Genomic DNA, 46,237 nt, shown 5'->3' on the forward strand with positions numbered 1-46,237 from the left:
AGGACTCTGCTTTACTCTCTGAAAATTAGACTAAAAAACTCCGAACTGGGGTTTATCTAACAAAACTCCTAAGGGCTCAGGATTATATTTGCTCGATTTGACATGTACATTTTCAATTACTGTTAACGCATTTTCTAATTCAGCTATCGTCATGATATTGCTTAATTTTATTTGTTGCATCACTTTATTTACTAGATTAATGTCGTCTTTTAAATGTCCAAAAAGTCTATTAGCCTTCAATTTTTCCTTTATGTTTTGCCATTGTTGTAAAATTTCATCAATTTTTGTTTGCATGATTACTCAATTATCATTGATCATAATATAGATTATATGATATAAAAATTAACAATTTATTATTTAGAGAATAAGTCCGTGTTTTTTAAAGGTAAGATACAAGATGAATCAAGAGAGGTTTGCTTTTATATGCCAATAGTTGAGCAAATTCGTGATTATGAAAATGCTCGAACGTGGAGTCTGGCGCTACAAAAAAATGTTGCACGTAAATTTTACTGCTCGATTGAGTTATTGCAGCAGTTAGAATCTTCAAGATTAGGAGCAAATAAAGTTTTATCTTGCTATAAAATTTCTCTAACAAGTTCTGAACATAGTCAGTTGAAAGCAGACGATAGGAATTTTGGTTTATTTACTGGTTTTTTATCATTTGCACCTGAAAGCATTAAAAGCCTTATTGTGTTGAATGCAGATAATCCCATTGAATATATGAATCCCTTATATCTAGTTTCTATTTATGAGAAATGCCAAGAAATAACACCTCTTATTCCATGATCTTGTACTTGAGCAGCGACTTGTCCTATATAAACCAGAGTGAATGTTAATGCCTTATTTGGCAGTAATGCATCCACCCCAGCATCGATTAACAAATCATTGCGAGCAATAGGACTGCCGTCTACCGTAAAGGGAATACTTGAATCAAATGCTAGAGTTGCCAACGGATTAATATTACGAGCAGCATGGCGCCATCCTAAAAGTCCGCGTCCTTTTATGATAAAATTACTTTCTTGTTTAAAGACATTAAAAACCCGTGCGCCTAATGTGGAATAGAACATATTCTGATGATTATTATTCCCATGCAGCGCAGCAATACCACCTTTTTCATATAGAGTGCCAGAAGATACATTAATGATGCTAGCACGCCCAAAAGGCTCGAATAACCCCAAACCATAACCAGCTTCTAGAAAACCTTGTGCAGTATCTGCGCGATAATCTGATTTTAATAGTTCAGATAATCCAGGAAAGATCACTGCACGGCGTGCATCGATATCATGCCAACTGTACGCCCCACCCGCACGAAGGGTTATATGCTTTATTCGTTAATCTGCATACAAACCTATATGGTAATTATCCGAATTAGTTTGTGAAAGACGCGCATCCAGATTAGTTTGTAATGCACTATAACCTGCTAATAAACCAATGCGAGATACTTCGTTATTGATATCTGCACCAATAAAACCTCCACCGTCATTGGTTGTTATGCTAGCGACATTGTAATTTCCATTGCGATGTCCCCAAGAGCCAACTCCTTGAGCCCAAAAATTCAATGCTGAATGCATAGGCTTTTTGATTAAAGTGAATGGAGTCATCCGATTCAGCATCGTATCTTCTACATATCGACTGGCTTCCACTAAGCTGCCTAAAGTTGCTGCATATACTTCACCTGAAAGACTATTAAATGCTTTGCGCGCTGTTTGGACAGAAGGTAAACTGAGGATTGTGTTAAATAGAAGATTGCCAGAGCCTAAACTTTCAAGAGCATTGGCAACCGCTTGTTCATTAGGTGTTTGTGCTACATCAGGAAATGTAGTTTTGTTTTGTGAGATATCCAAATAGACATTGTTGGCATCATAAAGCAGGCCAAGGGTAAGAAAGGGAAGATTGGGTGTTACTCCACTGTATGTCCCAGCTACCCCACCTAAGGCATTTAACAATGTATAATGGCCCAGAGAATAAACCCCATTTTCTGCAATAACATTTACGGCGCCGCCATTTAATGTCGCGGTGCCAGAAATTTTAATCAGAGATGATCGTCCCAGAGAATTAATTTGTGCTTCATAACTAGAGCCTGAATTTTGGATGTAGTTTCCTGCAACATTCAGTGTGCAATTTCACCGGGGCCGCCTGGGGCGATGGTACCAGAAACGGTGGTATTACCTACGGTTCCAGTTCCTTCCAAACGCCCAGCTCCACTTTTAACAAAAAGATTCGAGCCTAAGATAGTACCTGCATAATCCGTATCTGTTGTTTGATTAACTGTTAGGGTAGCTGTACCTGCATCGATTGAACCACCACTACCGACTAAAGACGACATGATTAAATCAAAGTTATTTAAATCTAATGTACCTGCATTGATAGTGTAGTTTGTATTGTTCACTAGAGCACCGGCCACTCCTGCTTGTAAGGTACCATCATTGACTGTAGTTCCACCATTGTAATTATTCGCAGCATCATTAAGGACTAAAGTCCCCAATCCGGTTTTATTGAGTGTTCCAAGGCCACTGATAATGCCATTTTGAGTAAGTACTGTCCCAGAATCCGTTAAAAAAGTACCTCCTGCAGCACCCAATGTGGTGGTGCGATCCATTGTAAAAGGTGCTGTTGACTCCAAAATACCACCTTCAAAATCCAAACTGTTCGGAGCAGCACCAAGATTGTTATTGGCAGATACAGAGAGTACTCCTGCAGTTAAAATTGTTGTTCCAATATAAGTATTCGTTCCACTAAGGACCAAGATACCAGTTCCTGTTTTATTGATTCCATTATTACCCGTAAGTGAATTGGTGATTGTTGTAGTAAAGTTCGCACTGGGACCAACGCTTATTATTGAAGGATCACCTCCATTATCAAGCTGTAATACATTGCCTGTTAATAGATATCCATCAACAAGAAATTGCATTCCTAAAGCGCTTGTTTGTCCAAAACTGTTATCAATCGTCACTGCACCTGGCGTACCTCCAAAGATGGCGAAGCCGGGTTGAGGAGTCATTGCAGCCGTTATCGACGCACTGGCATCTGTCCATACTGGTGATGTAGTAGACCAGAGGCCATCTCCACCACCCATTTGAGCTGGTGTTGCCGTGCCGTCAGCATTCCACATGTTAAGTGTTATGATCGTAGCATTAAAAAAAGTGGTTTTATTACCATTCGTGAGTTTATTTCTATTATAAAGTGGGAAGACCATGTTTGTAGACCCAATGCAAGCCACTGATGTGCTTAGTTGGGTACACAAAGCCCAGGTATTCTGTACTCCACTTATAAGGGTGCTAAATAATCTAATGTGTAGAATATACCGTTTTATGGTTGTATTTGAATTAAAAATGGCAACGAGAGCTGATTTTATTTTATGGTCCTTCATTTTTATAGCACTTTTCCTTTATTTAATCATTATCAATATTAATTCGTTTATTAGGTTAACGTAAATTATTATAAAGTCCTTTACCTTAATTGTTTGTTTAAGTAGACCTATTTAGCATATTGAATAGAAATTAATTGCCTATCATCAGTGAACATAAGCTAAAGTATGTGGAAAAGCATTGTTGTTTGTATGAGCAGGTAACTTGATTTTTCGATTTTGGGCTAAGCGAAATATAACTGCATTGCCACAGAGTTTTTTTAAACTATATATTAATTTTTTAGTTTGGTTAGGAAACACGCCAGTCAAAACAAAATCCAAACTCATCAAGACTGTTTCAAATTCTTTGATATCAAATAACTCATTATGGAAGCAAGCCAATATTCTCTCCAAGGCTTCTTTTTGTGCGTTTTTGGATTTTTTGAACATAGAAACTTTAGAGAGTTTATTGATTTGCAAAGTAATGTCTAATTTTAGTTTTAGTAAGGAGTGAGGTAAGGATAATGCCAGTTCATTTCGTATTTGTTCTAACTTCTTAACTCGTTGCTCTTGCAAAATCTGCCCTGACTCTAACCATGAAGAATCATTTACTTCTCCTTCATTTGCACCTAAAAACCGCATCATTCCCAAGATGCTTTCATGCATGGGAATAGAGTTTTGCGAACGAAATGATTTTTGTAAGTGATAATGGTTAAATGATAAAGGTTGTATTTTTGCGGCAAACGTAGGGATATCAACAACATAATCCTTAAATAGAGCATTTGAAATTTGAATTGGGCCGGTTGTACACACGATGATTGATTTGATGTATAAATTCAATTCCTTGTTCATCAGATAATGCAAAAAGAATTCATTATCTTGTCGTAATGTTTCTTTAATTTCAGTATATTCTTTGCTAAAAAATAAACGCTTAACCAAAGTACATTGTTTTTTTAAATCCTCTCTTAATCGTTGAATGATATCAGCATGAGTTTCTTCTGTGTTTTTGCGACTAAATTCGAGAAATTTACTTTTATCTGACATGATTTCTCTAACGTATTTACGTAAAGCTCGTGATGTAATGCTGGGTTTATGGATGTCTTTTGATTTCGAAATATAAAAGGTTTCAGAGCGATTTCGCATTAGCTTAAGTAGGTTTCTGTTAAAAAAATTATCTTGAAGTTTTTTTTCTGTTTTTTGTACAAAGTCGGTGTCGTACTTGGTTAAACGATTTAAAAGTCCTTGCTGTACTCGCTCTATCATATCTTTAGCTGCTTCATGATCCACTATGGCAACAAAATCATTATTTGATAAGATAAATTCTTTTTTTCCTAATTTTAAACTACCTATATTAAGCAATAATGGGGATTCCACTTCAATGGTTTCAGGAAGTGCAGAAGTAGTTATTGGAAAATCAAAATCAGCATAAGTACCGTTTTTATATACAGGATAAAGCCACCGTAAAATGTCACTGGCAACTGCTAAATTTCCACCTTCTTTTAAATGGCGAATTTCATCTTTATAGAATTCATATAATTGGCATTGTTTGGTTGAAAGCAATTGGGGAGTAAATAAATCAGCATCAAGCGGGATAATATTATTTTCAGCACAAAATATATTTAACTCATCAACTGCTTTTACAGCCAATAATGATGAATCATAAATCAAGTGAATTATATCATCGGGATTTTGTTCGCGCATTTTAATAAGACGAATTTGGTTTTCCAGATTCAGGAATAAATTGGGGTTGTTGCTGAGCCAAATTTTCGTATGCCGATGTGGGTTGTAATTATATTTTGGCGCAGAAGAATTTCCTGTTGTGTTTGAGGCATATCGTTTTTGATTCTTATATACTGCATTATTTTTATTGTTCATTTTTTTTCTTTTAGTTGGTTTATTTTTGTAAATGTATTAATTAATGAATTTACGAAAATAATTTGATCTTATAGATATAATTTAGACTCAAATGACAACTTTGCAAGTTCATTGTTTATAATTGATTCAGTTGACGAATAAAAACGACTATTTATAGGTGCATGGATTGCTGAATTTACTGCAATATGTTATAAGTATTGCGCTTTTAAAAACACACACGTTCCGGCACATACGATAGGGTCCCTTGTGGGTTTCGTATGGGGAGCGTGGAGGCGTAACCCTGGAGAATATATAATGAAAAATGTAAGTATGCGTGAATTACTCGAAGCGGGTGCTCATTTTGGTCACAGAACTCGTTTCTGGAATCCTGAAATGGGAGAATATATTTTTGGCTCTCGTAATAAAATCCATATCATCAATCTTGAAAAGACAATGGTGATGCTAAGTGATGCACTTAATTATGTTGGTCGATTAGCATCAAACAAAGCGAAAATTCTTTTTGTTGGTACAAAAAGAGCGGCTCAAGAAAGTATTCGTGAGCAGGCTAAACGTTGCGGAATGCCTTATGTTGATCACCGTTGGTTAGGTGGTATGTTAACCAACTACAAAACTGTTCGTCAGTCCATTTTCAGATTAAAAGAACTGAAAGAAATGAAAGAAAAAGGTCTGTTTAACGACATGATTAAGAAAGAAGCCTTAATGCTGACTCGTGAGCTTGAAAAATTAGAGCGCGGCTTGGGTGGTATTGAGCACATGGGCGGTTTGCCTGATGCATTGTTTGTTGTTGATGTTGGCTTTGAACATATTGCTGTTGAAGAAGCACGTCGCTTGAAGATCCCTGTTATTGGTGTTGTTGATACTAATAACAGTCCTAGAAACATTGATTACGTTATTCCTGGCAACGATGACTCAATGCGAGCAGTTGATATTTATGTTCGTTGCGTTGCTGATGCAATTTTAAATGCAAAACACAGTAACACGGTAGGTATGGGCTCTGTTGATGCTGAGTTTATAGAAGTTACTGATAAAGAAAGCGATGCTGAAAAAGCTGGTGAATAATTAACTGATGAATTTGGGGGCATGGGTTGAATGACCTGATTTTGCCCCCTTTTTTCTATGTGGAGAAATTTAAAGATGTCAATTAGTGCAAAATTAGTTATGGAGTTACGTGAGCGCACTGGTGCTGGTATGATGGAATGCAAGAAATTCTTGATTGCTACCAGTGGCGATATTGAAGCAGCAATTATTGAAATGCGTAAAGCAGGTCAAGCAAAAGCAGATAAAAAAGCAGATCGTGTTGCTGCTGAAGGTGTGGTTATTATTGCTCGCTCTACTGATGGGCGTAGTGCTGTGATGATCGAAATCAACAGTGAAACAGACTTTGTTGCTCGTGATGAAAACTTTACTAACTTTGCTAGTAGCGTTACTGAAGCAGCACTTAACAGTTCAGTCACTACTGTTGAGGCATTGTCTGCATTACCATTAGCTTCTGGAAATACTGTAGAACAAGCAAGACAAGAATTAGTTGCTAAAATTGGCGAGAACATCAAGATTCGTCGTATTGAACGCATGAATAGTGATGGCATAATTGGCCATTACATGCATGGCTCACGCATTGGTGTCATGGTTGCATTGAAAAATGGTGATGAAGCTTTAGCTAAAGACATTGCAATGCATATCGCAGCAAGTAAGCCAATTGTTGTTAGCCGTGACCAAGTTTCTGCTGAAGTTATTGAAAACGAACGTGAAATCTTCACAGCTCAAGCAAAAGAAAGCGGTAAGCCACAAGAAATTATCGACAAAATGATTGATGGTCGTATCAATAAATTTATCGATGAAGTGAGCTTATTAGGCCAACCATATGTTAAGAACCCTGATATGAAAGTAGGTCAGCTTTTAAAAGAGAAAAATGCCGAAGTTATTGCATTTATTCGTTATGAAGTTGGTGAAGGTATTGAGAAAAAAGAAGATAACTTCGTTGAAGAAGTGATGTCTCAGGTTCGTTCATGATGAATGATAAACACCCAAAATTAAAATATAAACGTATTTTACTTAAGTTTAGTGGCGAAGCCCTTATGGGAAAATCTCAGTTTGGAATTGATCCTGCTGTACTAGATACGCTCGCTAAGGACATCGCTGAGCTTATTCAGATGGATGTCGAAGTAGGTCTTGTATTGGGTGGTGGCAATTTGTTCCGCGGTAAGGCACTTTTTCAAGCTGGAGTAGGGCGAGTAACTGGTGACCATATGGGGATGCTGGCTACCGTAATGAATGCTTTAGCAATGAGAGATGCCTTGGAGCGCATTGATTTACCGGCGCGGATTATGTCAGCTATTCCTATGTTAGGAGTAGTTGACTCATACCACAGACGCAAAGCGATTACTCATTTGCGTACTGGTCATGTAGTCATTTTTGCTGCTGGAACTGGTAATCCATTCTTTACTACAGATACAGCGGCATGCCTACGGGCAATTGAAATAGGTGCTGATGTTGTTTTAAAAGCAACTAAAGTTGATGGCGTCTATTCAGATGATCCTATGAAAAATCCAGATGCCAAGCGTTATGATTATTTAACCTATAAAGAAGTCTTAACTCAAGGTTTGGAAGTTATGGACTCTACTGCGATTTGCTTATGTCAGGATCAAAACATGCCTTTGCAAGTATTTGATATGGCTGCACCAAATGCGCTAAGACGTATTGTTACTGGCGAACGTGTGGGAACTATAGTCGGAGCTAATAATGATTAATGAAATTAAGCAAGACTCTGAAAAACGTATGAGAAAAGCCATTGATGTTTTACATCATGATATGACGAAGATCCGCACCGGAAGAGCGAACATTGGCTTATTAGATCACGTACAAGTTGATTATTACGGTACTTTAACACCTTTAAATCAGGTAGCGAGCATTGCTGCAAGTGATTCCCGTACCTTGTTAGTAACACCGTGGGAAAAAAATATGGTTGCTGCTGTAGAAAAGGCAATCTTAACTTCTGATTTAGGTTTAAATCCTGCAACTACTGGCAATGCAGTGCGCGTTCCTATGCCTCCGTTAACTGAAGAGCGACGAAAAGAATTAATCAAGGTGGTTCGTAGTGAAGGTGAGCAAGGGAAGGTTGCAATCCGCAATATACGACGTGACGCTAATAATCAATTAAAAGATTTGGTGAAAGATAAATCTATATCTGAAGATGATGAGCGCCGTGCTGTGGAAGCAATTCAAAAATTAACTGATAAATACATTCAAGAAGTGGATGTTTTGTTAATTGAGAAAGAGAAAGATTTAATGGAAATTTAAAATTAGGCAGGGCTTTAAATAGCTCGTCAGAAAGCTTTCACGGGTATGTAAATATCCTCTTTATAAAAGTTTGTTACATAATTTATATTCCCGTGACCTTGAAGTCGTACAAATAATTTGTCTAAGGTAAGGACCCAGCACAGTAATTTTCTTCACATCGATTAATTACTAAGGAAATTCAATAATCTCCTACATGCCCCCAGGATTCCACCCAGACTATTCGTTTTATTTCGCCAGTATGTTCTATTTTGTTAAAAAATAATTCTTTGCTTTGATTCTGAGCGGCAATAATGACCATATTCGCGGTTTTTTTGATGGGAATAACTAAAGTCTGTTTAAAGTATTTTTTAATTAATTGATAAATTGCCCATTGTTCTTTATAGTTTGCTAGGTTAAAAGCAGCGAAACCTTCAGGTGCTAATATTTTTTGACAAGAACTAAAGAATAATTCATTGTTGCACTCTGGGGGAAAATAATTGGCGTTGTATAAATCAACCATCACATGGGAAAATGTTTCCTGATAATTTTGCACATAATCCATTGCATCTTCATGTTTAATGGTAACATTATGTAAACGCTCTATGTAAAAAAAACGTTTAGCAATGTCAATCACTTCTTCACTTTTATCGATTGCAATAAGTGGAGGAGCTGTTTTTTTATTTGCAAGCATCAAAGGTATTCCCGCCCCACCTAAACCAAGTAGACAGGCGCGATCTGGATAATGACGTACCATCAGTGTCAATACTGGAAGATAACGTAATACAGGCTTTTGTGGCATCAATCGGTTGATCACTGTTTGTAACGCAGGTGAACCTAAAGTAAGCCAACGATAAAATAGGTTTTGGTATACTTTATAACCCGAAGGTGATTCATAAATGCAGGTGCCTAATTTGGTTTTCCACATAATTATTATGTCACCTCTGACTGAAAGGGATAAATGGAGCCAATGTTCAAAATTTGGGTGAGCTCATCTAATGCGTGCATGCTTTCGTTAATTAATTGTGGATCCGTTAAATCAATAGCTGTTAATTCGCTACGATAATATTTTTCTACCCATTGCTCCAAAGTATCTAATAAATAGTCATTGACTAAAATCCCTTGATGCATTGAGTCTAGCTCTTGAGTATTTAAAGGAACTCGTAATCTTAAACATGCTGGTCCGCCACCATTACGCATGCTTTGTCGTAAATCTATAAAGTGCACTGCATTAATCGGGTTTGTGGTTTCAGCAATTAATGAGTCGATGTATGTTTTGACACGTAAATTATGTTCGCATTCACCTGGAGCAACTAGAATCATTTGCTGTTGATGTGGCAAGGTCAAGATTTGCGAATTAAATAAATAAGACTCAACTGCATCAGTCAGGTTTAGCTGATGCTGTGAAATTTCAATAATATTTATAGAAAATGCCGCTTTATTGCGTAATTCTTGTAGCACTTTTTTTTGATTAAGAAAGGCTTGTTCATGCACTAAAAATAGAGATTCGTTGGCTACAGAAATTACATCGTTATGAAACACACCTTGATCAATTGCTTGTGGATTTTGCTGTGCTAAAATGACTTGTTGTGCTGACAATTGATGATTTCTTACGATGATTTCGGAAGCTTCCCGGGTTTGTCGAGCAGGATATTTTACTGGTGCAACCCCATTTTTAGCAAAGGCTTTTTTACCATACACGAAGAGATGAATACCTGGTTGTGCATGATTTTGGCAAATACGACTGTGATTTGCTGCGCCTTCATCACTGGTTATGGTAGAGCGAGGTAGTATCTCATGATGAATAAAATAATCAGGATTAGCAAACAGGAGCTGCAACAATTTGGAGGAAAAATCAGCTTCTTGATGACGATGTAAGTTATTGATTAAATTGGCGGTAGTAAAGTGAGTCTTTCCATCACCCGCATCAAGACTTGGTGTTACCGTTGCAGCATTTGCAGTCCACATGCTCGAAGCTGAGTAGCAGGCGCCAAGTAATTCAGGAGCAGTTTTATAAGCGTTTTGCAATTGATCAGTGATACTTCCACGAAAACCTAATTGATGCAGCAACTTTAAGTTAGGGCGTTGATGCGGAGGTAAAACACCTTGCTTAAAGCCTAATTGATGCAGAAAACGCATCTTTTTTAATCCTTGTTTGGCTGCTGCTAATGGGTTGGAACGTGTTAATGCATTAGAGGTTGAGGCGATATTTCCAGCAGCAAGCCCTGCATAGTTATGTGTTGGTCCTACCAATCCATCCAAATTTAATTCATAAACAGTATTCATTGTTTATTCTCTTCAATACCGGGTAGCAAATGCTTAGGCATGGTTAAGGTGGCTTGCTCCATACTGGCAACTGGATAAGCACAGTAGTCTGCGGCAAAAAAAGCACTTGGTCGGTGGTTTCCACTAAGGCCCACACCACCAAATGGAAGGTTGCTGGCCGCGCCCGTTGTTGGGCGATTCCAATTAATGAGACCTGCACGAATTTCTTGATAAAATTGTTGATAATGTTCTTTTTTATCACTAAATAAACTAGCCGATAAGCCATAACGAGTTTGATTTGCTAATTTAATTGCTTGATTAAAAGATGAGTAACGATAAATCTGTACCAACGGTGCAAAAATTTCCTCATCCGCTGGTTGGGTTACCTTACTCATATCAATGATACCAGGAGAAAGCAATCCCGTGTTCTCAGTAAGAAGGGTCATGGACAATAAGGATTCACCACCAGCTTCTAGTAATTTTTTTTGACTATGTAAGTGCCTCAATGCTTGTGTATGGCTGATTACTGGCCCCATAAATGGTTCTGGTATTTGATCATAAGGACCTACTTTAAGTTGTTTGCTAGTATCAATGAAACGTTTTAGAAAATCATCCCCAAGAGCTGTATCGGGGATAATCACTCGTCGTGCACAAGTACAACGTTGCCCAGAAGTAATGAAGGTTGAGAGTAGAGTCTGATAAACTGCAGCGTCAAGATTATGGAGTTCATTATCAATCACTAGAGGATTATTTCCCCCCATTTCTAACGCCAGAATTACTTCAGGACGGTCGCTAAACTGTTGGTGAATACTTAGGCCGGTGGGATAGCTGCCGGTAAAATAGACACCTTGAATGTTTTGGGCTAATAAAGCTTTTCCACAGTGGGCATCACCTTGCAGACAATTAATCACACCTGCGGGTAGGCCAGCATTGTGCCAACATTGTATCATTAACTCGGCTACAGCAGGGGCATATTCACTAGGTTTATAAAGAATAGTATTTCCAGCTAATAAAGCAGGAACTATATGACCATTACTTAGATGTGCCGGAAAATTAAAAGCCCCCAAAACTACTACAACACCTTGAGGCTTAAACCGCAAGCAACCATTAGCTTCTGTTGTTTTGGAACCAGTGCGCTCCTGGTATGCTTGAATTGATAACTTAATTTTGCCAATTACGGAATTGACTTCAGTTTCTGCTTCCCATAAAGGTTTGCCAGTTTCTTGTGAAATAAGTTGTATTAGTTGAGAGCGGTTTTTTTCTATTTCTTTAGCAAATTGTTCAGTGTATTGGGCGCGTTGCTCGAACATTAAGGTAGACCAGGAAGGCAGAGCTTCACGAGCTGCTTGAGCTGCAGTAGTAATTTCTTGAGTTGAAGCTGATGTACCTTGCCAGAATAAACTGCCATAACTGGGATTAATAGATTCTAATCGTGAACCGGAGCTTTTAATCCATTGTCCATTAATGTATTGACCTTTGCCGTGCATCATAATTAAGTGTTCCTAGACTGATTGAGTGATTTCCAAGGGAGCTAGACGTAAGGTATCGCCACAGTCGACACTAAGCACTTGTGCCGTTTTTTTGCTAATAATGCAGGTATTTCTTTCGGTATTTACTAAAGCAGTATCAATCGTAGCACGAAAATTCAATTGTGCATTGGATAAAAGATATTTAGCACTACTGACTTCGTCACTTAAACTTGAAATTATTACTAACTTACTGAGTTCAACAGTTTTAATTTTCTCCACGGGTGTTTCTAAGGTTGGTCCACCGTCAAAAATATCAATGTATTGATGATAGCGAAAGCCTTCACGTAATAAAGTATTGTACGCGGGGATAGTTAATGGATGCGGTTGGCCGATAACTGCTTGTGCTTCGGGGGAAAGCAGTTTGACATAGATTGGATTGCGAGGCATTAAATCGGCAATAAATTGCTTGTTTGTTGCCAGGGTTAATTGATCTGCTTTGGCAAAAGTCATTTTGAAAAAATGACTACCGATGTTATTCCAAAAAGGGGAGTTACCATTTTTATCAGAAACTCCGCGCATATCTGCGATAATGATAGGAGCAAAGCGTTGTGGATGCTGTGCCATAAAGAGAAAACGTCCCTTAGACAGCAAGATTCCATTATTATTTCTGCGATGTGCGGGATTTAAAAAAAGCGTACATAATTCACTATGGCCTTGCTTATCATTCACTAAGCTTAATACTTCATATTCATTTCGTATTTTTAAAGTACGCGACACTCGTGTACGTCGAGTCAATTTATAAGAGTAAAAAGGCGTTGCAAATCCAATACGTGACTCAATTCCAGAAATGCCTATAATCTCTTTGGTACATTGATTTTCCAAAACGAAAAAATAATACTCTGAATCAGGTTCATTAATGTCTTTGTGGTAAGAAGCAGTAGACCACTTGATTCGTTTTTCCAGTAGTTTCTTATCTTTAGGCAGCGTTGTCATTCCAATGCCACTTAGCTTGGCAAGATGATGAATGGCATCCAAGTCAGAATCAAGAGCTCTGCGAAATAGCATCATGTTTTAAATCCTCTAAGCCACCTTGTGCCAAATCAAGCATGATTAAAGCACTTAACGCAGCGCGTTCTGACAAACTATCTAATAAAATATATTCTTCGGGACTATGGATATTGCCACCTCTTACTCCCAACGTATCTAAAACAGGTAAACCATGCTGTGCGAGATTATTGCCATCACAACAGCCTCCACTGTCTTGCCAATCGATGGATAAACCAAGCTCTTTGCCTAGACTTTGGATACGTTTGAATAGATGCTTAGTACCGAGGCATACTTTTTTTACAGGCCTGCCAAAGGCTCCTTGTATTGTTAAAGTATAGTCTTGTTGTTTGAATTTATGGAGGATTTTCGCAAATTCTTGGTTTACCCACTGTTGATCTTCAGGCTGGCTAAAGCGAACATCTAATTTGGCAACTGCTTTATCAGGCACCATGTTTAAGACTTCTCCACCAGCAATTTTACCTACATTAATGGTCACCCCTTCACGTTGGTCATTGAGCTGATGTACTGCAGTAATAATTTCCGCAAGATAACAAATCGCATTTCTGCCCTTTGCAAAAGCACGACCAACATGGGCTGCCTTACCGGTGGCAATTAAAGTAAATTTGCCACTACCCCGACGATTTTTAGCTAAGGTTCCTGTGGGTGTCATTGCAGGCTCATAAACCAGAGCTGCTTGATAATTTGCGGCTATTTCATCAAAAATGACACTGGATGCTGGAGAACCGATTTCCTCATCTGCATTAATTAAAACATCCCAACCTAGTTGTTTGGCATGCTCATTTTGTTCCAATGCAGTTAAAGCATGCAACATGACAATTAATCCCCCTTTCATATCGGCAACCCCAGGGCCATTGATCTGATTGTCATTAATATAAGTGAGTTTTTGGAAGGGGCTGTGCTGTGGATAGACAGTGTCCATATGCCCGCTAAGTAGTATTCGGCGTTTTAAATGTGGGCGTTTTTGGATAAATAATGCATCACCACATTGTTGCATGACAGTATCACTAGACATGTTAATGATTGATAAAGGAGGTGATTTTTTAAGATGAATTTCATCCGCAATAGGTTTATAGGCGGTATGCAAAACTTGAAGTATTTGAGTAAGGCCTGAAATATTACTTGTGCCGGAATTGATTTCACAAAATTGGTATAGTTGTTCAATCATTAGTTTTTGCTTGGAGCATATGACATCAACTAGTTTTTGATATGATTTAATCATGATATTCGCTCTAAAACCGATGTTGAAACAATAGCTTAAAACGAAAGAATTGGTCAATAAGATTCCGTGTATTGGGTTTATAGTAATAAAAATCTTATAATCAGGATTTGTTGGATCTATAAAATCTTCGGCCCAGAAAAATAGAGTGCCATTCTTATCGATACAGTCAAAAGGATTAAGGGACAGCTAGTCTTTTAATTACAATTGTAGAGCATAGGAAAAATAATTGCTTTTTAACCTAAGGGGTCTATTTTGGCAATAGGACTTTTTATTTCGCTCTCCACTTTGCTTGCCGGTTGAAAGAAACGATTTTTATCCACTTTTGTTATTGCCTCACGTTGTTCAGAAGTAAGCTTGTTAAAGTCTTCCTCATTTGTAATAAGTTGAGGTAGGCGATCTTTCAGTGCTGTGCATATTACGATAACCTGTTCAACATTAAGATAAGCAGTTGCATCCTGAAATTCAAAAGAGTTTCTAATCATTTGAAGTAATCGGTCTTTGCACATATCAAATAGTACAGCACGCTGCTCGATATCAAGATTTTCAAGTGCCCATTTGAATTGTAGAGGAGTTTTAATTAGTGATGGTAAATGGTCTTTTAGTACTTCAAATAGTATCGCTCGTTGTTGCTCATTACATTTTTTAAGTAGAGATTTAAATTTATTCGCATGTGTAATAATTGACGGCAGACGATCTTTTAATTCATTACATACTATTGTGAATTGCTCAATGTTAAGTTGGCAAAGAACTTCCTCAACATCATCTATATTGTTAATGAGTGTGGAAAAATACCTTTTTAGTTCATTCCATATCATTGCAAATTTTTTGCTGTCAAAGAGGCAAAATTCTTTAATATCATGAGCACTTATAATGATGTCCTGTAAAATATTGTTGCATATCCATTTGAATTGTTCTTCATTCAAATATCGAATCACAGTACTCAAAGCAAAAGAGTTGTGAATAAAGTTAAATGACTGGTCTTTGAGGATATCGAAAAAGATAGTGCGTTGCTCAGTATCCAGGAGTTGAAATACAGTGCTAAAGTCATCAACCTCTCTAATAAATTCTGATGAGTGGTTTTTGAATGCTTCGAGTAAGATAGTGCGTTGCTCAGTACTCAGGAGTTGAAATACACTATTAAAGTCACTAGCATTTTTAATAAATTCTGGTAGGTGGTTTTTGAGTGCTTCGAATAGGATAGCACGTCGCTCAGTATTCAGGAGTTGAAATACAGTGCTAAAGTCACTAACATTTTTAATAAATTCTCGTGAATGGTTTTTGAGTGCTTCCAATAGGATAGTGGGATGTTCAACGTCTAGGAGTTGAAATGCGGTGCTAAAGTCACTAGCATTTTTAATACATTTGGGCAGTTGATCTTTCAAGCTTTTTAAAATAGCAAGACGATGGTCTTTTTCCAAAGGTAGGAGCAATTGAGCGACATTATTAAATCTTGATAGAATAGATTTTTGCAATTCCGGAGCGCTGATAGTTATAATGGCTCCCAGTATTTCTGGTTTGGTGTCTACAGCAAACCAGATAAATTCTTCAAGATTGATAAATTGTGCGGCTATTTGTTGTCCTAGTTTTTCGAGGGCGCCGAGATTCTTTATTTCCTCAGCACTTAAATTAGTTAAGTCTGCCAAATCTTGTCGGGATGTGATAGAAAAAGGGATGTCCAGCCAAGTAAGTAAGTCTTTAGTTAGGCCTACCATATCATGCCCTGAATAATTGCCTTGTTTAATACTCTGGATTAAGTCCTCTTTTGCTTGTTCATAAGTTGTTTTGGCTGTGTGCAAGAGATTCTCATGAGTACTCCCACTCACTATGATTTGACTTAAAGATACTTCATTGTTTTCTATTGCTTTGAGGAGTAAAGTACGGCGAGTAGCAATACAGGTAGCAAGAGTTTCTGTGGCATTTTTGTTTGCTTCTTTATTAAAAGCAAAGTCAAGCAAAGTATCAATTTCTTTTTTTACTTCTGCTGGAATTTTTTTGCTGAGCTCTTCATCAAGTGTGTGATAATAATCCCGAAAACTTAAAATTGCAGGATATACACCACTGCCCGCATTATCTTCCCTACCTAATCCACTAACGCTATTCATGTAAAGTGCTTTGCACAATAACGTTAGATGACCCAATAAATGATTTTGATCCTTTACATAAGACTGATAACGCTGATAGGCTTCATATAACGCACGGCTTCTATTCGAGTGATCAATCAAGCGATGCATCTCTTCTTCATTGATAGTGGCCATATTCTCAGAATGATCTTTATAATTATAATAAGGATTGTAGCGAGTCTCTTTTTTTTCCTCCTCTAACAAGGTTGGTAATAATTGTACTGGAATTAAATAAAATCCTTTTTGGCCAAGAATGTGAGTTTTAAGAAGAAGTTGCAAATCGAGGTCTATATTTACTTGATTTTTGTAAGCATCATCTTCATAGGCGCCTAAATGTGGCCATTGCTCACTCAATGATACGGTGTTCACTGTGGACATTAATACATTGATTGCACCAACAGGCGATTTTTTTCGCGTGTTTTCATTTAGTTGTTGTGCTGTAAAAATTGCAGCATCAAGCAAGAGATGAGTCACTTCATTTTCTGGAATCGAAGAGTAACTTACAAATGTCCCGTTAATCCGTTCCCAGTGCTGCTTTAAATATTTCTCCAGCTTATTTGCTAAATCATCCGCGTTTCCTTGAGCAAGTTTTTTTAATTCATTTAATGTCTTAGTCGCATAAGCGAGAAAGACACGTTCTCGCAGCGTCCCCTCCACATTCACATAACTATCAAGTAATTTTGTGGTACGATTGATTAATTCTTCTTGGAAAAACAAAGGAGTATGTGGTTTCATTTGAGCTCTTTTGTACTAAATTATAGTGAGTAAGATGTTTTTATTATAGCCAATTGTATTAATAAAATACAAACCATGGGTTTTAATTGAAGAAAATACCCAGAACAGTTACGATATTGATTTTAGGTAAAGATAGTGAATATTAGCTCTTGTTTTAAATCATGTCACCCAGATTGGAAGGAATTGGTTGTCCAATCTTTGGCGACTATGGATAAGGATTATTTACAGCAATTAGAAGGTGACCCGCATTGGCTTCCAGGTTGTGAGCGCTTGTTTGCCGCCTTTAGTCTACCTCTTGAAAAAACACATTATATTTTATTAGGGGAGTCGCCTTATCCGCGCGCAGCTTCAGCCAATGGTTATGCTTTTTGGGATAATGCGGTAGATAATTTATGGAGTCCCAAAGGATTAAGCACTACGGTTAATAGGGCGACTTCATTACGAAACTGGATCAAGATGATGTTAGTTGCTCGTGGTGATTTGGATGCTAAAGATACCTCTCAAGAACGTATTGCTCAGTTGCATAAAGAGGGTTTAGTACAGACCGCTAAGCAGTTATTTCAAGGTATGATGGCTAAAGGGATATTATTATTGAATGCATCCTTGGTTTTTAGTGAAGGTAAGGTACTTTATCACGCGAAGCATTGGAAGCCATTTATGCAAAGTTTATTGCTGCAATTATCAGTGGTTAAACCAACCATAAAATTAATCTTATTAGGAAAAGTTGCGGAAATGATACCTCAAGATCGATTGACAGTAGCTCTGGTTGCTCAGCATCCATATAATATAAGTTTTATCAATAATCAAAAAGTAATCGATTTTTTTAAGCCTCTGGATTTATTGTCATTATGAATAAAAGATCAACAGTCAACGCGGAAGAAGTAAATAAATTTGCCCAACATGCAAAGCATTGGTGGGACACAGAGGGGCCTCTTAAAACTTTGCATGACATTAATGCTACCCGTTTAGCGTTTATTGCTCAGCAGATAAACTTAAACAATTTGCATATTTTAGATGTTGGTTGTGGCGGTGGCATTTTATGTGAAGCAATGGCGAAGGCCGGAGCAAAGGTTACAGGGCTTGATGTGGAGCAAGAAGCAATCTTGGCTGCCCAAGAACACGCGCAAACGAATAGCCTTACTATTGAATATGTATGTACACCAATTGAAACTTTTAAAAGTGAGCAGTATGATGTGATTACATGTATGGAAATGTTAGAGCATGTTGAGCATCCAGAAATGGTTTTGGAGCATTGTAAGCGTTTGCTGAAGCCTAAAGGCATTTTGTTTTTATCTACAATTAGCAGAACCTTGAAAGCATACGCAGGGGCTATTGTTGTCGCAGAGTATGTATTAAATTTACTACCCAGGCAGACGCATGATTATAAAAAATTTATTAAACCCAGCGAGTTAATGCGGATAGTGCGTAGTTATGGATTTCACTTGGTGGATATGCAGGGAATTAATTATAACCCTATTTTAAGGACTTCTTCATTGTGCTCTGATGTGCAAATTAATTATTTGATGGCATTGCGCAAATAGAATTTTCCCGCGAGAGACTTTTTGCTTTCTTTCACGGGAAATGAATCATTACCTACTTCGCAGAGGCCATTTCTTTCTTCTTGTTATAGCGTTCTTGGTAACGTTGAAATGCATATTTGGCTTGTTCAGCTGTAACTACATCCACTTCATTACCATAAATATCAACTCGTGCCGTATTTTCTTTTTGACAACTTAAATAAGCAGGAGATGCACTATAATAGCTTAATGCTTCTCTGAGTGATTTTTTGCTAAACGGGGGAGAATCAAGACGCTCATAAAAATCGATAATGTCGTCAAAGATGCCAATCTTTAACGGCTTAATTTGATTTCCCTTTTTAAAAAAAGCAGAAGGGAAATGTTCAATCAACCAATCTATAATGTGGAGCTTATCTTTTTTTACAGTATTTGTTTGTTGCTTGTCCATCATGTTTTGCTCTAAAGCGTAATCATTAGGCGAATAAGCTATCATATATTAAGACATAATCAAGCATTTAAATGAAACAATAATGATAAATTATGTATTATTTTCATCCGAAATAGAATAAATTGCTCATGATCCTATAAGAAATATCTCAAATTTCATGGTGAAAATGGCTGTTTTTGATGCTTTAATTTCTTAATAAGAAAGCTAACATCTTGTTTTATATATTTTTTTATCAAAATTTATTATTTTGTAAAAATAATAAATAATATTTTTTAATGATTTTTGCTCTTGAATTAATTCTCTGCTATTGCTAAATTCTAACCATAGCTTGTAAGGATGCAAGCTTATCAAAAGGACTTGAAATCAAATGGATTTGATTTTGTCAGGGAAGACTTTATAAGGACTGGACGTTCTTATATGGATGACTGCGAAAAAGCCAGGCGTTATGCCTGGCTTTTTTATTTGTGCATTATGCTACCAGATATCCAGAATGAGACAAGAACTTTTTATCGGGATAATAAGCAAAAACTACAGAACCATTTTTAATGGTATTAATTACAGGCTTTGCCAATGTTTGGGCAATTGCAGGGCAGCCCCATGATAGACCGGCACGGCCGGCTTTTTTAATGAAGTCAGGCTCAACATACCATGCGCCATGAATTACGACACGACGATTATAAGCATTGTCATTAAAGCCTTTATCCATACCTACGAGATTAAGGGAGTATCCTTTGTGTCCAATATAAGTATCCGAAGTAATATAGGTACCTAAACTGGATTCTTTACTTGAATTGATATTTGAGAAGTGAGTGGGAGTATTATTACCAGAGTTTCTTCCATGAGCAACATAAGTATTATATAGAAGTCGCTCTTTGTTAACATCAAATACCCACATACGTTGTTTGTTTGATGGTAATGAATAATCAATAACGGTAAGAACTGGTTTTTTTACCTCACCACGTTTACTGGCATTACTATATGCCGTTAAAGCAAGTGCTAATACTTGCTTATTGAGCCGAGGGGCTTTAGTAGCCAGATGTTGTACCTTTGTATTGATATCAGATCCGATTGCAAATGAATTGGAAATGTTTGTAATGTTGCTCGTTAATATGACGGTTGAGATTAGAGTTAACAATGTATTCATACAGCTCCTTTCTTCTTGTAAAATCACCGTTATTGGTCATTAAAAAAACGCCTATTATATAAACAATTGACGTAATTGTAAATTCAGAAGTCTTGTTCTTGCTCATTAGGATAAATTATTATTCAATTCATGGGGTTAGAAAAATAGATATAAATAATAATGCTCTTTTTGAGTAGAATTAGGTCTATTCTCATGTGCATTTATCATGCAAATTGCATTATTTTTTCTATTTTTGTAATAAATTTACACTTAATTTGCACTTGTTTTGGCATGGTTTTGTCTTATCTCTGCCCGATTTTTAACGTATAATGCATTGAAATTGAGACTAATCATTCCCTTTTTTAAAGGCCTAAACTATGATGTCTCATTATTATCTTTTAGTTCGGAGAATTCTATGCTTGAAAAGCAAGTGCAATTACCAGAAGGGTTAAGAGCAACAATAAATCATGCTTATCGTACTGATGAGTTAACATTAGTAACAGAATTATGTGATAAAGCCGATCTAAGCCCTCAGCAACTGATGGCAATTAAAAATAGTGCAACACAACTGGTTGAGTCTGTGCGATCCGAACGCAAGAAAAGTACCGGTATCGATTCATTTTTAACAGAATATGCTTTATCTAGTGAGGAAGGAATTGCTTTGATGTGTTTGGCTGAGGCACTATTGCGGGTGCCTGACAGTGCAACAATTGATAATTTAATTAAAGATAAACTCGCTGGCGGTGATTGGAAATCTCATATTGGACAAAGTGACTCTTTTTTTGTTAATGCTACTACTTGGGCATTAATGCTCACTGGAAAAGTATTGACTCCGGATAAAGCACAAAGTGGTTTGGCAAAATCGTTAATGAAAATGGTGAACCGTAGCAGTGAAGCAGTGGTAAGAACTGCAGTTGATAAAGCGATGCGTATTATGAGCCGTCAATTTGTGAAAGGACGTACTATTAAGGAAGCAATCACGCGCGCGAAAAAGAAAGAAGCAATAGGATATCGTTTTTCTTATGATATGCTTGGTGAAGCCGCTTTGACACAAGTGGACGCGGATCGCTATTTCAAGGCTTACAAAGAAGCTATTGATGCCATCGGTAAAGATTCAGACAAAAATTCCGACGTTTATAAACGAGCAGGAATCTCCATTAAATTGTCTGCACTACATCCTCGTTATAATGAAAGCCAATATGAACGAGTGATGTCTGAACTACCTCAAAAATTATTAATGCTTGCGCGGATGGCCAAAGAATATGGTATTGGCTTAACTATTGATGCGGAAGAATCTGAACGTTTGGATTTATCGTTAGATGTAATTGAGTGTGTCTTCAAAGACACGAGCTTAGATGGCTGGAATGGTTTTGGCTTGGCAGTGCAATCTTATCAAAAAAGAGCATTTTACGTTTTGGATTGGGTTGCTGCATTGGCACGCAGTCAGAAGCGTCGTATGATGGTACGGCTTATTAAAGGAGCTTATTGGGATAGTGAAATCAAAAAGACGCAAATGCAGGGTTTAAACGAATATCCTGTATTTACACGTAAAGTATTCACCGATGTATCTTTTCAAGCGTGCGCGAAAAAAATCTTAACCATGACGGATGCTATTTATCCGCAGTTTGCTACCCATAATGCTTATTCTGTGGCGATGATCTTAAATATTACTGGCGATTATCGTGATTTTGAATTCCAATGTTTGCATGGGATGGGGAAAGAGTTGTATGAACAAATTGTTCCGGCACAACGTAAAGGAATTGCGTGTCGTATTTACGCACCAGTAGGAAGTCATGAAGATTTGTTGCCTTACTTGGTACGTCGTTTATTAGAGAATGGTGCCAATTCTTCGTTTGTTAACCGTATTGTGGATGATAACGCACCGATCAGTGCTTTAGTGGAAGATCCTATCAACAAAGCACGCTCATTATTGGAGCGAATGAATAAAAACATTCCTTTACCTAAAGATATTTTTGTCGGTAGAAGAAATTCTGATGGTTTTGACTTTAGTAACCGTCATGCACGTGCAGTAATGCAACAACAATTATCAGCGATGAATTTAAGGCAGTGGACTGCTGGTCCGATTATTGCTGGCTTTAATAATTCTAGTGCTAAAGAGGAACTAGTTTCCTCACCTCAAAACATTGATTATATCGTAGGTAGAGTTCAAAATGCTAATCTTAATGACGTTGAAATGGCTTTAGCAACTGCTGTGGCCACTTTCCCAAGTTGGTCTGCTATTTCCGTTGAAGAGCGTGCGCTATGTCTTGAGCGTTATGCGGATTTATTACAAGAAAATAGTACGGAATTATTAGCCTTGGCATGTTTAGAAGCAGGTAGAACCTTAAATGATGGGATTGCTGAAGTACGCGAAGCCATTGATTTTTGCCGTTACTATGCAATGCTGGCAAGACAAGTGTTAATGAACCCTACACGTTTAACGGGTTATACAGGTGAATTAAATGAATTAAGTTTACATCCACGTGGTACGGTATTATGTATTAGCCCATGGAACTTCCCATTAGCAATTTTTACTGGACAAATAGTTGCTGCTTTGGTGACAGGAAATTGTGTTGTAGCAAAACCCGCAGAACAAACTCCCTTAATTGCCGCGTTTGCAGTTAAATTAATGCATCAAGCAGGAGTTCCAGGTGGTGCGATACAATTACTTCCTGGAAATGGGGAAACTATTGGTGCTGCGTTAGTGGCTGATCAACGGATTAAAGCGGTGCTCTTTACTGGCTCTACAGATACTGCTAATTTGATTAATCGTACTTTAGCTACTCGAGGCGGAGAGATTATTCCACTTGTTGCAGAAACTGGCGGTCAAAATGCAATGATCGTTGATTCATCGGCGTTATTGGAGCAAGTGGTAATGGATGCCATGAACTCTGCATTTGGTAGTGCAGGGCAACGTTGCTCGGCATTACGTGTATTATTCGTTCAAGAAGAAGTATATCCACGTACGGTGGCTTTGTTAAAAGGAGCTATGGCTGAGCTGGTATTGGGGGAGCCGCAGTGGTTAGTGACTGATGTTGGGCCCGTTATTGATAAACAAGCCTTGTCGCTATTAGAGGCTCATGTTGATAATATGAAAAAGCATCATGAAGTGATTTATCAATGTTCATTGCCTGAGTCTCTTCAATCTGGATATTTCATGCCACCTACAGCAATTGCTCTTGATAATCTCGATGCTTTAGAAAAGGAAGTGTTTGGTCCCGTATTACATGTGATTTCTTATAAACGTAAAGATTTGGGCAAAGTAATTGCACAAATTAATGCAACTGGTTATGGTTTAACTTTAGGCATTCACAGTCGTATTAATGAGACGGTTGAATACATCAGGACCAATGTTCATGCCGGTAACTGTTATGTCAATCGTAATATGACAGGTGCAGTAGTTGGTTTACAGCCTTTTGGTGGTGAAGGTTTATCCGGAACTGGCCCGAAAGCTGGTGGGCCTAATTATTTAGTTCGACTCTGCCATGAACGTACTTATACTGTCGATACGACGGCTGCTGGTGGTAATGCCAGTTTGATGTCCTTACCTGATTAAATATCACTTCTGCGTCGAAGGTACTGCCATTAATGCATATTAACTTAATGCAGTGCTTTCGAGAAGATGGACAAAAGGAGTACTTGTTATGAAGCTATTACAGCGTTTCAAAAAGTTTTATAAAACGTCTGCTGAAAATAGAATCCAATTTTATGTTTTTCTTGGTTTTTTGATTATTCCTGTTATCGGTATGATTCTATTTTATATTTATGTGCGTCTTTTTTGGTTGTATTAGGGCTTTAACAGAAACTTTAACCTCCTCATTCATAAGTCAAAGAATGTGCTTACTCGTGGGAGGAGGGGCAAAGAATTCGTTATGTTCTAATCTGAATTTTTCTTAATGCTTTTTAGCAAAATACCAAGGAATCAACACAAAGAGTATTAATCCGCCAATTAAGAGCGATTCAAAAATAAACACATTTCCTACAGGAATCTGTGATGGCGGGGCAAAGCCAACCACCATAGCACTAATACAGCATAGAATGCCTATACCTGCGATTAACCACATTACCTTATTACCCCCTGGAATGGCATATCCACGTGGTTGATCAGGCTGACTGTAGCGTAGTTTAATCGCTGCTGCGAACATAAAGACATATACTAATAATGCCATTTGAGCACTTAAGTCGCTAAGTACCCAATAAGCAGCATTGATTGAATGCAATAAAATAAAGACTGTGCTTAAAATGGTAACAATAACTGCTTGAGTAAAGAGAATAGTCGTCGGTGCACCGTATTTATTAGTGTAGGCAAATCGTGCAGGTAATGAACCATCTCGTGCTGAGACTAATAAACCTTTAGTAGGACCAATAATCCATGCAGAAACCCCGCTTAATCCACCTAAAATGATGAGTACTGCAATAACGGAGGTCATCCATGGCATATTATAGGAGTTGAAAAATACAGAATAAGCATCAATTAAACCTGAGACTACACTTAAGCTGTCATTAGGTACTACAGTCACAATGGATAAAGACCCTAAAGATAATGTTGAAATAATAATAATTGTCGAGTAAAACAATGCTCTTGGATAATCGCGCTGTGGGTCTTTAACTTCCTCAGCATGCACTGCAGACATTTCCATTCCTATAAGACCAAATAATACCGCAGCAAAGAGTGAAAGATTGCCGATAGATTCAAAATTAGGAATCCAGGTAGTTGGATAGTCAACAGCCATAGGTCGGCCTTGAAGAGCCCACATTGCTGCTAAACTAATAATGAGGATCATGGGTAGTACGGTCCCAATAGTAGCTCCAATGATGCTGACAATACTGGATATTCTCATGCCAAAACAGTTGATGATAGTAAACAGCCAAAATAAACCAATAACAGTACCTAGCAGATAAAATTTATTATTCGCTAATTCAGGGGCGATAAGGTAAGATAATGTTGCTGCAATAAAGGCAAGGATTGTTGGGTACCATACCACATTATAAATCCATTGCAGCCAAATCGTAATAAAGCCAGCTCGTTTTCCAAATGCTTCTCGGACCCATACGTAAATTCCACCAGTACTCGGATGAGCGGTTGCCAATTCAGCGGCGACAAGCGCAACGGGAATAAAAAAGGTAAATGCTGCGATTACATAATAGAAGACTAATGACAAACCAAGTTTCGCACTAATTGGTAAGGTACGTAGGCTGTCAACAGCGATTACGTTAATCATTACCAAGGAAAAAACACTTAATACTTTTTTTGGCTGATTCATGATTAATCCTTAATTGGTGCAGTTGTTAATAAAATCAGGGGTTACTATGGTAAAGCTCGTTTAATTAAGGATTAAGAAAGCAAATTTTGTCCATGCACCTACCTGAAATTAATGGTAATAAGCGGTCGCGGAGTATAACATTTTGGGGAAGAATAACACAATAATTAATGCTGATTTTATGTGAATTGCACTAAGGGAGAACCCGTGGCGGGAACCACGGGAATGTATGACTTTAAGCAATATTTCTTAGTACATACTGTAGAATACCGCCATTTTTGTAATATTCTAACTCATCAGCTGTATCAATGCGGCAAAGCACTTTGATATGTTCTACTTTACCATTAGCACGTTCTATAGTCACAGGCACTATGGCACCTGGAGTTAAGGAGTCAGAGAGATTAATGCTGATACGCTCATTTCCTTTAAGATCCAGAGACTTACGTGTCATGCCATCAGTAAACTGCAAAGGAAGCACGCCCATACCGATTAAGTTTGAACGGTGAATACGCTCAAAACTTTCAGTAATCACTGCTTTTACACCTAACAATTTGGTACCTTTTGCTGCCCAATCTCTTGAAGAACCAGTACCGTATTCTTTACCGGCTATTACTACTAAATCATGATGGTTTTGTTGATACAGCATTGATGCATCATAAATTGGCATCACTTCATCATTAGGAATATAACGCGTGATACCACCCTCTTGACCTGGAGTCATTTCATTGCGAATCCGAATATTTGCAAAAGTTCCACGCATCATGACTTCATGGTTACCACGACGTGAACCATAAGAGTTAAATTCTTTTTCGCTTACACCTTTTGATTTCAAATACAAACCGGCAGGAGAGTTTGCTTTTATTGAACCTGCTGGTGAAATATGGTCTGTAGTAATTGAATCACCAAATAAAGCTAAAATATAGGCTTGCTTGATTGGTTTAATTGCATCGGGTTTCGTTTTCAGATCATCAAAGAATGGTGGATGCTGAATATAAGTTGAATTTGGATTCCACTCATACGTTTTACCAGTGCTGGTTTTAATGGATTGCCAATATTCATCACCTTTAAAGACTTCAGCATATTCCTTACGGAACATGGTGCCAGTCACTTTAGCAACTTCAGCTGCAATTTCTTCATTAGTAGGCCAAATATCTTTTAAGTATACATCATTGCCTTTATTGTCCTGGCCAATCGGATCTTTGCTGATGTCAGAGCAAGTTGTACCACTTAAAGCGTAAGCGACGACTAATGGGGGAGAAGCAAGCCAGTTGGCTCTTACTTGTGGATGTACACGGCCTTCGAAGTTTCTGTTTCCAGAGAGTACTGCAGAAACAACTAAATCATTATCGCTAATGGTATGCGAAATGGCATCAGGTAAGGGACCAGAGTTACCAATACATGTTGTGCAACCATAACCTACGAGGTTAAAACCTAATTGGTCTAAATAAGTTTGTAATCCAGTATTCTTTAAGTAATCAGTTACTACTTTAGAACCAGGTGCTAAGGAAGATTTCACCCATGGTTTGCGTTGTAACCCTTTTTCAATAGCTTTTTTAGCAACTAAGCCTGCAGCCATCAGAACACTCGGGTTTGATGTATTGGTGCAGCTAGTAATCGCAGCAATCACCACATGACCATGTTTCATTGCGAAAGGATGGTCTTTAACTGGAAATGACTTGTCTTTTTCTTTATCCTTGCCGGCTTCAGTTAGAAAGTGATTAAATTCTACGGGTAAAGTATGCAAATTCACTTTATCTTGCGGACGTTTAGGTCCTGCTAAAGAGGGCTCAATAGTGCTTAAATCAAGTTCTAAGGTATCTGTAAATACTGGATCTTCACTGTCTTTGTCATACCACATTCCTTGTGCTTTTGTATACGCTTCAACTAATGCAATGGTGTGTTGGTCTCGGCCAGTTAATTCCATGTAACGGAGGGTTTCTTTATCAACAGGGAAGAAACCGCAAGTTGCGCCATATTCTGGAGCCATATTGGAAATTGTAGCGCGATCTGCTAAAGGTAATGCATTCAAGCCTGGACCAAAGAATTCAACAAATTTACCGACAACCCCTTTTTTGCGTAACATCTGGGTTACAGTCAGTACCAAATCAGTCGCAGTAATTCCTTCTTTCATTTTACCGTATAATTTAAAGCCAATTACTTCTGGAATGAGCATGGATACTGGTTGGCCTAACATTGCCGCTTCAGCTTCGATTCCACCAACACCCCACCCTAAAACCCCTAAGCCGTTAATCATGGTGGTGTGGGAGTCTGTACCTACCAAAGTATCAGGATAAGCATAGAGCTCACCATTATCGCTATTACTCCATACAGCTTTTGCCAGATATTCTAAATTCACCTGGTGACAAATACCTGTTCCTGGAGGAACTACTTGAAAGTTATCAAATCCTTTTTGCCCCCAACGCAGAAATTCATAACGTTCATTGTTACGTTCCATTTCAATTTCAGTATTAACTTTTAGTGAGTCAGGAGTTCCGAATTTATCCACCATGACGGAGTGGTCAATGACCAAATCAACTGGTGATAAAGGAGAAATTTTATCAGGGTTACCACCCATTTTAACGATGGCTGTACGCATCGCTGCTAAATCAACAACTGCTGGTACTCCAGTAAAGTCTTGCATTAACACACGTGCTGGTCGAAAGGCGATTTCATGTTGTGAGGTTTTTTTATGCAGCCACTGGGCAATTGCTTGAATGTCTTTAGTAGTCACAGTGTTGTTGTCTTCAAAGCGTAATAAGTTTTCTAGAAGTACTTTAAGTGAGTAAGGAAGACGGTTAATTCCTTGCAAATTATTATTTTCAACTTCTTTTAAACTGTAGTAGTTGTATGTTTTTCCATCTACATTTAATTGACGCTTTGTCGATAAACTGTCATGGCCCACTTTCATAAAAAAACTCCTGGAATTAAAAGCTGAATGATAGCTCAAAATTTTAAGTTTTTCATGGAGTCTAAGGTGAAAAGAATAAATTCACTCTAGGTTTGAATTTATTCTGAACAAATTTGCAGTTTAAAGTTATTTTCTGCTAATGGTAAGACTACTTTACAAAAATTAATACTCACGTAATATTGTTTCATTAAGTTTTATTATGCTTGGTGAGCAGTTGGCACGGATGTTGCAGCTGTTGTATGTCGAAAACGAAGGAGTGTTGGATGCTGGATTTAAATAATGTCACGCTAAGCTCGTTACTTGCTTTGAATGTTCAAGACTGTTCTGAAGTCGATTTATTACCCGTAGATGATCAGCAAGATGATGATAACTCGATTGACCCAGGTGCCTTCGTTTTATTGTTTGCGCAAATTGTTGCAAATACTCCTGTCGACGATTATAAAGAACAAATTACTTCCGAACTTGCTGGTTCAATAGAAAAACAATCTTCTATTGATGAAAGTAAATTACCTATTAAGCAAGAACTTAGTTCATTAGAAGACAATATAGCATTGACCTGGATTAACTCTGATTATTATCAAGCAGAATTAGATTCTGAAAACTCCCTATCGTTGCAATTGGCTGCCGCCAATAATGATTTGAAGCAATTTGTAGCTACTGATGGTGGTGCACAAGGTGAATTTAAAGTAAGTGCTCAAGAAGAGTTTGCACCATTAAATGAAACATTTTCTTTCGATACTCATATAAATCAGAGATTGCTGAATACTTCGCCAATTTCTGCTGTTCCTGTAGCTGAAACAGCAGCAATTAAAGAGGTAGTACCGCAAGTGGTTAATATAAACGATTTTAAATTAGAGCCACCAAAAGAAAATGGTCAAGCTAATACCCCTAATACACAAATAACATTTCATGCTACGGATGAGAATCCTGATAAAATAATGCAATCTGAACCAGATCCTATGCAAGTAAAAGTTACGGGCAACAAGGAAGAGATACAACCTTTAATTAATAATTCAATGAGGGCTGTTGGTACTGTGGTGAATTTAAATCCAACAGTGACTCAACCTGCTTTGCAAATTCGTTCAGTCAAGATTAATAATGATTCTAAGTTAAGTGAGAAACCTGCAGTTGAGAAGGACAAAGAACAGACAGTAGCTGTAGAGTTGGATTCGGTTATTACATCTAAAATGAATTTGCCGACACAAACGCCATCAGAGCAGCAAGTACCAATAGATGTTACAATCAATCAGTTATCACAGGGGATGACTCAACCTTTTTTACCAGAGCAGACAGAGCATCCTATATTTGATTCACTGCCAAAAGAGATCGCTATTCCTACAGAAATTTCTGAACCACAATGGTCAAAACAATTTTCTGATCATATTGTTTGGCTAAGCCAACAAGATACTAAAACCGCAGTTATTAAGCTTCATCCAGAGGATTTAGGCCCTCTAGAAGTTAATGTTAAAGTGGTGGAGAACTCTGCTTCAGTAACTATTGTTAGTCATAGCCAACAAGTACGAGAAATGATTGACCAAAGCATGCCGAAACTGCAAGAAATGATGGCAGAACAAGGATTGAATTTATCCGAAATGAACATCAGTTCTGATTCGCGTGAACGTCATTTTGCACGTCAGGATAATTCTTCTTTGAATAATGCGATAACTGAGGTAGAAGAAGTAGTTAATGTGCCGGTACAAACCAAAGTTAAACATCAGGGAGTGATTGATTATTTTGCCTAAGGCGCCTCATTTAGCAATGTGGGAGATATGTATTAACGGTAACGACGACAAATGCGATTACAACGAATCACGCGACCGTTCCAACGATCTACTAAACAATTTTTACGGCAGCCATGGCCTACATATCTCCAGCCAGTCCAATAAAAGTTACGATGATGGCGAGGGCCATAGTAAATATAACCTGGTGCTGAATGATAACCTATAAAATAAGCAAGTTGTTGTCCGGCAATTGAAGTTGATTCGAGAGTATTTGCTTTAGCTCTCGGGCTATATAAAGCACTGATGAGCAGGATTATGGAAAAGGGTAGAATAAAGTGTGCTTTATAGCTTTTTATACTTACTTGTTCCATGATATATGTCCTTTTTTTGTTATTACTTTGCAAAGTATAGCCTATAAATGGTTCACCAATTTTTTCCAGGTATCGGTATGAATGAGAAGATAATTTTAATTACAGGTTGTTCTAGTGGCATTGGAGCTCATGCTGTGTTTGCATTAAAAAAGCGAGGTCATCGAGTGATTGCTTCGTGTCGTAAGGAAGAAGATGTACAAAATTTGATTCACTCAGGATTAGAGGCGGTACTTCTTGATGTGAGTGATACATCCTCAGTACAGGCTGGTTTTGCTGAGGTTTTAAATAAAACCGCAGGGCGTTTGGATGTTTTGATTAATAATGCTGGTTATGGGCAAGCAGGAGCTCTGGAGGATATTCACCGCGATGTATTACGCCAACAATTTGAAACGAATGTGTTTGGTCTTGCACAGCTTTGTGCACTTGCGATTCCTATTATGCGCCGTCAAGGACAAGGGCGAATTATTAATATCAGTTCTATTTTAGGTGTAATTAGCTTGCCATTTCGTGGGGCTTATAATGCATCAAAATATGCAGTGGAGGGTATAACAGATACCTTAAGATTAGAACTAATGTCTTCAGGCATTAAGGTGATTACCATTGAGCCAGGCCCTATTGCCAGTCGTTTTCGTGATAATAGTATGGATGGCTCATTAAAAGCAATTGACACAAATGGAAGTTATTTTAACATACAATATGATCAAATTTCATCACATTATCAGAACACAAAATTTGATTCTGTATTTACTAAAGGTCCGGAGGCAGTAATAAAAAAAATTATTCACGCGATTGAAGTAAAAAATCCCAAACCTAAATACGCGATTACTTTTCCTGCGCATTTGATGATTTTCTTAAAGAGGATCCTAAGTAATAAAATGCTTAATCGCTTGCTTTATTTTATTTCTAAAAAAGAATTGCATAAGGAGGACACGTTCTAGATTCCGTTTTCTGGATTTCAGCAATTGTTTGTCTTTTTTCATTGGCTCTACTTACTGCTGCTTTTCCATAAACCTGCATTAGAGCGAGAAGAAATAACTGAACATGAAAAGTTAACGTGTTGAAAATTCAAAGCATACTCTATGTTGAGTCATTTTAAAATCATAGTGTATTAGAGCGAGGAAATCTTCGCATAGGATAAGTTTTTTATGTGTATAAAGATTTTTTAGTTTAAAAAGAAGAAAAGTATAGAATTCTTTGCTAATATCATAGTGGGTTAAAAATCATTAACTTTCAAGGAAGTAATATTATGAAAAAATCAACAATGGCTGTTGCTGCTCTTTTAACTGTTTTAGCTGTTCCAGTAGCTTCTGTTGCTTATGCTGATGATGCAACTCCTACTGCTCCAGCTGCTAGCTGCAAAGGTTGCACTGGTTGTAAAGGCTGCAAAGGTTGCACTGGTTGTAAAGGCTGCAAAGGTTGCGCTGGTGCTAACTGCAAAGGTTGTTCTGGTAATGCTGGTACAAACTGTAAAGGCTGCAGCGGTTGCGCTGGAGAGTAATCTCAAGCTTTGGTTCTCTAGGAGGTAGTTTTTACTACCTCTTTTCTTTATTACTCCAATTAATTAAAACCATGCTTACTTATTCTGAATTTAGTTTACCAATTCTTAGTCAATGGCACCAAAAGCGTTACTTAGAATTTGCTTCTCAGGTTTTACAAGCTCAGCAACAGATGACTTCTGAGGGAAATAATATACTTCATTATACTTTAAACTCTCAGGCACGACATGAGCGTATGAGTCATTATCCTAAAGGGGATCGAATCGATCACCGCACGGGAGCACAATATTTTTATCATTGCCATCGTGAAAATTATGAAAGTACGGAGCATGGGCATTTTCATTGTTTTTTACGTTACAAGCATATTCCTAAAACCATCAAACCTGCATCATTATTCGATTGGGATCGCTATATTGATAATCCTATGACCCATTTAGTTGCAATTGGCATGAATCAATCGGGTCAGCCTATTCGCTTATTTACAGTGAATCGTTGGGTGACTTCTGAGATTTGGTATGAAGCAAAATATACTGCTCGTTTGCTAAAACATTACAAAATGACTCTTGAGAACTCTTACTGGCAGGTGCTGGATAAGTGGATTGAGGGCATCATCTATTTATTTGCACCACAAATTACTTGGTTGCATCATGAACGCGATCGAATAATGCAGCATCAGCAAGCAGAAAATCCTTATTTAGATTATGAGCTAGAGGAACTCTCGCAAATTCCTATTGATTTAAAACAGCAAATTGAATGGATTATAGGCTCTTAAAGATCTTGCCCGATAAGTGTAGCAAATAATTAAAATGTAAATTGATCTTCATAAATCAAAAATGCCATCCTGTACTATACTTTTACATGTAAGCTATTTTAGCGGAGATTTGCATGTCTTCTCATAATAAATATGCACAAAACGAGAATATTGAAGCAATCAATCAATACTACATGGAAATTATTAATGCAATGCCCAATGTGGTTTATTGGGTAGACAAAGAGTGTAACTTAAAAGGATGTAATAGTAATTTCCGTGATTTATTAAGATTGCAAACTTTAAAAGATTTTAAGGGGACGCCATACCAGAAAATGATCGAAATTGCTCATTGGAATGAAGAGCGTGTTAAGGCTTTAAGACTAGATGACATGAAAGTCCTTTTTTCTGGAGAAGCCTTTCATAATATTGAAGAAAAGCCAATCCAAAACATAGCCGGTAAAGTATATAATTTTCACTCGACGCGTGTACCTATGTACAATATGAATCATGAAATCATTGGTCTGGTTGTAGTTCTAACCGATATTGGTATGAATAAAACAAGTAATGATACTCTTCGCCAATTGTCCGACAATGATAAAAAAGATAGTGAAGTAGTAAGAGATGGATATTTACCAACGGTATTAATGGTTGAAGATAATCTTATTGCGCAAAATGTTGAAAAAGCCTTGTTAACAGCTTTGCATTGTAAAGTGGATATCGCTGAAACAGCTGATGTTGCAATAAAATTATTTTCACCAGGTAAATATGATTTGGTTTTAATGGATATTGGCCTGGAAGATTCTTCTGGATACGTGGTGGCAAAACAATTACGCCGGAAAGAAAAAAATACCGATTTTCATGTACCAATTATTGCGCTAACAGGATATGAAGCAGACATAGTAAAGTATGATTGCGAGCATTATTTTATGGAAGGAGTAATTAGTAAACCGCTGACTAGTGAGCAAGCAGAACAGATAATTAATCACTATGTTTTTCATATGAATGTTTCTGTTAGTGGTTTGAAGAGCCCATAGTAACTTGTTATGATGTAACCTTTTATTTTAAGAGGTGCATCCTATGAGCGATACTAATGAACGGATTTTGTCCTTAGACGTTTTTCGTGGATTAACGATGGCGCTTATGGTGTTAGTAAATGCTCAGGGGACTAGGGAAATTTATCCACTTTTAGAACATGCAGCCTGGAATGGTTGTACCTTTGCTGATTTGGTCTTTCCAGGATTTTTATTTATTGTTGGCATGACCACAGTAATTAGTTTACACCGGCAACTACTGCATTCAGATGCATCACGTATTGAATTATATAAAAGCATTTTAAAACGTAGCGTTTTATTATTTGCTTTTGGTTTATTTTTAAATGCATTTCCACTGCATTTTGATTTTGCGACGATTCGTGTATATGGAATTTTACAACGAATTGCTATTTGCTATTTGATTTGCTCTGTTATTTATTTAAATACTTCTTTAAAAACACAGATCATTTTGTTTTGGGGCATTCTTGTGGGTTATTGGTATTGGCTCACCCAAATACCAGTGCCAGGAGGGCAGGGCGATGTATTAAGCATAAGTAGCAATTGGGTCGCATTTATTGATAAAACACTTTTGTCGCCAGAGCATTTATACAGAAATTTTGATCCGGAAGGCCTACTAAGTACGCTTCCTGCAGTAGCTACAACTTTATCAGGTTTATTAACAGGACGCTTTTTGTTAATAAATTATGATAAACGAAAGAAGACTGTCTGGATGATTTTAACGGGAATTTTATTTCTTATTTTAGGTTGGATCTGGAGTTATAGTTTTCCCCTTAATAAAAATTTATGGACAAGTACTTTTGTTTTATGGACAAGTGGAATTTCATTAATTACGTTTGCACTATGCTTTTACATTATTGATGTTTTAGGCAAAAGTACATGGGCATTGCCTTTTAAAATTTTTGGTATGAATGCCTTGTTTATTTTTATTTTTCATGTGCTTTTATTAAAACTGCAATCTGCTTTTTCACTTCCTTTACAAGATGGTTCTTATGATTATGTCAGGGTAGTTATTGCTGATTATTTATTTGGCAGTTTTAGTCAGGAAAATGCGAGTTTACTTTATGCCTTAGTATTTTTATTGTTGAATTTTCTTATCGCTGTCTACTTATATAGGAAAAAGATATTTTTTAAATTGTAAATTATACAAATTTAGAAAGTAATCAGATATTGTTCCTCTTCAGTGACTTAGCTATAATCAATAGTTGAATAAGTTTATTTGATGTTTACGGAGTATTTGGCAATGCCAATTTATGAATACCAATGTACAAATTGTCATCATCACTTTGATTTAATACAAAAAATCAGTGATGAGCCGGTGAAGCAGTGTCCAGAGTGCCATGAAGATACTGTGGTCAAATTAATCTCCGCAGCTGGTTTTCAGCTTAAGGGAACAGGTTGGTATGCTACAGATTTTAAAAATAAAGGCAGCTCATCAACGGATACTTCTACTAAAAAAGAAGAGCCACCTAAAACTGCAGATGCTGGCTCTGCATCTGGTAGTTCAGATTAATATGAGAATAGTGTGAAAACAAAAGCTTTACGAGGTTATTTACTTGCTGGTTTGGTTGTATGGCTGCCCATCCTTATTACTTTTGGAGTGCTTCGTTTTATTATCGACTTATTAGATAATTTAATTCCTACCGCATATCAGCCAGAGCAATTATTAGGGCATTATATTCCAGGTGTGGGTGTTATTTTTTCCTTGGTTTTATTGCTATTGACTGGTGTCTTGGCGACTAATTTCTTAGGACAACGTTTAGTTGCGTGGAATGATTCTTTATTATCCAGAATCCCTTTGGTACGTTCTATTTACAAAGCAGTGAAGCAGGTAATTAATGCAGTGATGTCTACAAATAGCGAGGCTTTTCGTAAAGTGGTTTTAATCGAGTACCCTCGTAAAGGATTATGGACCATTGCATTCCAGACCGGTGGTGGCAGTTTGGAGTTGAATGCAAAAACCAATGAAGAATTAATTTCTGTATTTGTTCCCACAACACCGAACCCAACTTCTGGCTTTTTATTTATGGTACCAAAACGAGAAGCGGTTGAGCTTAATATGAGCATTGATGCAGCTTTAAAATATATAATCTCTTTGGGTGTGATGCAGTCGGTGGCTAAGACTACAGAAGCCTTATCAGAGTCGGATCTCAATAAAATTTAATTTAAATAGGCGGTTTCATATGCGTACACACTATTGTTTAGGAGTGGATGAGTCAAGTTTAAACAAGGAGGTGACTGTTTGTGGATGGGTACATCACAGACGTGATCATGGAGGAGTAATCTTTCTAGATATCCGAGATCGTTCAGGCTTATTACAAGTAGTGTATGAACCCGAAAACCAAGCAGTATTTGCTGATGCTGAAAAACTACGCTCTGAATTTGTGGTACGTATTACGGGTATGGTGCGTCACCGACCTGCAGGAATGATTAATGAAGCGATGGCTACAGGGCGTGTAGAAGTTGTTGGTTCTCAATTAGAGATTCTCAACTACTCACCCACGCCTCCATTTTTACCAGATGATTTTCAAACAGTAAATGAAGATTTGCGTTATAAGTACCGTTATATTGATTTGCGTCGTGCTTCAATGCAGCAAAAATTAATTTTAAGGCATAAATTAAATGCGTGCATTCGCCAATACCTCAATCAACAAGAATTTATTGATATTGAAACGCCCATGTTAACCAAGGCAACACCTGAAGGTGCGCGAGACTATTTAGTCCCTTCACGTGTACATCCAGGCGAATTTTATGCCTTACCACAATCGCCACAATTATTTAAGCAGTTACTTATGGTTTCTGGTTTTGATAAATATTATCAAATTGTTCGTTGTTTCCGCGATGAAGATTTACGTGCAGATAGACAACCAGAATTTACGCAACTTGATATTGAGATGGCTTTTATTGATGAAGAAAATATTCTGAAATTAATTGAAGGTTTATTACAGCGCGTGTTTAAAGAGATAATTAACGTAGAGATTCCTGAAACACTACCAAGAATGTCCTACGCAGAGGCAATGCGTCGTTTTGGTAGTGATAAGCCCGATTTACGTAACCCTTTGGAGCTAATAGATATTGCAGATATAGTTAAAAGCTGTGATTTTAAAGTATTCGCAACTGCTGCTAATGATACTGAATCACGAGTTGTTGCGTTAAGGCTACCCAAGGGGTGTGATCTAAGCCGCAAAGAGTTAGATGATTACGGTAGTTTTGTGGGTATTTATGGCGCTAAAGGCTTAGCGTACATTAAGGTAAATGATCGTAATTCTGGAATGGAAGGCTTACAATCTCCAATTCTTAAGTTTTTGTCCGTAGACATAGTACAAGCTATTTTAGATCGTACTCAGGCACAAACAGGCGATGTTGTATTCTTTGGTTCTGATAAGACTCATATTGTTAATGAATCTATGGGGGCTCTGAGAGTTAAATTAGGACAGGATAAAAGTTTAATTCGTGAGGGATGGGCATTATTATGGATTGTTGATTGGCCAATGTTTGAAATAGATCATGAAAATAATAAGTTACAAGCAATGCATCATCCGTTTACATCCCCAAAACAGTTGTCTCCTGATGCATTATGTGCAAATCCAACTCACACTTTAGCTAAAGCTTATGATATAGTAATAAACGGCTATGAAATTGGTGGGGGATCCATCCGTATTCATCAGTCTGATTTACAGAAAGCTGTATTTAAGTTATTAGGAATTGATGAACGAGAAGCTCAAGAAAAATTTGGCTTTTTATTAGATGCCTTACAATATGGTGCGCCTCCTCATGGCGGTATTGCTCTGGGTATGGATAGGTTAGCCATGTTACTTACGAACTCTAATTCGATTAGAGATGTAATTGCTTTTCCTAAAACACAAACAGCTTCGTGCCTTTTAACGTGCGCACCTTCTCCAGCGAATAGTGCGCAGCTAAATGAATTAGGAATAAAACTTGCTCCAACTACTAAACAGACACACTAAGTTGTTACAAAGAAACAACACTGGCCTTAAGCGCTGGTGTTGTTTGGCTTGTATTTTTATCTTTTCTCTATTAAGCGCCGATTGGGCTTTTGCCAAACAGGGAGCTGCCTCTCAATCTTTAAAAAGTAGCACGACCTTTAGTGAATATTTAGCACAAGAAAAAGCACATTTGCGTCTTGCTCTCGATGACAGTAAGCATATAGTGCTGCCAAAAAATGAAAAAGAATATTTGCAGAAAACTGAAGAGATCAATTCCATAGTGAAAATGACTAGGATCAAGATTGACAATCTTGAAGGTTTTCTTGAGCAACAAGATAAAGAACAAAATGCACTTAATCAACGTTTAAAGCAATTACAGCAGTTACCCATTACCAAAGAAGGGATGACCATTGAAGAGCGAGTAGCTAAGGTGCAAGCCTTGCTGGAAGCAAATAAGCAAACAACACAGTTAATCAATGACGATTTGGCGCTTGCAAAAGAATTTCAAACAAGTTTACAGGATGAAATCTGGCAATTACAGTATTGGCATAATCATTTTGTTTTAGAGCAAAAACTAATAGCCATTAAATCCATGAAGGATACATTACATCAGAAATTGAGTACGCTTTATCAAAATAATATTCCTAAACAGCAATTAGCTAAAGCAAGTGTTAAAAAAGTAACTGCGTTGGTTGTCAATGGGGCTGATTATGAAACTCGTACTTTAGTAAACAATCAATATATTGCTACTATTCAATATCATCTAAATGCCTTAAGTGCGCAGAAAATGATTGTAAAAGCAGATTTAATTTATCTTAAAAATCCCGATATCAAAAACTTGCAAATGATTACCGAGATCTATCACGATGCGCTAAGTCAATATAATCATATCGAAAAATCGTTACAGCAGATCACTACAGTTTTAAATAATGAGATAAATGCCGCTAGAAATGCAGAGATCAAACGCTCAATCAGCTTTTTACAAAATACCCTAAAGCAACTTATGGCAGAGTGTGCGCTACACAAACAAACGACAATCAAAAATTTAACGAATTATCAGGCACAATTAAAACGTTTAATTTCATCAAGGCAAACACTCGCCGACTACAATATTAGCAGTTGGCCCATTATTGTGAAAAAAATAGCCGCTATTCCTGGTTTATTTTATAAGTACGTAAAAACATTAAGCTTAAAAGTATACGATAGCTATTTATGGCTAAGTCCTGTGGCAACTGCAATGCTCTGGGGTAGTTTTGCCTTGATTGCCGGTTTATTTTTTATGCTGAGCCGCTTTTTAAAAACTTTACGCGGTAATAAAGAGCGTTCGCGACTTACTGGGTATCTTTATGATGGCATATTAGTATTGATACAAAGAAATATTCCTTATCTTTGTGCTACTGCAATGTTGTGGACTTTATTTTATATTACTCATATTGTCTTTGCGAATTATCAACTCGTATTACAGCTTATTGCTGTGTGGTTTACCTTTAGAGTGTCTATTTTAATTGCTCGTCTGGTCTTATTAGAGAGTATTAGTGATTCTTCAGGTAAAGATGTTAAATTATATTATCGTTTAAAGTGGTTGTTGTTATTTGGTGGATGGACCACTTCGTTAATGACCCTTGGTCATTTATTGCCTTTATCATTACTTTTACAAGACATCTTTAACCGTCTTTTCATGTTATTCATGTTAACGGTATCTTTGGTTGCTTGGAAAAGTAGAGATGTCATTCGTTATCTGGTATGGCCTTTACTTAAGAATAAAAAACGCTATATACATAATGCTATTTCTTTATTAATTCTTCTGGTACCAATTACCGTATTTACAACGGCAGTGATTGGCTTGTTAGGTTTTATTAATTTGGCTTGGACTATGAGCCGTTATCAAGCGAATGCCTTAATTGTTTTAGTGGGATATATCTTGGCAAGAGGCTTACTCTTCGATGCCTTGGAATTATTTTCAGAATGGATGATTTCGTCATTACGCAATGGTTGGTTGTGGATAGAGGTATTTTTAAAACCTGCGGATAAAATTGTGCGTATGGTTTTGATCATTGTCAGTAGCTTGATATTGTGTAAATTTTATGGCTGGAACTCTGATTCTTTGGTCATTACTAGTTTGGAAAAATTTGCGCAATACACGATTGTGAATATTCCCGGAATTCATGTTACCGTTGCTAGCACGGTGGCATTTTTAATGTTGTTAGCCATATTTGTATGGGCAGCGAAATGGACGCGGGAATTTTGTTATCGTTGGTTGTTTATTAATACGAAAGATCCTGGTCTACGTAATAGTCTTTCAGTTTTTAGTCAATATACGGTGATTTTGATTGGTGGCGTGGTTACCCTGCATGTATTGGGCTTTGATTTTAGCGGTATGTCTATGATTATTGGTGGCCTTGCAGTAGGTATGGGTTTTGGGTTACGTGATTTTGCCAGTAATATTGTTGGTGGCTTGATGTTATTGATTGAACGGCCTGTGCGAGAGGGTGATTTAGTAACCATTGGTGAGCATGAGGGACAGGTAGCACATATAGGTATTCGCTGCATGCGTGTTTCTTCATGGGATAATATGGAGGTTTTAATTCCTAATGCAGAGACATTTAATAAGCCTTTTACTAACTGGACTCATCAAGATGGAATTGTGCGTAGCGTGATTCCAATTAAGGTTAGTCGTTCTGATGATCCAGTGATTGTTCAGCAATTAATTTTTGATGTATTGGCAACCACTCCAGAAATTGTGGGCGATCCTCCAGCACAAGTATTTTTGAAGAAAATTGATGAAGCTTTGCTTGAGTTTGAGGTCAGGTATTTTGTGGATGTACAAATCCATACGCGCTTTGAAGTGCAGTCTAAGGTTTTATTTGCAATTATGGCTCAATTTAAAGCAGCAAATATTAAGCCACCCATTGAACCAATTTCTATTGAATTAAAGGAAGGGTATGCTGGGCTTACATCCAATAAATCCTCCTCCAAGGAGTGAGGACGAATTACTTGAGCGTTGCTCACGTATTGTGGGTCTTAGTTTTGCACAATTGTGTTTAAGTTTAGGGTTGTTCATTCCAGAAAATCCTGATCAACGTAAGGGTTGGATTGGGCAAGTTATTGAATTCGCTTTGGGTAGTGATGCCAAAAATCTTTCTGTACCTGATTTTCAAGGTTTAGGAGTTGAGCTAAAGACTTTACCTTTAGCCGCGTCTGCTAAACCAACAGAGTCTACGTTTATAACCACTATTCCTTTATTAACTATTCATCAACAAAAATGGAATACCTCGCAATGTTTTGCGAAATTGCGCAGAGTTCTTTGGTTACCTGTTGAAGGTGATACGCGTATCCCGTATTCACAGCGAAGGATAGGGGAGGGATTTTTATGGTCTCCTAATAGAGAGGATGAGGAAATATTAGCTGCAGACTGGAATTATTTAAGCTCGCAGATTAGTTTAGGATGTTTAGAAACCTTGGATGCGACTGCCGGGGAGTATTTACAAGTTCGTCCCAAAGCAGCCAATGGTAAATCTTTATGTTATTGTTTTGATAGCGAAGGGAATAAAGTACGAACGTTGCCACGAGGGTTTTATTTACGCAGTAGTTTTACAGCAAAGATTGTGCAAGAAATGAAGCCTTGGTGATTAGCATGCATCAAGGCTATAATTTTATTAAGACATTTTCGGACGCAAATTAATGATTTCACTCGTCTGGGATACGATGTTATTTACAAAATTTATCGGTATACCTACTTTTTGAGCCATTAACTCTCTAAATCTTTTATCCGTTGTAAAGTACTCTATTGCTTGTAATGATGCTTGAAAAGCACTTAACTCCATCTTTCCTTCTTCAACATCACGTTGCAGTATTTTTAATTGATCTGAGGCTTCTTGTGAAGCTGAAAAGAAAGTATGGTATATTCCTGTGCCAATGTTTCGAGCAGTATGATAAATACTTGTTTGTTTATTTTGGCTATCAGGCCAAGCTTGCATAAAAAGTGGAGTGCATAAAGGAGCAAGTATTCTGATCATTTCCTGAACTTCGGGAAGATTTAATATTTCATTATTATCCCGCCCATCATAATCTGCTTTACCTCCTTTTAAGCACCAATTATAAAGTTGTTGCATCTGTACTAATTGGTTAAAATAATTAGTCATATTAAAATTTTTTAATACAGAACTTAGAATACTCAAGCCTATAGTAAGAGTGGTTATAATTTTGATAAATTCGGGTATTGGCAGAAAATATATTACTATCCGAGCGCCAAGCAATTTAGTAATAACAGAAGTTGGCGTAGTTCCAAATAAAGTAAGGCCAGAGCTAAATCCTTGGAATAAATACATTTGATAAGTAGCAAATTTAAATTCATCAAGGTATTTTTTTAAATCAGCAATCTGCTTTTTATTATGAATACTAAATTTTTTTGCACATAATTCACTTAGTTCTTGCATACGTGATGTTTCAGCATCGTTAACTTGTTTCATCCCATCGGCATTTAATTTGCTCATACGCTCTCCTTAAAACAAAATATTGAAGGTAAATTTGTTTATTATCCTACCTGAAAGTATGGGCATAAAGCTATTGAATTTTAGAGTTATAGCCAACATGTAATGAAAGTGCATTTATCCGAAGAGGTCTATTATGCTTTATTGTAATGAGGCGTGTTTGTGTTAGGCTCTGAAATGCTAGGCAATAGGTTATTTTCTTGCAGAGGCACTCCTTGTGCATGTGCCTCCATATTTGCTAATTGCTCATTAAATCGCTCTAAAAATTTCTTTAGCGGAGGAGGATTAGGGCTCATTAATTGTTCAATGATTGAGCGTAAAAATAAACCGTTTTTATCGGTGAAAACCGGATGATTAAATTTTAAAGCACTCTTCCAAGACAGTTTATCGATTTCTAGTTGCTCTGGTAATTCGCCACAAGCAAGTTCATAAAGAGTTGTTGCCAAGGTTTGGCATTGTAGCAATTCTAAATCAATCTTTTCTTGATAAAAAACGTCTGATTGAAAGTAGGCTTTACTGGTATTGGTACGATTGCTTGCAATAAAAATACTCTCTGATCTTATTAAACCTTTAATGTCGCTTACGCTAATCTGACTATTTTTTAATAAAATATTGCTCGGTTTTAAGTCAGTATACCATATATTAAGATCATTGAGACCAGTCAACATTGTTATCATTTGTTGTGCATAAAGAAAAAGTGCTTTATCAAATTCGTCAGCACTTAAGTTTTTTTGCTCTCTTTGCTCACGTAAGTTTTCAAAATAGGAGTGTAAATTGCCGTCGGTATACAATTCACTATATTCGATGTAGGTGATTTCTTGCCCATCATCATGTACAAATTCTACTAAAAAAGGTTGGGTAATTTGTGGCATTTTTTTACCTAATTTTTCACGAATTTGTCTTGGTGAGACGTCGTTCTCCTCTTCCTTTTTGTTCATTCTGATGAGGCGTACCACAAAAGAGATGGTGTCATTATGTACTTGCACTAGGGGATTATTTCCTGATTTTATTGTTTCCACTTCAAAGCTCGCATCAATTTGATTTAATTTATTTTTTATCAGACTCCTAAAACTCTCTTTGCTATGATATTGCCTATAAATTGTCGACAATTGAGCTTTGCTTGATATGTGGTGAATGTTTTTTCTAACATTGGTATTTTGCAATGTTTCTTCAATTTTCTTTTTGGCTTCTTCTGGTAAATTTTCTGCAAGCCAATACTCTACAGCAGTTGATATTTTTTTTTCTGCAGCTAATTTTTTTAGGTAATCAAGTAGCTTATCCATATAATTTAATGCTTCTTGCGATTTTGCTTTATGATAAAGATTTATTTTTTCAATGTAGTAATTTATTTTTTGTATTTGATGACGGGAATTACTAAATAATTTTCCATGTTCTTTGATTGGTTTTAACATTACGTTTTCTCGTATTAAATAATTCCATTATGTTATAAATATAATCTATAAGTTTAATTTTTCAAACAAAAGGAATTTATTTATTCGATAGAGATGTAAACATAGGATTGATTAAACTGAATACACTGTGAGGTAGTGATTAAATATCAAGGAATTGGTGTATCACGTAACTTTATCATTCAAGTAAAAATATTTATCAAGTTGATCTTGTGTCAATGTTTCAATCCAGCTTGATAAATATTAGTGGTCTTAGTACTTCTGCAGGCAACTACTGGAGTTCTACCGAAGACTTGTTCGCTCCTCAGTTCCAATATCTTCCAATTAAAGGTTACGCTGATAACTGGGAACAAGATTTTCATTGATGAGCATGTCGATTTCTTTCATCAGTGCTTCATGCGATTCACTCTGTGCTGCAGCCCACGAAAGAAATTTAGGATAACCTTTATTATGTCTATATTTTGTTTTACATACTTCAATAGTATCATGTACTTTTTTCAAATCCTTGGTTTGGTGAATATCTGCGCCATTTTCCAGCAGAATTTTTAGTAGTTTCATCGAAAATCTGGTACCTACTGCAAGATCAATCAAAGTTTCGCCTTTTTTATTTTTAGCATTAATATTTTCAATGTTTCGCTTGAGTAATTCAGGAACGATTTTCATTAACGCATTCTCATCATAAGCCCAACCACCACCTAAACCGCTGTCAGAAATGAGGGTATTATGTACAAAAGAGTTTTCCTTATTGTCAATATAGGAAAAATCGATTTCATTTTCATTTTTATAAATATAATCCAGTATCATGTCTGGAGAGTTTACTGATCCAATCATAACATTTAGGTAATCGGATTTATTTTTCATAATAAGTTCCTTATTAATTGCTATTAATTTTATTAAACCTGTTTGATTTATTTCTGGTAAGTCAATCGGTCAATCTGTAAATTGTTGCTTTATGCATATTAAATGTTCTAGCTATTTCACTGACAGATTTGTTTTCTCCCATTAATCTTTTGGCGAACAGTTTTTGTTCTTCATTCATTTTTTCAGGGCGTCCAAATCGAATTCCGCGTTGTTTAGCCGCCACACGTCCAGCAGAAGTTCGCTCGCGAATCAAGTCACGTTCAAATTCAGCAATACCGGCAAATACGGTCATAATTATTTTGCCTGCATGAGAAGTTGTATCTGCCCATGGTTCAGAAATGGATAAAAATGAGGATTCAGCTATTCTTATTCGCTCTACAAATTCCAGTAAGTGATGGGGGAGCGGGCTAGTCGGTCCAGTTTCCACACTACATCATCAGGGCGAAGTTGTTTGATCTACAGTTGAAACTCTGGCGTATCCAATTTTCAAATCATATCGCAAAACAATAGACTTTTGCATCTGATTTTTGCAACAAATTTAAACCAGACAGAGTAAGGCTTGTTAAAAGTTGCAAATCGTTCAAGTTTTGCAACAGCTTTTATAATCTGATAAGCAGCTATTTTCTAAGGAAATGATTGTTCATCTATAAAAAAGTTCTTGCAATAATTATTAAGTTTTTCAATTGGCCATATTGAATTAAATTTACTAGAATTTAACACTGTAGTTCGACAATATGGGCGTAATGATGCAATAAACTTGACAATATGGACGTTGATTACTAATCTTGAGTTGTGCGATGCACCATAAGGAGATAGAATGAAAAACATTAACTTTGATCATAAAGTGTTTAGTGGTATGGAAATCCCATTGCAAAAATTGATGGAATTAAATATAAAAACAATTCAAGGCATGTCTTATTTTAAGACAAGCGAGTTATTGAATTTGAAAAAACCAGAAGATATTTTTGTACGCAATATGAATGTACTCATTCAAAATAGCCAAATGGCTCTGAACTACATGAAAGATACATTTACTATTTTAGAAAACCACTGGTTACATGTTTCAAAACAAACTGAAGAAAGCGCAAAAAAAGTAATGCATCATACTTCTTCAGCTGCTAAAAAAACATTAAAAACAGGTGCGTCAACTGCTAAAGTTGCGGCTAAAAAAATTGCAAGTACTGCAAAAAAAACTTCTTCAAGTGTGAAAGCTAAACCAAAAAAAGCGAGTAAAGTAGCTTCTAAACCTGCGGCTAAATTAGTTTCCAAATCTACCACAGCTAAAAAAGCTGCTACAAAATCAATTGCTAAACCAGCTTTGAAAACAGCAGCAAAAAAAGCAGTAACTAAACCCGCTGTTAAGAAAGTTGTTAAAGCAGCTGCAAAAACCAAAGCGAGTGTGAAAAAGGTTGCCAAAGCAGCAAAACCGGCTACTAAAGTGAGTAAACCAGTTGTTGGTCATCACATGCCCGCACACCCTGTAAAACACGATGTGCGTATATTAGCAGATAAACA

The 46,237-nt window shown here is 37.0% G+C and carries 38 protein-coding genes and 1 pseudogene; 20 read left to right on the forward strand and 19 right to left on the reverse strand.

Annotation, left to right across the window (positions count from 1 at the left end):
- Positions 1-30: 30 nt before the first annotated feature.
- The gene (locus QM652_RS06220; protein ID WP_415073915.1) at positions 31-294 is read right to left on the reverse strand and encodes a hypothetical protein; all 264 of its coding nucleotides are present in this window, start codon (positions 292-294) and stop codon (positions 31-33) included.
- Between the two features lie 78 nt (positions 295-372).
- Here QM652_RS06220 and QM652_RS06225 point away from each other — a divergent pair, with 78 nt between their 5' ends.
- Positions 373-786, forward strand: coding sequence for a hypothetical protein (locus QM652_RS06225; RefSeq protein ID WP_415073917.1), 414 nt, complete (start codon positions 373-375; stop codon positions 784-786).
- Here QM652_RS06225 and QM652_RS06230 read toward each other — a convergent pair.
- From QM652_RS06230 to QM652_RS06240, 3 genes and pseudogenes are all read right to left on the reverse strand, one after another.
- A pseudogene (locus QM652_RS06230) lies at positions 747-2,114 on the reverse strand (autotransporter domain-containing protein). The gene QM652_RS06225 and the pseudogene QM652_RS06230 sit on opposite strands and share 40 nt — an antisense overlap.
- Positions 2,111-3,196 (reverse strand): autotransporter-associated beta strand repeat-containing protein, encoded by a 1,086-nt coding sequence (locus QM652_RS06235; RefSeq protein ID WP_415073919.1) that lies wholly within the window; start codon positions 3,194-3,196, stop codon positions 2,111-2,113. The pseudogene QM652_RS06230 and the gene QM652_RS06235 overlap by 4 nt, the downstream one beginning before the upstream one ends.
- 318 nt (positions 3,197-3,514) lie before the next feature.
- The gene (locus QM652_RS06240; RefSeq protein WP_415073921.1) at positions 3,515-5,221 is read right to left on the reverse strand and encodes a glycosyltransferase family 88 protein; all 1,707 of its coding nucleotides are present in this window, start codon (positions 5,219-5,221) and stop codon (positions 3,515-3,517) included.
- A 294-nt stretch (positions 5,222-5,515) separates the two neighbouring features.
- On the opposite strand from QM652_RS06240, the gene rpsB reads away from it, so the two are divergent.
- The 4 genes from rpsB to frr all read left to right on the forward strand — a co-directional run bounded on the left by rpsB (position 5,516) and on the right by frr (position 8,518).
- Positions 5,516-6,280, forward strand: coding sequence for a 30S ribosomal protein S2 (gene rpsB, locus QM652_RS06245; protein ID WP_415073923.1), 765 nt, complete (start codon positions 5,516-5,518; stop codon positions 6,278-6,280).
- 75 nt (positions 6,281-6,355) lie between these two features.
- On the forward strand, positions 6,356-7,231 hold the full coding sequence (tsf, locus tag QM652_RS06250) for a translation elongation factor Ts (RefSeq protein ID WP_415073925.1): 876 nt from the start codon (positions 6,356-6,358) through the stop codon (positions 7,229-7,231).
- On the forward strand, positions 7,228-7,968 hold the full coding sequence (gene pyrH / locus QM652_RS06255) for a UMP kinase (protein ID WP_415073927.1): 741 nt from the start codon (positions 7,228-7,230) through the stop codon (positions 7,966-7,968). Before tsf ends, pyrH begins: the two co-directional genes overlap by 4 nt.
- Positions 7,961-8,518 (forward strand): ribosome recycling factor, encoded by a 558-nt coding sequence (frr, locus tag QM652_RS06260; RefSeq protein WP_415073929.1) that lies wholly within the window; start codon positions 7,961-7,963, stop codon positions 8,516-8,518. Before pyrH ends, frr begins: the two co-directional genes overlap by 8 nt.
- Positions 8,519-8,696: 178 nt before the next feature.
- Here the strand turns inward: frr and QM652_RS06265 are convergent, their stop codons facing one another.
- The 6 genes from QM652_RS06265 to QM652_RS06290 all read right to left on the reverse strand — a co-directional run bounded on the left by QM652_RS06265 (position 8,697) and on the right by QM652_RS06290 (position 17,370).
- Positions 8,697-9,422: a spermidine synthase gene (locus QM652_RS06265; RefSeq protein ID WP_415073931.1), complete on the reverse strand. Its 726-nt coding sequence runs from the start codon at positions 9,420-9,422 to the stop codon at positions 8,697-8,699.
- Positions 9,423-9,427: 5 nt separating this feature from the next.
- On the reverse strand, positions 9,428-10,780 hold the full coding sequence (astB, locus tag QM652_RS06270; RefSeq protein WP_415073933.1) for an N-succinylarginine dihydrolase: 1,353 nt from the start codon (positions 10,778-10,780) through the stop codon (positions 9,428-9,430).
- The gene (gene astD, locus QM652_RS06275) at positions 10,777-12,249 is read right to left on the reverse strand and encodes a succinylglutamate-semialdehyde dehydrogenase (protein ID WP_415073935.1); all 1,473 of its coding nucleotides are present in this window, start codon (positions 12,247-12,249) and stop codon (positions 10,777-10,779) included. The genes astB and astD overlap by 4 nt, the downstream gene beginning before the upstream one ends.
- Positions 12,250-12,261: 12 nt before the next feature.
- Positions 12,262-13,296 (reverse strand): arginine N-succinyltransferase, encoded by a 1,035-nt coding sequence (locus QM652_RS06280; protein ID WP_415073937.1) that lies wholly within the window; start codon positions 13,294-13,296, stop codon positions 12,262-12,264.
- On the reverse strand, positions 13,271-14,515 hold the full coding sequence (locus tag QM652_RS06285) for a hydrolase (RefSeq protein WP_415073939.1): 1,245 nt from the start codon (positions 14,513-14,515) through the stop codon (positions 13,271-13,273). The genes QM652_RS06280 and QM652_RS06285 overlap by 26 nt, the downstream gene beginning before the upstream one ends.
- Before the next feature lie 233 nt (positions 14,516-14,748).
- Complete coding sequence (locus QM652_RS06290) at positions 14,749-17,370, reverse strand: hypothetical protein (RefSeq protein WP_415073941.1); 2,622 nt, start codon at positions 17,368-17,370, stop codon at positions 14,749-14,751.
- A gap of 141 nt (positions 17,371-17,511) precedes the next feature.
- Between QM652_RS06290 and QM652_RS06295 the strand changes: the two genes are divergently transcribed.
- On the forward strand, positions 17,512-18,222 hold the full coding sequence (locus tag QM652_RS06295) for a uracil-DNA glycosylase (protein WP_415073982.1): 711 nt from the start codon (positions 17,512-17,514) through the stop codon (positions 18,220-18,222).
- Positions 18,219-18,911, forward strand: coding sequence for a bifunctional 2-polyprenyl-6-hydroxyphenol methylase/3-demethylubiquinol 3-O-methyltransferase UbiG (ubiG, locus tag QM652_RS06300; RefSeq protein ID WP_415073943.1), 693 nt, complete (start codon positions 18,219-18,221; stop codon positions 18,909-18,911). Before QM652_RS06295 ends, ubiG begins: the two co-directional genes overlap by 4 nt.
- Before the next feature lie 52 nt (positions 18,912-18,963).
- On the opposite strand, the gene QM652_RS06305 is transcribed toward ubiG, so the two are convergent.
- Both QM652_RS06305 and QM652_RS06310 read right to left on the reverse strand, forming a co-directional pair.
- Positions 18,964-19,335, reverse strand: a complete 372-nt coding sequence (locus QM652_RS06305) for a ProQ/FINO family protein (RefSeq protein WP_415073984.1) — start codon at positions 19,333-19,335, stop codon at positions 18,964-18,966.
- Positions 19,336-19,804: 469 nt separating this feature from the next.
- Positions 19,805-20,479: a murein L,D-transpeptidase catalytic domain family protein gene (locus QM652_RS06310; protein ID WP_415073945.1), complete on the reverse strand. Its 675-nt coding sequence runs from the start codon at positions 20,477-20,479 to the stop codon at positions 19,805-19,807.
- A 394-nt stretch (positions 20,480-20,873) separates the two neighbouring features.
- On the opposite strand from QM652_RS06310, the gene putA reads away from it, so the two are divergent.
- Positions 20,874-24,014 (forward strand): bifunctional proline dehydrogenase/L-glutamate gamma-semialdehyde dehydrogenase PutA, encoded by a 3,141-nt coding sequence (putA, locus tag QM652_RS06315; RefSeq protein ID WP_415073947.1) that lies wholly within the window; start codon positions 20,874-20,876, stop codon positions 24,012-24,014.
- Positions 24,015-24,351: 337 nt separating this feature from the next.
- Here putA and QM652_RS06320 read toward each other — a convergent pair whose 3' ends face one another.
- Together QM652_RS06320 and acnA are read right to left on the reverse strand one after the other, a co-directional pair.
- Positions 24,352-25,722 carry an APC family permease gene (locus QM652_RS06320; protein ID WP_415073949.1) on the reverse strand — a complete coding sequence of 457 codons (1,371 nt, stop codon included), beginning with the start codon at positions 25,720-25,722 and terminating at the stop codon, positions 24,352-24,354.
- A 232-nt stretch (positions 25,723-25,954) separates the two neighbouring features.
- The gene (gene acnA, locus QM652_RS06325; protein ID WP_415073951.1) at positions 25,955-28,627 is read right to left on the reverse strand and encodes an aconitate hydratase AcnA; all 2,673 of its coding nucleotides are present in this window, start codon (positions 28,625-28,627) and stop codon (positions 25,955-25,957) included.
- 263 nt (positions 28,628-28,890) lie between these two features.
- Between acnA and QM652_RS06330 the strand changes: the two genes are divergently transcribed.
- Entirely contained in the window at positions 28,891-30,369 is a 1,479-nt protein-coding gene (locus QM652_RS06330) for a flagellar hook-length control protein FliK (RefSeq protein ID WP_415073953.1), read from the forward strand.
- 32 nt (positions 30,370-30,401) lie between these two features.
- Here QM652_RS06330 and QM652_RS06335 read toward each other — a convergent pair whose 3' ends face one another.
- A complete protein-coding gene (locus QM652_RS06335; RefSeq protein WP_415073955.1) occupies positions 30,402-30,719 on the reverse strand; it encodes a hypothetical protein in 318 nt (105 codons plus the stop codon).
- 77 nt (positions 30,720-30,796) lie between these two features.
- Between QM652_RS06335 and QM652_RS06340 the strand changes: the two genes are divergently transcribed.
- The 10 genes from QM652_RS06340 (at position 30,797) to mutH (ending at position 41,591) form a co-directional block, all read left to right on the forward strand.
- Positions 30,797-31,657, forward strand: a complete 861-nt coding sequence (locus QM652_RS06340) for an SDR family NAD(P)-dependent oxidoreductase (protein WP_415073957.1) — start codon at positions 30,797-30,799, stop codon at positions 31,655-31,657.
- Between the two features lie 308 nt (positions 31,658-31,965).
- Positions 31,966-32,217, forward strand: coding sequence for a hypothetical protein (locus QM652_RS06345; protein WP_415073959.1), 252 nt, complete (start codon positions 31,966-31,968; stop codon positions 32,215-32,217).
- Positions 32,218-32,288: 71 nt separating this feature from the next.
- Positions 32,289-32,987, forward strand: a complete 699-nt coding sequence (locus QM652_RS06350) for a DUF6969 family protein (protein ID WP_415073986.1) — start codon at positions 32,289-32,291, stop codon at positions 32,985-32,987.
- 113 nt (positions 32,988-33,100) lie between these two features.
- Positions 33,101-34,000, forward strand: coding sequence for a response regulator (locus tag QM652_RS06355; RefSeq protein ID WP_415073960.1), 900 nt, complete (start codon positions 33,101-33,103; stop codon positions 33,998-34,000).
- Positions 34,001-34,043: 43 nt separating this feature from the next.
- Positions 34,044-35,156 (forward strand): acyltransferase family protein, encoded by a 1,113-nt coding sequence (locus QM652_RS06360; protein ID WP_415073962.1) that lies wholly within the window; start codon positions 34,044-34,046, stop codon positions 35,154-35,156.
- A 102-nt stretch (positions 35,157-35,258) separates the two neighbouring features.
- Positions 35,259-35,528, forward strand: a complete 270-nt coding sequence (locus QM652_RS06365; RefSeq protein WP_415073964.1) for an FmdB family zinc ribbon protein — start codon at positions 35,259-35,261, stop codon at positions 35,526-35,528.
- A 12-nt stretch (positions 35,529-35,540) separates the two neighbouring features.
- Complete coding sequence (locus QM652_RS06370) at positions 35,541-36,179, forward strand: DUF502 domain-containing protein (RefSeq protein ID WP_415073966.1); 639 nt, start codon at positions 35,541-35,543, stop codon at positions 36,177-36,179.
- Positions 36,180-36,198: 19 nt separating this feature from the next.
- Positions 36,199-37,983, forward strand: a complete 1,785-nt coding sequence (gene aspS, locus QM652_RS06375; RefSeq protein ID WP_415073968.1) for an aspartate--tRNA ligase — start codon at positions 36,199-36,201, stop codon at positions 37,981-37,983.
- A gap of 52 nt (positions 37,984-38,035) precedes the next feature.
- Positions 38,036-40,945 (forward strand): mechanosensitive ion channel domain-containing protein, encoded by a 2,910-nt coding sequence (locus QM652_RS06380; protein WP_415073988.1) that lies wholly within the window; start codon positions 38,036-38,038, stop codon positions 40,943-40,945.
- Entirely contained in the window at positions 40,905-41,591 is a 687-nt protein-coding gene (gene mutH / locus QM652_RS06385) for a DNA mismatch repair endonuclease MutH (RefSeq protein ID WP_415073970.1), read from the forward strand. The genes QM652_RS06380 and mutH overlap by 41 nt, the downstream gene beginning before the upstream one ends.
- Positions 41,592-41,618: 27 nt before the next feature.
- Here mutH and QM652_RS06390 read toward each other — a convergent pair whose 3' ends face one another.
- The 4 genes from QM652_RS06390 to QM652_RS06405 all read right to left on the reverse strand — a co-directional run bounded on the left by QM652_RS06390 (position 41,619) and on the right by QM652_RS06405 (position 45,149).
- A complete protein-coding gene (locus tag QM652_RS06390) occupies positions 41,619-42,455 on the reverse strand; it encodes a hypothetical protein (RefSeq protein WP_415073972.1) in 837 nt (278 codons plus the stop codon).
- 131 nt (positions 42,456-42,586) lie between these two features.
- Positions 42,587-43,864, reverse strand: coding sequence for a hypothetical protein (locus QM652_RS06395; protein ID WP_415073974.1), 1,278 nt, complete (start codon positions 43,862-43,864; stop codon positions 42,587-42,589).
- 321 nt (positions 43,865-44,185) lie between these two features.
- Entirely contained in the window at positions 44,186-44,722 is a 537-nt protein-coding gene (locus tag QM652_RS06400; protein WP_415073976.1) for a hypothetical protein, read from the reverse strand.
- A gap of 61 nt (positions 44,723-44,783) precedes the next feature.
- Positions 44,784-45,149: a recombinase family protein gene (locus tag QM652_RS06405; RefSeq protein WP_415073978.1), complete on the reverse strand. Its 366-nt coding sequence runs from the start codon at positions 45,147-45,149 to the stop codon at positions 44,784-44,786.
- 390 nt (positions 45,150-45,539) lie between these two features.
- On the opposite strand from QM652_RS06405, the gene QM652_RS06410 reads away from it, so the two are divergent.
- The coding region (locus QM652_RS06410) for a hypothetical protein (RefSeq protein ID WP_415073980.1) at positions 45,540-46,237 on the forward strand (698 nt) is incomplete at its 3' end.

Origin of the sequence: Legionella sp. (genome assembly GCF_047605385.1) — a bacterium.
GTDB lineage: Bacteria > Pseudomonadota > Gammaproteobacteria > Legionellales > Legionellaceae > Legionella.

Coding starts and splice junctions, on each gene's coding strand:
- QM652_RS06220 (WP_415073915.1), bottom strand. CDS start 294: ATGCAAACAAAAATTGATGAAATTTTACAACAATGGCAAAACATAAAG.
- QM652_RS06235 (WP_415073919.1), bottom strand. CDS start 3,196: ATGGTCTTCCCACTTTATAATAGAAATAAACTCACGAATGGTAATAAA.
- QM652_RS06240 (WP_415073921.1), bottom strand. CDS start 5,221: ATGAACAATAAAAATAATGCAGTATATAAGAATCAAAAACGATATGCC.
- rpsB (WP_415073923.1), top strand. CDS start 5,516: ATGAAAAATGTAAGTATGCGTGAATTACTCGAAGCGGGTGCTCATTTT.
- tsf (WP_415073925.1), top strand. CDS start 6,356: ATGTCAATTAGTGCAAAATTAGTTATGGAGTTACGTGAGCGCACTGGT.
- pyrH (WP_415073927.1), top strand. CDS start 7,228: ATGATGAATGATAAACACCCAAAATTAAAATATAAACGTATTTTACTT.
- frr (WP_415073929.1), top strand. CDS start 7,961: ATGATTAATGAAATTAAGCAAGACTCTGAAAAACGTATGAGAAAAGCC.
- QM652_RS06265 (WP_415073931.1), bottom strand. CDS start 9,422: ATGTGGAAAACCAAATTAGGCACCTGCATTTATGAATCACCTTCGGGT.
- astB (WP_415073933.1), bottom strand. CDS start 10,780: ATGAATACTGTTTATGAATTAAATTTGGATGGATTGGTAGGACCAACA.
- astD (WP_415073935.1), bottom strand. CDS start 12,249: ATGATGCACGGCAAAGGTCAATACATTAATGGACAATGGATTAAAAGC.
- QM652_RS06280 (WP_415073937.1), bottom strand. CDS start 13,296: ATGATGCTATTTCGCAGAGCTCTTGATTCTGACTTGGATGCCATTCAT.
- QM652_RS06285 (WP_415073939.1), bottom strand. CDS start 14,515: ATGATTAAATCATATCAAAAACTAGTTGATGTCATATGCTCCAAGCAA.
- QM652_RS06290 (WP_415073941.1), bottom strand. CDS start 17,370: ATGAAACCACATACTCCTTTGTTTTTCCAAGAAGAATTAATCAATCGT.
- ubiG (WP_415073943.1), top strand. CDS start 18,219: ATGAATAAAAGATCAACAGTCAACGCGGAAGAAGTAAATAAATTTGCC.
- QM652_RS06305 (WP_415073984.1), bottom strand. CDS start 19,335: ATGGACAAGCAACAAACAAATACTGTAAAAAAAGATAAGCTCCACATT.
- QM652_RS06310 (WP_415073945.1), bottom strand. CDS start 20,479: ATGAATACATTGTTAACTCTAATCTCAACCGTCATATTAACGAGCAAC.
- putA (WP_415073947.1), top strand. CDS start 20,874: ATGCTTGAAAAGCAAGTGCAATTACCAGAAGGGTTAAGAGCAACAATA.
- QM652_RS06320 (WP_415073949.1), bottom strand. CDS start 25,722: ATGAATCAGCCAAAAAAAGTATTAAGTGTTTTTTCCTTGGTAATGATT.
- acnA (WP_415073951.1), bottom strand. CDS start 28,627: ATGAAAGTGGGCCATGACAGTTTATCGACAAAGCGTCAATTAAATGTA.
- QM652_RS06330 (WP_415073953.1), top strand. CDS start 28,891: ATGCTGGATTTAAATAATGTCACGCTAAGCTCGTTACTTGCTTTGAAT.
- QM652_RS06335 (WP_415073955.1), bottom strand. CDS start 30,719: ATGGAACAAGTAAGTATAAAAAGCTATAAAGCACACTTTATTCTACCC.
- QM652_RS06340 (WP_415073957.1), top strand. CDS start 30,797: ATGAATGAGAAGATAATTTTAATTACAGGTTGTTCTAGTGGCATTGGA.
- QM652_RS06345 (WP_415073959.1), top strand. CDS start 31,966: ATGAAAAAATCAACAATGGCTGTTGCTGCTCTTTTAACTGTTTTAGCT.
- QM652_RS06350 (WP_415073986.1), top strand. CDS start 32,289: ATGCTTACTTATTCTGAATTTAGTTTACCAATTCTTAGTCAATGGCAC.
- QM652_RS06355 (WP_415073960.1), top strand. CDS start 33,101: ATGTCTTCTCATAATAAATATGCACAAAACGAGAATATTGAAGCAATC.
- QM652_RS06360 (WP_415073962.1), top strand. CDS start 34,044: ATGAGCGATACTAATGAACGGATTTTGTCCTTAGACGTTTTTCGTGGA.
- QM652_RS06365 (WP_415073964.1), top strand. CDS start 35,259: ATGCCAATTTATGAATACCAATGTACAAATTGTCATCATCACTTTGAT.
- aspS (WP_415073968.1), top strand. CDS start 36,199: ATGCGTACACACTATTGTTTAGGAGTGGATGAGTCAAGTTTAAACAAG.
- mutH (WP_415073970.1), top strand. CDS start 40,905: ATGCTGGGCTTACATCCAATAAATCCTCCTCCAAGGAGTGAGGACGAA.
- QM652_RS06390 (WP_415073972.1), bottom strand. CDS start 42,455: ATGAGCAAATTAAATGCCGATGGGATGAAACAAGTTAACGATGCTGAA.
- QM652_RS06395 (WP_415073974.1), bottom strand. CDS start 43,864: ATGTTAAAACCAATCAAAGAACATGGAAAATTATTTAGTAATTCCCGT.
- QM652_RS06400 (WP_415073976.1), bottom strand. CDS start 44,722: ATGAAAAATAAATCCGATTACCTAAATGTTATGATTGGATCAGTAAAC.